The following is a 55,456-nucleotide window of genomic DNA, read 5'->3' on the forward strand; positions in this document are numbered from 1 at the left end:
GGTTGAGCGGACTCTCGAGGATGCCCTCCAGCTTGAGGCGGCGATACAGCGCGCCACGCTCGCCGCTGTGGGCCTCGGCCGCCTTGGCGTTCTCGCGCTCGAAGATGGCGTGCACGCGGCTTCGCACCGCGCGGTCGTCGATCAGCAGGAAGTCCCAGGGCTGCATGAAGCCCACCGAGGGCGCGTGGTGAGCGGCCTCGAGCAGCCGCGCCAGCACCACGGGCGGAATCGGGTCCGGGCGGAACTGGGCGCGCACGTCGCGGCGCTCGAAGATGGCCCGGTAGAGGCCCTCGCGCTGCGCCTCGGAGAATGCGTGATCGGGTCGCCCGGTCGGGTCTGCCATGCGGTGGTCTCCTGGAAATCGTGGTGGTGGGATAGCACGAACCTCGGCGAATGATGAGCTTTCCCGGCGCCAAGCCGGCACGAGGGCGCTGTGAACCCATCCCTGGGCGCTAACTTTTGCCCAGCGGCGGAATCCGCCTCACCCCTGGCAAAAACCCCTCGCGCCGTCTCGTCCCCGGCGCTCATCAGGCGACAACAGAGCCGAGACGACTACAGCTCGACGCCTTTTTGCGCCTTGATCCCCTGATCCTTGAAGGCATGCTTGACCACCTTCATCTCGGTCACGGTGTCGGCCAGCTCGATCAGCGCCTCGGGGGCGTGACGGCCGGTGACCACCGCATGCTGCATGGCCGGGCGGCCCTGGAGGTCGTCGAGCACCCGGTCGAGCTCCAGGTAGCCGTGGCGCAGGGCGATATTGAGCTCGTCGAACAGCACCAGGGCATAGTCCGGGTCGGCCAGCATGCGACTGGCCTCGGCCCAGGCCGCCTCGGCGGCACGCACGTCGCGCCCGCGATCCTGGGTATCCCAGGTATAGCCCTCGCCCATGACGTGGTAGTCCACGCCCGGCAGCGAGCGATAGAAGGCCTCCTCGCCGGTCTGGAACTTGCCCTTGATGAACTGCACCACGCCGACCTTCATGCCGTGGCCCAGGGCGCGGGCGACCATGCCGAAGCCGGAGCTGCTCTTGCCCTTGCCGGGGCCGGTGAGCACCAGCAGCACGCCCTGCTCCTTGTCGGCGGCGGCAATCCGCTCGTTCATGATCTTCTGCTTGTGGGCCATGCGCACCGCATGGCGCTCGGGGTCGACGTGCTTCATCGAGATCTCCAGCGATCGAGGGAATAACGTGGTGGTTCTCATGCCATACCGGGGACAAGTCGCAGCGGAGCTCCTACGCCAGGGATGGCGTCGGGAGCTACAAGGATGTATTTATCGCGTCTCCGCGCAGGCTTGTCCCCGGTATCCATCATTCGAGCAGCGGCTGACGCGCCAGCAGATAGATATCCATGATCCAGCCATGGCGCTCACGCAGCGCGGCGCGGCGCTCGACGATGGCGGGGCCGACCTCGGCCAGCGGGCCGTCGATCAGGCACTGCTTGTCCATGCCGAGATAGGCGCCCCACCAGATATGCAGGCCCTCCGGGGCCAGCGACTGGAAGGCGCCGCCGGCGTCCAGCATCACCGCCACGCTGGCGGCGTCGCCGGGCCAGCCGCGCTCGCGCAGGCGCCGCCCGGTGGTGATCTGCACCGGCTCGGCCAGGGCATTCAAGGGGATGCGATGCTCGGCGGTCAGCACCTGCAGGCTGGTGATGCCCGACACCACCTCGACCTCGAGCGCCATGCCGCTTTCGTTCTCTCGCCCTGCCCCCTTGAGGCGCGCGGCGATGCGCAGGCTGCTGTCGTAGAGCGAGGGGTCGCCCCAGATCAGCATCGCGACCCGCCCGCCCCCGGGCAGGTGATGCGTCATCTGCTCGCGCCAGGTCTCGGCGATGGCGGCGTGCCAGTCGTCCACCGCGCCCAGGTAGTCGTCGCGGCCGTCGCGGCGCGGCAGGTCGAACTCCACCATGCGCGATTGTGCGGCCTCGTCGAGCAGGTTGCGGCACAGCAGCCGACGCAGGTCGACTAGGTCCGAACGGGCCTCGCCCTTGCGCGGCAGCAGGATCAGCGCGGCCTCGCGCAGCGCGCGCACGCCGGCCAGGGTCACGTGCTCGGGGTTGCCGGTGCCGATGCCGATCAGCGACAGATGGATCATGCGCCGCCCTCTCGTGCCGCGCGTTCTTCCTCAAAGGCGCCGCCCTCGGCGAAGGGCGAGTCTGCCGACTTCGGCCGGAAGCGGCGGTCGTAGCCGATGGCGTAGAGGCAGCTGTCATCGAAGTTATCGCTTGCCAGCGCCGGGCCGACCAGGATCAGGGCGGTGCGGTTCATGGCCGGATCGAGGCGCGAAGCGATGGTGTCGAGCCGCCCGCGGATCACCTTCTGGTCGGGCCAGCTGGCGCGCCAGACGATGGCCACCGGGCAGTCGTCGCCGTAGCGGGGTGCGAGCTCCGCCACCACCTGCTCCAGGTTATGGATGGACAGGTGGATCGCCAGCGTCGTGCCGGTGCGGGCGAAGTTGGCCAGGGTCTCGCCGTCCGGCATGGCGCTGGCGCGACCCGGGGTGCGAGTCAGCACCACCGACTGCGCCACGCCCGGCAGCGTCAGCTCCTGGCCGAGGGTGGCGGCGGCCGCGGCGAAGGCCGGCACCCCGGGCGTGATGGCGTAGGGAATGTCCAGCGCGCGCAGCCGGCGCAGCTGCTCGCCCATGGCCGACCACACCGACAGGTCGCCGGAGTGCAGCCGGGCCACGTCCTGCCCCGCCGCGTGGGCCGCGGCGATCTCATCGATGATCTCGTCGAGGGACAGCGGCGCGGTATTGATGATCCGGGCGTCCGCCGGGCAGTGGTCGAGGATCGCCTCGGGCACCAGCGAGCCGGCGTAGAGGCACACCGGACTGGCGGCGATCAGGTCGCGCCCGCGCAGGGTCAAGAGGTCCGGCGCGCCGGGGCCGGCACCGATGAAGTGAACGGTCATGCAATATCTCCTGCCGGGGTGTCGGTTGTCATCGCGGCGATGGCCATCGCCGCGGTGGCGCGGCGGTCCGCGGAAACCCGCCGCGGGCCGAGCAGCTCGCCGCTCGGGCCCGCCGCCAGTATCGCCACGGCCTCGGCGACGCTGCCGGTGCCTCGGGCCCGGCGGCTGCGCGGGGAATGCGTCAGCGTCTCGGCCGAGGCCAGCGTCTCATCGGGCACGGCGAGCGTCTCGAGGCCCCGCGCCTCGCCCAGGGCCTGCACCGTCGGCCGCATGCTGTCGGCCGCCGCCAGCCGGTCGGCCGGGCCATGGCACGCCTCAAGCCGCTCCAGCGCCTCGGTGAGTGAGGCGAGCGTGGCCGAGCGGCGAAAGCCGAAGCCCGCGATTCTCATCGCTTTGCTCTCTATGGCGCCTTCCATGGCGGCCTGCCCCGCGCCGTTCCTCTCACCGCTCATTTCACGACTCGCCACTGCACGATGGGATAGGCGGCCTTCCAGCCGCGGCGTCTGCCGAGGGCGGTCGCCGCCGACAGCTCCAGGCGCACCAGCTCGCCGCCGAGTTCGCGCTGCCGCTGGGCCAGCAGCGCCTCGGATTCGAGCGTCACCGCGTTGGCCACCAGCCGCGTGCCCGCCGGCAGGCGAGGCCACAGCGCGTCGAGCAGCGCTTCGCAGAGCCCACCGCCGATGAAGACCGCATCCGGCGGCGGCGCGTCGGCGAGCTCATTCGCCAGCAGCGCCGCGGCGTCGCCCTCGACCACCTCCAGCCAGTCGACGCCGAGTTCCCGGGCGTTGCGGCGGGCGCGCTCGGCCCGCTCGGGGTCGCGTTCGAGGCCCAGGGCGCGGTTGTCCGGATGGGCCAGCAGCCACTCGATGGCCACCGAGCCGGAGCCGGTGCCGATGTCCCACAGCCGCTCGCCCGGCATCGGGGCCAGGGCGGCCAGCGTGGCGGCGCGCACCGCCGGCTTGGTGATCTGGCCATCGTGGGCGAACCAGCCATCCGGCCGCCCCGGCGTCAGCGGCAGCGCCGGCCCGTCACCCGCGACCTCGAGACCCACCGCCACCGGATGGGCGACGTCGCCCGGCAGCTCTGCATCGGCACGCGCGCAGCGCACGCGCTCTTCATCGCCGCCCAGGGCCTCCAGCACGTGAAGCTGGCTGGCACCGAAGCCGACGCGCCCCAGCCAGTCGGCCAGCGCCGCCACCGCCGCACCATCGCGCAGCAGCACCAGCAGCCGGCGGCCGCTATGCAGGTGCGGACGCAGCCGCGTCAGCGGCCGGGCGTGCAGGCCGAGGCAGGTCACGCCCTCCAGCGACCAGCCGAGCCGCGAGGCCGCCAGGCTGAAGGTCGAGGGCGACGGCAGCGAGCGCCACTCGCCCGGCGCGAGATGCCGCGCCAGGGTGGCGCCGGCGCCGAACCAGAAGGGATCGCCGGAGGCCAGCATCACCGTGCGCCGGCCGCGCTCGGCCAGCAGTTCGGGAATGCCGTCGGCGAAGGGCACCGGCCACTCGCGCACCTCGGCGGCGAGCGGCGGCAGCAGGCGCAGATGGCGCCGGGCGCCGAACAGCACCTCGGCGGCCTGAAGCGCCTCGCGGCTTGCCGGCGTGAGTCCGGCCGTGCCACTCTCGCCCCAGCCCACCACCGTCAGCCAGGGAGCGTCGTCCGCGTCAGTCATCATGAAGGTCCTGATCCTGGGAGGTACCACCGAGGCCAGCGCCCTGGCCCGCGCGCTCGCCGAGCGCGAGATCCCCGCGCTGTTCAGCTACGCCGGCCGCGTCGCCTCGCCGAAACCCCAGCCGCTGCCGACCCGGGTCGGCGGCTTCGGCGGCGCGGACGGGCTGGCCGACTTCCTCGCGACGCAGCGCATCACCCACCTGGTCGATGCCACCCATCCCTTCGCCGAGCAGATGAGCCGCCATGCCGTCGCCGCGGCCGAGCGAACGGGCACCGCGCTGATCGCCCTGACCCGGCCGCCGTGGGAGCCGCAGGAAAGTGACCGCTGGCAGCGCGTCGCGAGCATCGAGGCGGCGGTGGCGGCGCTCGCCGGCCCGCCCGAGCGGGTGCTGCTGGCGATCGGCCGCATGCACCTGGCGGCCTTCGCCGCCCGGCCCGAGCACCACTACGTGCTGCGGCTGGTCGACCTGCCCGAGGAGTCGCCGCCGCTGCCCCGCCATACCCTGACCGTCGACCGCGGCCCCTTCACCCGGGAGGGCGACCTGGCCCTGATGCGCGAGCACGGCATCGAGCGCCTGGTGTGCAAGAACGCCGGCGGCGCGGGGGCGGCGGCCAAGCTCGAGGCCGCCCGCGCGCTTCAGCTGCCGGTGATCATGATCGACCGCCCGGCGCTGCCGCCCCGCCGCGAGGCCCATGGCCCCGATGCGGTGCTGGACTGGCTGGGTCATCGATCCGCCTCGGCGGACGGCACCGACCGCGGCGTATAGACCCACTCGCCCGCCTCGTCGCTGGCGGCCGGAATGCGCCGCGTCAGGCTCGAGCCCACCATCACCAGGGTGCGCATGTCGGCCATCTCGGGGGTCGCCTCGCCGAGGGTGACGACCCGCAGGCGCTCCTCGGGCGTGGAGACCGCGCGGGCGAACATGATCGGGCGCGCGTCGCCGCAGGCCTCGCGCAGCACGCCCAGGGCGCGGGCGAAGCCCTCCGGCCGCGAGCGGGAGCGGGGGTTGTAGAAGGCCATGGCGAAGTCGGCCTCGGCGGCCAGCCGCAGGCGCTTCTCGATCAGCGCCCAGGGCTTGAGGTTGTCGGAGAGGTTGAGGCAGCAGAAGTCGTGGCCCAGCGGCGCGCCGAGGCGCGCGCTGGCGGCGAGCATCGCCGAGACCCCCGGCAGCACCTGGATGTCCAGCGCCCGCCAGGCCGGCTGGCCCGCCTCCAGCGCCTCGAACACCGCCGCGCCCATGGCGAACACGCCGGGGTCGCCCGAGGACACGACCGCCACCCGGCGGCCATCGGCCGCCATCTCGAGGGCCTGCTCGGCGCGGCGGATCTCCTCGCGGTTGTCCGAACCGTGGCGGGTCAGCCCCGGGCGCGGCGCGACCCGCTCGACGTAGGGCACGTAGCCCACCACGTCGGTGGCCTCGGCAAGCGCGCCCGACGCCTCAGGGGTGATCAGCGACTCATTGCCTGGGCCGAGGCCGACGATCTTAAGCCAACCCGCTTCGCTCATGGCCGCCTCCCGTTGCCGTGGATCACCAGAATCGAGAAATAGGGCACGCTCTCGCCGACCTCGGCCAGCGGCACCACCCGCTGCCGGCCCATGGAGGCGTACTCGATCAGCCAGGCCTCATCTTCGCGGCCGGCGCTTGTCAGCGCACGGCGCAACTTGTCGAGGTGGCGGCCGATCTTCATCACCACCAGGGCGTCGGTGCGCGCGATGCGCTCGGCCAGCCGCTCCTCGGGCTGGGTCGCGGTCAGCACCGTCAGCACGTCGTCGCCCCAGGTGATGGGCCGGCCCGTGGCCGTCCAGGCGGCGGACATGCCGGTGATGCCGGGCACCACCTCCACCGGCACGCGATCCAGCAGCCGCGTGTAGAGGTGCATGAAGGAGCCATAGAAGAAGGGGTCGCCCTCGCACAGCACCGCCACGTCGTGGCCCGCCCCGGCGATCTCGGCGAGCTGGGCCACCTGACGTTCGTAGAAGGCCGCCAGCCACGCGTTGTAGCGCGGATCGTCGAAGGGAATCTCGGTGGTGACCGGATACTCCATGGCAAGCTCCACGGCGCCGGGCGCCAGCATGCCCTCGACGATGGTGCGGGCGTGGCCGGTGCGGCCCTTCTTGCGGAAGTAGGCGACGTGGCTGGCGCCGCGGATCAGCCGGTCGGCGCGCACGCTCATCAGGTCCTGGCTGCCGGGGCCGAGGCCGATGCCGTGAATCGTGCCGGGGGGCGTGCTGGAAGGCGTTTCTGGCATCGTCATTCGCTGCGATCCGCCATGGCGTTGATGGCGGCCACCGTCACCGCGCTGCCGCCGAGCCGGCCCTCGACGATGGCGCAGGGCGCCGCCCCGCTCTCCCACAGCGCCTGCTTGGACTCCGCCGCGCCGACGAAGCCCACCGGGCAGCCGACGATCGCCGCCGGGCGCGGGCAGTCCGGGTCCTCGAGCATGTTGAGCAGGTGGAACAGCGCGGTCGGGGCGTTGCCGATCGCCACCACCGCGCCCTCGAGCCGGGGCCGCCACAGCTCCAGCGCCGCCGCCGAGCGGGTGTTGCCCATCTCGCGCGCCAGCCCCGGTACCCGCTCGTCGTGCAGGGTGCAGATCACGGCGTTGTCCGCCGGCAGGCGCTTGCGGGTGATGCCCTCGGCGACCATGCGTGCGTCGCACAGGATCGGCGCGCCGCCCTCCAGCGCCGCCCGGGCCTCGTTCACGGCGTCGTCGCGGAAGTGGACATGCGGCGCCAGCGCCACCAGGCCGGCGGCGTGGATCATGCGCACGGCGACCGGCTCCTCCTCGGACGAGAAGCGTGAAAGCTCGGCCTCGCGCCGTATGATGGCGAAGGACTCCCGGTAGATCGCCGGTCCGTCGGTTTCATAGACGTAAGGCATCGCGTGTCTCCCAATATTCGATAGCGTCGGATTCGCCGAGGCCGGTCGCGACCGGCGTGTCATCGGCGCGTCCGCCCAGAATCAGGTCATAGCGGCCGTCGCGCCCCGTCAGGCAGACCTCGGCCGGGCCGCTGCGGGCGCAGCCCTTGGCGCAGCCGGAAACATGCAGCCGGCCCGCGGCCGATTCGCCCGGGCCCTCGCTTCGCCGCTCGGCCAGCGACTGAGCCAGGCCGTGAGTCGCCACGCTGGCCTGGGCACAGAACGGCGCGCCGGGACAGGCGTCCATGGCCAGGCGCGGGTCGCGCGCGTCATGGATCAGCCCGTCGTCCGGCGCGCCGTCTTTCATGTTCGAATTCGCGCCCTCGCCTTCCAGCAGCAGGCGCCGCCAGGGCGTCACGCGCACGCCGGTGATAGCCTCGTCGCACATGGCAGCGCGCAGCGACGCGGCCGTGGCTCGGCCGAAGGGCAGCCCCACCACCCGGCCGGCGGGATGCGGCCCCGGCGTCAGGCCCGAGGCGGCGTCGGACGCTTGCGGCGCGGCAGCTGGCTCGGTATCGGCGGCCGCCCAGCCCGGCAGCGGCGCGGTGAGGCGGCGCATACGCCCGGCCGCGAGGCCGCCCGCGTCGACGAACCAGTGCGCCAGCCGCGTCATCAGTTCGACCGCGGCCTCGACGTCGGCGACGGGCGTGCCCCACTCGCGCCCGTCGGCCCGCACCAGCAGGCCGCCCTCGCGCGAGCGCTCCAGGCGCAGGTCGGCGGGCACGTCGCGCAGCACCGGGGCCGGGCCGGCGTCCAGCGCCAGGCCCCACTTGTCCGGCAGCGCCGGCCAGTCGGCCAGTCGGCGCTCCAGCAGGCGCGCCGCCTCGTGCGTCGCGTCGCCCTCTCGCCAGTCCGGGGCCAGCAGCAGCGCCGGGCGGCGCTCGCCCTCGGCGTCCGGGGCCGCCAGGCCGTGCTCGACCAGAAACGCCATCAGCTCGGGCCAGCCGGCCTCGCTCACGCCGCGCAGCTGCAGGTTGGCGCGGCGGGTCTGCTCGATCAGGCCGTTGCCCCAGGTCTCGGCGGCCTCGCACAGCGACAGCATCCGGGCCCGGGTGAGCCGGCCCAGCGGCGGGCGCACCCGCACCAGCAGCCCGTCGCCGGTGGCCATGGGCCGCCAGGCGCCGGGGCACCAGCCGCGAACCCGTGGCGAGGCGCTCGAGCGCTTCTCCTTCACGCCCTGTTCTTTCAAGACATCCCCTCCCGTCGCTCGTCGAACTCGAGCAGCAGGTCCTGCAGGGCCTCGGCGCGCTCGCCGGCGTCCTCCCACAGGCCGCGCTGGACGGCCTCGAGCAGCCGCTCGGCCATTTCCTCGAGTGCGGCGGCGTTGTGCTCGCGCAGGAAGCGCTGGTTGGCGTCGTCGAACACCAGGGCATCGCTCACCTGGGCGTACTGGTGGTCGGGCACCAGGTCGGTGGTGGCGTCATAGGCGAACAGGGTGTCCACGGTGGCGGCCATCTCGAAGGCGCCCTTGTAGCCGTGCTCGCGCATGGCCTCGATCCACTTGGGATTGAGCACCCGGGAGCGCAACACCCGGGTGATCTCCTCCTGCAGGGTGCGGATGCGCGGCCGCGCCGGGTTGGCATGGTCGGCGTGGTAGACGGCCGGCGCCTCGCCGCCGAGGGCGCGGCCGGCGTTGGCCATGCCGCCCTGGAAGGCGTAGTAGGTGCTGGAATCGAGGATGTCGTGCTCGCGGTTGTCCTGGTTGTGCAGCACCGCCTGCAGCCCCTCGAGCCGATGCGCGAAGGCACGGCGCGCCCCGGCGCCGGACTCGGGGAACTGGCCGTAGGCGTAGGCGCCGGCCGCGACATAGGCCTCGGCCAACTCGTCGGCATCGTCCCAGGCGCGCGTGTCGACCAGCCGATCCAGGCCGGTGCCGTACTCGCCGGGCCGGCTGCCGAACACCCGGAAGCCCGCCTCCTGCTCGGCCGCCTCGGGCGAGAGCCCGGCGGCCTCCAGCTCGCCGCGGCGCGCCTCGACCGCGGCACGGATGGTGTTGCTAGTGCCCGGCTCGTGGTAGTCGGCCACCGCCCGCACCGCGGCGTCGAACAGTTTGATGACGTGGGGGAAGGCGTCGCGGAAGAAGCCGGACACCCGCAGGGTGACGTCCACCCGCGGCCGGCCCAGCAGCATGCTGGGAATGACCTCCACGTCGACCACCCGCTGCGAGCCCAGCGACCAGATCGGCCGCACGCCCATCAGCGCCAGGGCCTGGGCGATGTCGTCGCCGCCGGTGCGCATGGTGGCCGTGCCCCAGATCGACAGGCCCAGCCGACGCGGATAGTCGCCATGGTCCTGCAGGTAGCGCTCGACAAATGCCTGGGCCGAGGACTCGCCCAGCGACCAGGCGGCGGGCGACGGCACGGCGCGATTGTCGACGCTGAAGAAGTTGCGCCCGGTGGGCAGCACGTCGAGCCGGCCGCGGCTGGGCGCCCCGCTCGGCCCCGGCGGCACGGCCAGGCCGTCGAGCCCGTCGATCAGCGCGCCGATCTCGCGCTCGGCACCGTGGCGCATGGCGGCCCAGAGGCCGTCGCGGGCGTGGCGACACAGCGCCGCGGTGGCCGGCCAGTCGCGGGCCAGCGCCTCGAGGTCGCCGTCTTCCAGCACATGGCCTTCGACCAGCCGCTCGGCCAGGCGCTCGAGGCGTTCGCGGGTGTCGGCGGCGCTGCGCCAGGGGGCGTCAGCCAGTTCGTCCGGTTCGCTCAAGGCCGCCGGCCTCGGCCCCCGCCAGGGCTCGGCGCCGGCGGCCAGCGGATCGAAGAGAGTGCCCGCTTCGCCCGTGACACCCGGCTCAAGCAGGCCCAGGTCGTCGGCCAGGGCGTGCAGCAGGCCCTGGCGTTCGGGGCCCTCGCCCCGCGGCAGCCGCAGGATGGCGACCAGGGTCGCGGCCCGCTTTTCCGCCGGCGGCAGGGTGCCGAGCACGTGCAGGCCGTGGCGGATCTGGGCTTCCTTGATATCGCAGAGGAAGGTGTCGAGCTCGTTCAGCAGGCGCTCGTCGGCGCCCTGACAGGCCTCATCCCCTTCGCTCGCCGACGGCTTCAGCTCGGCGTCGATGCCGGTGCCCTTCAGGTGCTCGAGGATGCGCTCGCGCAGCAGCGCCTCGCGGCGCGGGTCCATGCCCAGCGCCTGGTAGTACTCGTCGGTCAGCGACTCGAGCTCGGCCAGCTCGCCGTAGAGCTCGGCCCGGGCCAGCGGCGGCATCAGGTGATCGATGATCACCGCCTGGCTGCGGCGCTTGGCCTGGGCGCCCTCGCCCGGGTCGTTGACGATGAAGGGATAGAAATGCGGCAGCGGCCCCAGCGCCACGTCCGGCCAGCACTCGGCCGAGAGCGCCGTGCTCTTGCCGGGCAGCCACTCCAGGTTGCCGTGCTTGCCGACGTGGATCACCGCGTCCACCCGGTAGTGCTCGCGCAGCCACAGGTAGAAGGCCAGGTAGCTGTGGGGCGGCACCAGCTCGGTGTCGTGGTAGCTCTTGATCGGGTCTGAGTCCGGCCCCGTGTCGATGTCGCGAGCCGGCTGGATGCCGACGAAGGTCTCGCCGAGGCGGATGCCGGCGATCAGGAGCCGACCCTGGCGGTGCTTGGGGTCGTCCTCGGGGGCGCCCCAGCGCCGCCAGACCGCCTCCTGCAGGGCCTCCGGCAGGGTGCGGAACCAGGCCAGGTAGTCGTCGACGCCGAGGCTCTGCCAGCTGCCGCGCCAGGCAAGCGACTGCGGATCGTTGGTCACGCTGCCCTGCAGGCGCCGGATCAGCGCGTCGCCGTCCGCGGGCAGGTCCGCCAGCGGATAGCCGGCCTCCTCCAGCGCACGCAGCAGGTTGACGGCGGACGCCGGGGTGTCGAGGCCGACGCCGTTGCCGATGCGGCCGTCCCGGGTGGGATAGTTGGCCAGCACCAGCGCCAGGCGCTTGTCGGCGTTGGCGGTGTGGCGCAGCCGCGCGTAGCGCCGGGCCAATGCGGCGACGAAGGCGGCGCGCTCGGGATGCGGCGCATGGCGGGTCACCGACAGCTGGCAGCGCTCGCTGTAATGGGCCTCGGCCTTGAAGCCCACCGCCCGGGTGATGACGCGCCCGTCCATCTCCGGCAGCACCACCTGCATGGCCACGTCGCGGCTGTGCAGGCCGGCGGCCTTGTCGCGCCAGTCATCCTCGGGGCTGCTGGCCAGTATCGCCTGCAGCACCACCGGCCGGCCGGCGAACAGGCCCGCCGCCTCATCCTCGTCTTCACCGAACGCGCCGGCGTCGATGCCGCCCTGGTCGGGCTCGCGGTTGACCGAGAAGCCGGTGGTGTTGACCACCAGGCCAGCACCGGTGCGCTCGATCAGGTGATCGACGAAGGCGACGCAGGCGTCTTCCTTCAGCGAGGCCACCGCCACCGCCAGCGGCGCCAGGCCCTCGGCCTCGAGCGCCGCGATCAGGCCGTCTAGCACCGCGGTATTCGCCCCCTGCAGGTGGCTGCGGTAGAACAGCAGCAGGCAGACGGGGCGCGCGGGATCGCGCTGCGCCTCCCAGTCCGAAAGCGACGCTTCCCATCCGGCGCTCGGCGCGGTATCGGGCGCCTGAGAGAGCGCGGATTCGGGCGCCTGAGAGAGCGCGGATTCGGGCGCCTGAGAAAGCGCGGATTCGGGCGCCTGAGAGAGATAGACTAAAGCCGGGGGAATCGCCCGCGGTTCGCGCCAGTCGAGCGGCGCCGCGCTCTGTTCCAGGCCCAGATATTCCGCGCCGACGAAGCGCAGCAGCTGCTCGGCGTTGTCGGCACCGCCCTCGCGCAGGTAGCGCCATACCCGACGGGCCGACTCGACCGGCACGCTGGAGGCCTCCAGCAGGGCATCGTCGGGAGCGTCGCAGCCCGGCACCAGGATCAGCCGCCGCGTCGGGTCCGCCGCCGCCCAGGCCCGCAGGCGATCGACGCCGTACTGCCAGTAGGCGCTGCCGCCGAGCAGCGAGACGATCGCCAGCCGCGCGTGCTCCAGCACCCGATCCTCGTAGAGGTCATAGGCGGCGGGCTTGACCAGGTTCATCCAGTTGGCGAGGCGCACCGAGGGATAGGCGTCGCCCAGCCGCTCGGCCGCCTGGGCCAGCGCCGACAGGCTGCTGTCGGCGGCCGACAGGATCACGACCTCGGCGGGCGTCTGCTGCAGGTCGACGATGCCCTCGTCGTCGACGAAGCCTCCCGGCTTGGCGGCGAACAGGTGCATCAGGCGGGCGTCGCGCTCTCGGCACCGGCCAGCGCCGCCTCCAGCACCTCGCGATCCAGGTGCCGGCCGATGATGACCAGCTCGGTGTGACGCGGCTCGCCTGGCGCCCATAGCCGGTCGAAGTAGCCGTCCAGCCGCTCGCCCACGGCCTGGATGACCCGGCGCATGGGCTTGCCGGGAATCGCCGCGAAGCCCTTGGCGCGATAGATCTCGTGTTCTTTCAGCAGCGCGGCCAGGCGCGCCTCCAGCGCCTCGGCGTCGACCTCGCCCAGGCGGATCACCAGGCCGTCGAAGTGGTCGTGGGCGTGGTCGTGATGGGCGCCCTCGGCGTGGTGGCGGTCGTGATGGTTGTCGATGCGGTCGATGCCCTCCTCGCTCGCGGCGCCGATCCCCATCAGGGCCTCCAGGCGGGCCGGATCGTCGGTCAGGCTCGGATCGATATAGAGCGTCTTCACGGACCCGGGGACCCTGTCGGCCACCAGCGCCTCGACCCGCGCGCGCTCGTCCTCGGCGAGCAGGTCGCTCTTGCTGACCAGCACCAGGTCGGCGGCGCTGAGCTGGTCGTCCAGCAGCTCGCGCAGGCTGGGGTCGTGATCCAGGCTGTCGTCGGCGCGACGCTGGGCCTCGACCCGCTCGACGTCGCTGGCGTAGCGCCCGGCGGCCACCGCCGGGCCGTCGACCACGGTGATGATAGCGTCGACGGTGCAGTGCTGGCGCACCTCCGGCCAGTTGAAGGCCTGCACCAGCGGCTTGGGCAGCGCCAGGCCGCTGGTCTCGATCAGGATGTGGTCGATGTCGTCGCGGCGGGCCACCAGCTTCTTCATCACCGGCAGGAACTCTTCCTCCACCGTGCAGCAGATGCAGCCGTTGGCCAGCTCGAAGATGCTGCCGTCCTCGTCGAGCGCCTGGGCGCCGTCCTCCTCACAGCCGATGGCGCAGCCGCGCAGCAGGCTGGAGTCGATGTCCTGCTCGCCGAACTCGTTGACGATCACGGCGATGCGCTTGCCGGTGATGCGGCGCAGGATGCCGGCCAGCAGCGTGGTCTTGCCGCTGCCGAGGAAGCCGGTCACCACCGTGGCGGGAATCTTGTCGAGTTTCATGCGTGGCATTCCTTGGTCGAATCATCAGCGTTCGCGGCCACGCCGAACAGGCGGGCCACGGCGGCGGGGTTGTCGGGGAAGAACAGGTGCAGGTAGGACGCGGTCAGGCCTCGCGCGCGATAGATCGCCTCGCCGGGCGCGGGATGGCGCTGACGGCGACCAAAGGCGATGGGCTCGGGCGTGCCGCTGGCCTGGGAGCGATGATGGGCATGGCCGCGCACCGGGCCCTCGGGCAGCTCGGCGGTCTGCATGCCCTGGCAGCCTCGGCGCCCGCGCATGGCGCCGGCGCCGGGCAGCAGGCCCAGCATGGCGTGGGTCTCGCCGTCCTGGTCGGTCAGGGTCTCCAGGCAGTAGAGCAGCCCGCCGCACTCGGCGAGGATCGGCAGATCGTCCTCGAAGGCTCGCCGGAGGTCGTCGCGCAGCGCGGCGTTGGCGGCCAGGCCTTCGGCGTGAAGCTCCGGGTAGCCACCCGGCAGCCACAGGGCGTCGCAGGCCGGCAGGCTCGTATCGGCCAGTGGAGAAAAGACACGCAGCGTCGCGCCCATGCGTTCGAGCAGGTCCAGGTTGGCCTGGTAGACGAAGCTGAAGGCGGCGTCGCGCGCCACCGCAATGGTGCGCCCGGCGAGCCAGGCCGGCGGCGCGGAGGCATCAATGGGCGCGGGCATGAAGGCCACCGGCGGCAGCGCCAGCAGGGACTCGGCCAGGCCCTCGGCGGCGAGCGCCTCGGCGCCGGCGTCGAAGCGCGTCTCCAGGTCGTCGCGGATCTCCTCGGCCTGGACCAGCCCCAGGTGGCGCTCGGGCAGCGCCAGGGCCGGGTCACGGGGCATCGCCGCCAGCAGCGGCACGCTCGCCGGCAGCGCGCCCTCGATCAGCTCGCGATGGCGGGCCGAACCGCAGGCGTTGGCGATCAGCCCGGCGATGCGCACGTCGTCGCGGAAGCCGGCCAGCCCGGCCACCAGCGCCGCCGCGGTCTGGGCCATACCCTTGACGTCCATCACGATCACCATCGGCAGGCCGAACAGCGCGGCCAGATCGGCGCTGGAGGGCTCGCCGTCGAACAGGCCCATGGCGCCTTCGACCAGGATCAGGTCGGCCTCCCGGGCGGCCTCGAACAGCCGCTGGCGGCAGTAGGCCTCGCCGGCCATCCACAGGTCGAGCGGGTCCACCGGCTGGCCGGAGGCCTGGGCCAGCACCCGCGGGTCCAGGTAGTCCGGGCCGGTCTTGAACACCCGCACCACCCTGCCCTGGCGGCGCAGCATCCGCGCCAGCGCCGCGGTCACGGTGGTCTTGCCCTGGCCCGAGGCCGGCGCGGCGACGAACACCGCCGGGCAGCTCACGGCGTCGTGCTCGTGCATCGCGTTTGCTTCCTTGACATTCATGTCGATGCCCCCGCCTCCAGGCCGGCCAGCGGCCGGTAATCGGCGCCCAGCGCCCGGGCGATGTCGCGGCCGCGGCCGCGCTTCACGGCGGTGGATTCGGTGTCGACGACCACGCAGTCGCCGAGCGGCGGCAGGCCGCCGAGCGGCTGGCGGGTGCGGCCGTCGGTGATCAGGTAGGTGCGCACCTGCAGGCCCGCGTCCTGGCGGCGCCAGCGGCGCACCAGCCGGGCGGCGTGGCCCACGGCCTCGCGCAGCGGCGTGCCGCCGCCGCCGGGCACGGCGTCGAGCCGCTCGAGCAGGTCCCTGGGCGCGCGACGCTTGGGCTGTAGGGTCTCGATGCCGTCGTTGCCGAAGCCCAGCACCGCGATCTGCTCGCGGGCGGCGTAGGCCCGGCGCGCCAGGACATCGACCGCGCCCTTGGCCCGGCCCAGCAGGCGCCGGCCGAGGGTCGAGGCGGAGGTGTCCAGCAGCACCAGGTGCAGCATCGGCTGGCCGGAGCGCGGGCGGCGATAGCACAGGCGGCGCCAGGGCCGACGGCCGCGGTGTTCGACCAGGGTGGCGAACCAGTCCGGGCGCGGCGCGGGATCGCCAGGCTCGGCCTGGCGACGATCCCGGCGGCGGCCCACCTGGCGGCCGGGACGGCGGCTCGACGCGGCGAGCGACGACGGCGTCCCGCCGGCCTTGGGAGTGGGCGTCGACTCGGGCAGCGACGGCATCGGCGTCGCGACGCTCGGCTGCGCCATCGGCGGCATGGCACCCCACTGGCCCTGCGGCTGTGAATCGGCCCCGGGGGCCTGGGCGCCATCGGAGGCCGGCCTGCGCGAATCGTCGCCGCTCGCCCCGCCTTGGCTCCGCTCGCCCTCGCCAGCCCCGTTCCCGCCGGCGCCGGAGTCGGAACCGCTGCCGTTGTCGTCGGGGGCGAGGGTGCGGCGGTGGGCCAGCACCCAGGGCTCGACGGCGTCCAGGTCCTCACGCTCGACGCGGGCCGCACCGCGCCAGGCCGCATGGGCCCGGGCGGCGCGGTGCCAGGTGACGTCGGCGCGCAGGCCCTCGACCCCGGCGGCCTGGCTGCGCTCGGCGATGCGCTCGTAGGCGTCATCGTCGGCGACGATCTCGGGAAGGCGGTCGCGGGCCTCGGCCAGGCGCCGGGTCAGCGCCGCCTGCTCGGCCTCGTGGGCGTCGACGAAGGTACGCGGGTCGCGGTCGAAGGCCTCGCGCTGGCGCAGGATCGCCACGCGCTCGGCCACGCCGGGGCTCGCCGCCAGCTCGACGCACAGGCCGAAGCGGTCGAGCAGCTGCGGGCGCAGCTCGCCCTCGTCGGGGTTCATGGTACCGATCAGGCTGAAGCGCGCCGGGTGGGCATGGCTCAGGCCGTCGCGCTCGACGCGGTTGACGCCGCTGGCGGCCACGTCGAGCAGCAGGTCGACCAACGCATCCGGCAGCAGATTGACCTCATCGACGTACAGCAGGCCGCCGTGGGCGCGGGCCAGCAGGCCCTCCTGGAAGCGCGCCTCGCCGTCGGCGAGCACCCGCTGCAGGTCCAGGCTGCCGGTCAGCCGCTCCTCGCTGGCGCCCAGCGGCAGGGTCACCAGCGACGGCCGGCGGCCCTCGGCGTCGTGGGGCAGAATTTCCGCCAGCGCCCGGGCCAGGGTCGACTTGGCGCTGCCCTTGGGACCGCTGATCAGCACGCCGCCGAGGCGCGGATCGATGACGCTGAGCAGCAGCGCGGTCTTGAGCGCCGGCTGGCCGACGACGGCGACGAAGGGAAATTCGGCAACGGCGGTCATGGCGTCACGGCCGGGATAAGGCAGACGGACGCGGGACACGCATCTCGGCGGAGGCTCCGCCGGGAGGGGGAATCGACGAACACGGGCATGTTGATCCTCTCGGTGCCCACCGCACCGGCATGGAATGACTCGACGCGACAGGCCGGTCTCCGGGCTCAGAAGGGGCACTCGCCGGGGCATGGCCGTGGGCGTCGTGCCTTGACCCGCACCTTCCCGGCATGTCGCCAGTGGTCGTCGCGGATCGCGCTTCTTTACCGTTGCGGGGGCAGCGCTGGGATCGGCCGTGGCCTCACCAGACTTCCCGATTATCCCCTGGACCTCAGGGGCACCTGTCTTCGAACAAGTATCGTAATGGACCGGACCTGTCCCGCGCAATCGACCACGCACTCGCCCCGCGGCGGCGATCAAAGCCCTTGCCGATCAATTTTGTTATGTTATAACATAACTTAATATTTTCGCAAAAAAGCCTCGCGCACGCATCGTCGACCTCTCGTTGTTGCGGGCATGGACACGGGCGTCGATAGGAGTGGAAAACGCCTCGAAAGTCGTGGCAATCTCCCGTCGCCGGCAGCCTCTTTCCCTCCCCCACCTGGACACCGACGCATGACTCTCGCTCGCAGACTACTCGCAGTGCTCTCGCTCATTCCGGCGTCATCTGCCATGGCGGAGGCGACGCCTTATCCGCTGACGATGATGAATTGCGGCCGAGAAATTCACGTCGATGAGGTGCCGGATCGCACCGTCAGCGTCGGTCAGTCGGCGACCGAAATCCTCTATGCGCTTGGGCTCGACGATCGCGTCGTCGGCACCTCGGTCTGGTTCACGCCGGTGCTGCCGGAATTCCGCGAAGCCAATGCCGATATCGAGCGCATCGCCGACAATGACCCGAGCTTCGAAGCGGTCGTGAACAAGCGGCCGGACCTTGTCGCGGCCCAGTACGAATGGCACGTCGGTCCCACCGGTAGCGTGTCGACCCGCGATCAGTTCCAGGATCTCGGCATCGACACCTACATCCTGCCCGCCGACTGCGATACCAAGGACAATGCCACCGGGGGAGACGGCACCCGTACCGCCGCCTTCTCCACCGGTTCGGTCTACAAGGGCATCCGGGAACTGGCCACCATTTTCGACGTCGATGATGCCGGCGACGAGCTGATCGACGAGCTGAAAGAGCGCGAGGAAAAGGCCATCTCCCGTGCCGAATCGCTGTCGCTCCCCGACGATCTTTCGGCGGTCTTCTGGTTTTCCTCCCCCGACGGTTCATCGGATCCCTTTGTGGCCGGAAGGCTCGGCGCTCCCGGCTACATGATGGACAAGATCGGCATCAGAAATGTCATCCATTCCGACGAGGAATGGCCCACCGTGGGCTGGGAAACGATCGCCCGCGCCGACCCGGACCTCATCGTGATCGCGACCATGGATCGCCGCCGCTATGCGGCGGACAGCGTCGAGGCCAAGCGCGACTTCCTGCACCACGATCCCGTGGCGAGCCGGATGTCGGCGGTGAAAAACGGCCACATCATCGAGATGGATGCCCACGCCATGAGTGCGACGATGCGCACGATCCACGGCCTCGAGTCGCTGGTGGATGCCCTGTCCGGGATGTCCTTCACGCGATGAGTGGCGCCGTTCGACTGTCGCGCCCCTCCATGGCCCGGGTGAGCGTCTCGCGCTCCGCCTGGCACTGGGGCTGGCTGGCACCGCTGCTGCTGTTCGCCGCGGTGATGGCGGGCACCGCCATCGGCGAGACCGCGATTCCGCTCGACACCATCCTCAGGGTGCTGGCCAACCATCTCGGTGGCGCGGCCTTCGCGGTGGATCGCATCGATGCGGGCATCGTCTGGGAATACCGCCTGAGCCGGGCGGTCCTCGCCGCCTGCTGCGGCGCCGGCCTGGCGCTCGCCGGCGTGGTGCTGCAGGCGCTGCTGCGCAACCCCCTGGCCGACCCCTTCCTGATGGGCATCTCCGCCGGCGCCTCCACCGGCGCGGTGTCGGTGGCCATCCTCGGCCTCGGCGCCGGCACCCTGACGCTGTCGCTGGGCGCCTTCGCCGGCGCCGGCCTGGCCTTCGGCCTGGTAGTGGTGCTGGCCCACGCCGCCGGCAGCGGCACCGGCGGCGGCCGTGCGACCCAGTCCGCCGGGGCCATCATCCTCGCCGGCATCGCCGGCTCGCAGCTGTTCAACGCCCTCACCGCGCTGATCATCGCCAAGTCGGCCAGCGCCGAGCAGGCCCGCGGCATCATGTTCTGGCTGATGGGCAACCTCTCCGGCGTGCGCTGGGGCGACGTCGCCCTGGGGCTGCCCGCCGCCCTGGCGGGCCTGGCGATCTGCCTGTGGTACCGTCGCGCCCTGGACGCCTTCACCTTCGGCGCCGACAGCGCCGCCTCGCTGGGTATCCCCGTGCGCCGGGTGCGCGGGGTGCTGATCGCCGCCATGGCGCTGGTCACCGCCGCCATGGTGTCGATGGTCGGCGCCATCGGCTTCGTCGGGCTGGTGATTCCCCATGCCATGCGTTTCCTGGTCGGCAGCCGCCACACCCGGCTGGTGCCCGCCTCGGCGCTGGCCGGGGCGGTCTTCCTGATCGGCGCCGACGTGCTCTCGCGCACCCTGGTGGCCGGCCAGGTGCTGCCGATCGGCGTGGTCACGGCGCTGATCGGCGCCCCGGCCTTCGCCCTGATCCTGATCCGCGGGGCGAAGACGCGATGAGGCTCTGCGCCGAACGCGTCGACTGGCGGGTCCACGGCCGCCGGCTGCTGGACGACGTCAGCCTGACGGTGGAACCGGGCGAGACCTTCGGCCTGGTCGGCCCGAACGGCTCGGGCAAGACCACCCTGCTGCGCGTGCTGGCCGGGCTGCGGCGGCCGAAGATCGGCCGAGCGCTGGCCGACGGCCGACCGATGCACGCCATGAAGCCTCACGAGATCGCCCGCGCCATCGCCTTCGTCGAGCAGCAGGCGGACACCCTCGACCGCCTCGAGGTGCGCGAGGCGGTGGCGCTGGGACGCACCCCCTTCCTGTCGCCGCTGAGCCCCTGGACCGAGGAGGACGACGCCATCGTCGACCGGGCCCTGGCCGAGGTCGGCCTCGAGGCGATGGCCGAGCGCCTGTGGCACACCCTCTCCGGCGGCGAACGCCAGCGCGTGCACATCGCCCGCGCCCTGGCCCAGCGGCCCCGCGCCCTGCTGCTCGACGAGCCGACCAACCACCTGGACATCCGCCACCAGCTGTCGATCCTGCGCCTGGTGCGGCGGCTGCCGATCACCGTGGTGGTCGCCCTGCACGACCTCGACCAGGCCATGGACTGCGACCGCATCGGGGTGATGGACGGCGGCCGACTCGTCGACATCGGCCCGCCCCGGGAGGTGCTGACCCTCGAGCGACTGCGCCGCACCTTCGGCGTGCATGCCGACTTCCTCGACGATCCCGAACAGGGTCGACCGGTGCTGCGCTTCCGCCGCGCCCTGTAGATCGCAACCCTGCCTCGCCACACGACACGGGAGAGCCCCACATGCTCGACAAGAAAGCCAGCCGGCAGATGGAACGCCGCCTGACCCAGGCCCTGACCGACGCCTGCGAGACCGCCAAGCCGCTGCTGCCGGGCTTCGCCTGGCTGACCCATCTGGTGGACTACCGCCGCTTCCCCGACAGCCTGCGGGTGGTCTGGGTGTTCGAGACCCAGGACGACCTGGCCCGCGCGCTCAAGGGCGATGGCCGCCGCCGCATGCGCGAGCTCACCGAGGCCGCCCTGTTCGAGGTGGACGTGGATGTCCGCGACATCGACGCCCATCTGGACGCCGACAGCGAGGAGGAGTGCCGCCGCCTGCACGGCGGCGACTGGGAGCGGCGGCTGGCCGTGCTGGAGCGGCACTGATGGCCAAGCGCATCGAGAGCCCCTGCGTCTCGATCTGCCAGCTGAAGGGCGGGCTGTGCGTGGGCTGCGGCCGCACCACCGAGGAGATCACCCGCTGGCAGTCGATGAAGCGCCCGGAGCGCATGAAGACCAACCAGCTCGCGACGCAGCGGCTGAAGAAGCTGAACAAGGACTGAGTCAGCGGGTCGGCACGAAGACCGGCGCCCCGTCGACCTCGACACACATCAGTTTCTGGTGATAGAGGCTTTCGAGGGCCTCGACCGTCAGCATGGCCTGCGCCTCCCCCCAGCAGGCCTCGCCGTCGGGATAGAGCAGCAGTAGATGGCTGCACCAGCGCGCCGCCAGGTTGAGGTCGTGCAGGCACATCATCACGCCGTGGCCGCGGTCGGCCTGCTCGGCGAGCAGCGCCATCGCCGCCACCTGGTGATGCAGGTCGAGGTGATTGGTGGGCTCGTCGGCGAGCCAGACGTCCGGCGCCTGGGTCAGCACCGTGGCCAGGCTGACCCGCTGACGCTCGCCGCCGGAGAGCGTCGAAAGCTCGCGCTCGGCCAGGTGCGAGAGCTCGAGGCGCTCCAGCGCCGCCGCCGCGCGGGCGTGATCCTCGGGGCCTTCCTGGCGCCAGGGCGAGAGGAACGGATGGCGGCCGATCAGGGCGGTCTCGCGTACCGTGGCCGGAAAGTCGTCGTGGCGTTCCTGGAACACCACGCCCAGCCGCCGCGCCAGCGCGCGGCGCCGCCAGTGCGCGAGCCCGCGCCCGCCGAGGCGCACCTCCCCCGCCCGCGGCGGCCGGAGCCCGGCCAGGGTATGCAGCAGCGTGGTCTTGCCGGCGCCGTTGGGGCCGAGCACGCCCCAGCGCTGGCCGGGTGCGATGGCGAGATCGAGCGCCCGACCGTCCGGCCGCCCCGGCACGTCGATCACCAGGCCCCTCGCTTCCAGTCCCAGCTCTTTCGGGCCCATTATCGCCGGCTCCGCTGCAGCAGGAAGAGGAAGGTCGGCACCCCGATCATCGCGGTGATCACGCCCACCGGCAGCTGCTGCGGGGCGATCAGGGTGCGCGCCAGGGTGTCGGCCAGGGTCAGCAGGGTGCCGCCGGCCAGGAGGCTCGCCGGCAGGATGCGCCGCTGGTCGTTGCCGAGCCGCAGACGCAGCATGTGCGGCACCATCAGGCCGACGAAGCCGACGCTGCCTGCGGTGGTCACCGCCACCGCGGTGACCAGGCTCGCCAGCAGGTAGAGGGCCCACTCCAGCGGCCGCACCGCCACGCCCAGCGCGGCGGCCTGCAGCCCGCCCCGGGCCAACACGTTGAGCGTGCGTCCCAGCGGCAGCACCACGGCCAGCGCGGCCGCGACCATCACCAGCACCGGCCAGGGGCTGCCCGCGTAGGCCAGGTCGCCCATCAGCCAGTAGAGCATGCCGGGCAGGCGCTCCACCGGGCTGACCGCCAGCAGGAAGCTGATCAGCGCGCCCCAGCCCGAGGCCATCACCACCCCGGTGAGCAGCAGCCGGGTCGGCGTCCAGCTGCCGCCGCCGTGGGCCAGGCCGAACACGATCAGCGTCGAGGCCAGCGCCCCGGCGAAGGCCGCGCCGCCCACCAGGGCGGCGCCGAGCCCGGCCAGCATGGCGGCGAGCGCCGCCACCGAGGCCCCGCCGGAGAGCCCCAGCACGTAGGGATCGGCCAGCGGGTTGCGCAGCAGGATCTGCATCAGCGCCCCGGCCATGGCCAGCAGCGCGCCGGTGCCGAAGGCCGCCAGCGCCCGGGGCAGGCGCAGCTCCAGCACCAGGGTGCGATGCAGCGCCTCGCCGCCGCCGGTCAGCACCCGGACGAGCTCGCCCGGGCCGATCGCCACGCTGCCGAGGGACAGCGCCAGCCCCTGGGACAGCAGCGCGGCCAACGCCAGCCAGAACAGCGGGTGGCGCCACCGTGGCGACAGGCCGGGCGACAGACCGCGCGACCTAGCGCCGCTCACGGGCGGCCTCCAGATGGGCGCACAGCGCCCGGGTGCCCTCGACCAGCCGCGGCGTGGCGCGCTGGACCAGGTCGGGGTCGACGAAGAACAGGTTGTCGCGGCGCACCGCGGCAAGCTCGGGAAAGTCGCGCCAGGCCTCGAGCCAGGTGGAATCGGCCTTGCCCATGCCGCCGGTGATGATCGCCTCGGGATCGTGGGCCAGCACGGCCTCGCGGCCGATGCGCGGCACCAGCGGGCCCTCGTCGGCGAACAGGGTCTCGCCGCCGCACAGCGACAGCGCCCGGCTGATCCAGTGCTCGCCGCTGACGGTCATCAGCGGCTCGTCCCAGACCTGGTAGAAGACCGACACCGGGGCGGCGTCGGCGTATCGGCTGCGCAGCTCGGCCACCTCGCCGCGCAGCCTGTCGGCCGCGGCCCGGCCTCGCGCCTCGCTGCCGGCCAGCGCGCCGAGGCGCGCAAGGCTCGTGGCGATGGTGGCGAAGTCGCCGGCGTCGGAGAAATACACCGGCAGGCCGAGGGCGGCCAGGCGCTCGACCTGCTCGCGGGGATTGCCGCCGGCCCAGGCCACGATCAGGTCGGGGTCGAGGGCCAGCAGCGCCTCGAGGTCGAGGCGGTCGTAGCTGCCGACCCGGGACAGCGCCTCGGCCGCGGCGGGATAGTCGCTGAAGCTCACCGCTCCCACCACTCGCTCGCCGGCGCCGGCGGCGAACAATAGCTCGGTGACGCCGGGCGACAGCGCCACGATGCGCGTCGCCGGCGTGTCCAGGCAGACCTCGCGCTCGGCGTCATCGGTGACGCAGATCGGCTCATCGGCCTGAGCCTGAGCGTGAGCGTGATAGGTCCCCGTCGTCAGCCACAGCATGGCCACGACGGCCAGCCGCGCCGGGTGTCGCCAGACCGACATCAGCCGCTGAAACTCACGCTGACAAAGGCCGCGCGGCCGGCATCGCGATAGCCATAGTCATTGAAGCTGTCATAGGTCGTGACGTATTCGCGATCGAAGACGTTTTCCAGCGTCAGGCGCGTCGACCAGCCCGGCGCGAAGTTCCATCCGGCGCGCAGATCGAGAGTAGCGAAGCCCGAGAGGCGCTCGTCGTTGGCGGCATCGTTGTAGCGCTCGCCCTGAGCGATCAGCGAGCCACCCAGCGTCCAGTCCCCCAGCGCACGGTCGGCGTCGAGTCGCAGGCTGCGCGAGGCACGGCGTATCAGGCGCTTGCCGGTCTCGCGGTTCTCGGGATCGGTGTAGGTCAGGGCCGCGCGCAGCGTCCAGTCATTGACATCGGCACCGGTGGCGAGCTCGACGCCGCGAATCCGCGCCCGCTCCACGTTGAACGGCGCCGAGCGTCCATCGCGATAGACGTTGGCGATCATGTCATCGATCTCGGTGCGATAGAGCGATAGGTCCCAGAAACCACGACCGAGCTGGCCGCGAAGCCCGAGCTCGATGCTCCGGGACTCCTCCGGGTCGAGGTCGGGGTTGGCATAGCCGGGATAGTAGAGCTCGTTGAAGGTCGGCGCGCGGAAGGCGGTGCCGTAGCTGGCGCGCAGGGTATGGATATCGTCGAGCGCAACGCCCAGCGCCAGGCTGCCGGTCGTTTCCTCCCCATAGGCCTCGTTGTCGTCGTGGCGCAGCGAGGCCTGAACGCTCAGCGGCGAGAAGTCCAGCAGCGCCTGAGCAAAGACCGCCGTGTTGTCGCGACTGTCCTCGTCATAGGCGGTGGTCGCATCGACGTCGTCACGGGCATATTCGGCGCCGGCGACCAGCTCATGAGGCCCGACGGCCAGGGTGTTTTCCCAGCGCGCGGTGCGCGTACGGGTATCGATCACCGAATCGCCGAAGTCGTCGATATTATCGCTCTCGTCCCGGGCTTCGCTGAGCGTCAGGCGACTGCGCCAGGCCTCGGTGATCGGCAGCTCGCCGTAGACGCCGGCCACCTGCTGAACGTAGTCGGTGTTGCCACCCACGAATTCGGTGTTGCCGCGCGCCCGCAGCGCCAACACGCCCAGCTCGGCGCCGCCGGCGAACGCATGCGAGAGGCGCATCAGGCCGGTGGTGTTGTCGTAGCCCTTGTCGCCCTGGCCGTCGACGATCTCGTAGCCGTCGCTCTCCAGCCGGCTGGCCGCCACGTAGTAGCGGGTGCCACCCTCGCGGCCGGACAGCGAGGCGCTGGCGCGGCGGGTATCGAAGCTGCCGCCGCCGAGCGTGATGCGCGGGGTCGGCTCGCCCTCGCCCTCGGGCGTGAACAGCTGGACCACGCCGCCCACGGCGTCGGCGCCGTAGAGGCTGCCGCGGGGGCCGCGCACGATCTCGACGCGCTCGAACAGGCGCGGCTCGAGGAACTGCCAGGCTGGGCCGCCGGCGGTGGCGGAGCGCAGCCGGATGCCGTCGATCATCAGCGGCGTGGACTCGCTGCCGGTGCCGCGCAGGTAGACGCCGGTGTTCTTGCCGAAGCCGCCGCTGGAGGTCACGTCGACCCCGGGCTGGGCGCGCAGCGCATCGGTGATGTCGGTGGGGTCCTGACGGCGCAGCTGCGCCTCGTCGATCACGGTGACCGAGGCCAGGCTCTCGTCGGCGGTGCGCGGCGCCAGGGCGGCGGTCACCACCAGCGGATTGAGGGTCTCGGCGGCGGCGTCATCGGCGGCGGAAGCATGACCCTGCGCCTGGACGGCCAGCAGCAGCGCGGCCAGGGCAAACGCCAGGCCGCGGGAGGGATGGGACTTGTTCATGGGAGTCCTTGCTCACCGTGCTCACCCGCACGGCGTCTCGGTTGTTATCGAGCCGCGAGACTGCTTTGCGTGTCGCGGCGTGGGCTCCCGGGCCGGTCTCCGGGCTGACGAGCAGGCGCCTGTGCGCCTCGTCACCGCCGCCTTCCCGTGCGTGGCACAGTGGCATGTGGCGGTGGCTGACTCGATCACCGTTGCGGGGGCAGCGTCGGACTGGATCACCGACTTCCCGTTTACCCGGGCCTGCCAGGGCAGGCTTCCGGGTCACCTGAGAGTGCGGCGTAAGCTAGCAATCGCCTACCGGGGCGTCAACGCGGCATGGAGATGTTGGCACGAGGTGAGGGGCGCCGGGGACAGGTCGTAGAGGGGGTTTTTGCCATGGGTGAGGCGGATTCCGCCGAACGGGTTGGCCAGGATGGCCAACCCAGGCCCTGCAAGCGGTGCAGGATGCGAGAGCGCCGCAGGGCAAAAGTAGCGCCCAAGGATGGGTTCACAGCGCCCCTCAGAGACCTGTCGCCGGGAAAGCCCCGAGTGATGTCTCTGGGGCCGGAGCAAGGCCCTCACAATCTCCGCGCCAACCCATGACGCACGTACCAGACCGCGTCGGCGCGGGCGGCGGCGTCCTGGGCCAGCCAGCCGGCCAGGTCGCGCAGGCGCCGGTCCGCCGGGTCCATGGGCACGATGCCGCGGCCCATCTCGGGCAGGATCAGCACGACCTCCCCCCTCGCCTCGCGCTCGGCGTCCCTCAGCGCGTCGAGCGCCGCGACCAGCCGCCCGCGCAGCCGGTCGTCATCGGGCTCCGTGGCCAGCGCGCTTGCCAGCCAGCGCGTCCAGCCGGTCAGCACCCGCACCGTGCCCGGGCGCAGGTCATGTTCGCGGCCGTCGAGCCCCAGCTCGTCGATCCGAGTCCAGCCGGCGTCGGGGAAACGCGCCGCTACGAGATCGCGCTTGCCGGCGCAGGCACCGCCGATGAAGAGCTGCATGACCAGCCGTCCTCCTCGAGTGTGAACGTGAAACGCCGCCCCTGGGCCTGGCCGACCACGCCGTCCCAGAAATCCGCCGCCTCGAGGCGCCGGCGCAGCTCGCGGATGGCGCCGCCGTGGCTGACCGCCAGCACCCGGCGATGGCCCGCCGTCCGCGCCTCGGCCATCACCTCCTCGAGCCAGGCCGAGAGCCGCGCCCACAGATCGTCGGCGGACTCGCCACCGGGCGTGGCCAGCCGGCCCTGGCTGTCGACCCAGGCGCGATAGTCGGGATCGTCCTTGAGCTCGGCCCAGGTCCGGCCCTCGTAGTCGCCGAAGGCCAGTTCGCGCAGCCGGGCATCGAGGCGCGGCGCGGCGTCGGCTCGCCCTTCGAGCACATGGGCCAGGGTCTGGCGGCAGCGGGTCAGGTCGCTGCAGTGCACGGCATCGAAGGCGACGTCGGCCAGCGCCTCGCGCAGCCGGTCGAGGTCCGGCTCGGCCTCCGGCAGCAGCAGCGGGATATCGCGATGGCCCTGATAGCGGCGCTCACGGTTCCAGCTCGTCAGGCCATGACGCACGACGACGACGTCCACGCAGTGCTCTTCATCTCTCATCGACGCTCTCCCTCTTCACAGACCCGGCTCGTCAGGCCATGACGCACGACGACGACGCCCACACAGCGCTCTTCATCTCTCATCGACGCTCTCCCTCTTCACAGGCCCGGCTCGTCAGGCCATGACGAACGACCACCAGCTCCAGGCGATCAGCAGCAGCCATAGTTCTCCTCCCTCGATGGCGGCGCCGACGATGTCGCCGTTGATGCCGCCGAAGGCCCGGCGCACCGCCCGGCCGTAGATGATGACGAAGCCCGCGATTCCGGCAAGCAGCCAGCCCAGACCGGGCACGAAAACGAGACACGCCAGCGCCGGCAACGCGGCCAGCACCAGGTCGCGCCAGCCGAGGCTCTGCTGCCAGGCATGGGCCAGGCCCTCGGCGCGGGCGGCGGGCTGGCTCACCAGCAGGCCGACCGCGGCCAGCCGCCCCAGCGCCACCACCGGCACCAGCCACCAGGGGCTCGCCCCGGCCGCCAGCAGCGCCCACAGCAGCGCCGCCTTCCAGGCCAGCTGGAAGACCAGCGCCAGCATGCCGAAGCTGCCGACCTGCGGGTCCTTCATGATCGCCCAGCGCTTCTCGAGCGGGGCGTTGCTGCCGAGCGCGTCGGCCAGGTCCATCAGGCCGTCGAGGTGCAGCCCGCCGGTCAGCGCCACCCACAGGCTGAGCAGCGAAAGCGCCAGCAGCGGCAGGGGCAGCAGGCCCTCGAGCAGGGTGCCGACGGCGGCCACGATCGCCCCCACCAGCGCGCCGACCAGCGGATAGGCCCGCGCCGCCCAGCGCCGGGTGGCCGGCGTCCAGGGGCAGGACAGCGTCACCGGCAGCCGAGTAAGGAACTGGATCGCCAAGAGCGCCCCGAAGCCCGCGTCCCTCATGAATCGTCTCCTTTCCAGTCGATGGCGCGGCCGGCCACCACTTCGATCACGCGGTCCGACGCCGCGGCCAGGTCGCGATGCAGGGCCTGCAGGAAGGCCAGATAGCGCCACACCAGGGCATCGCGGGGCGGTAGATCCTCGTTGAGGTCGTTGGAGACCACCACCAGGGCGAGGTCGCGGCGGCGGGCCTCGTCGAGCCCCACCGAGAGTATCGCCCGCCCCTCGGCCTCCGAGAGCCCGGCCTCGAACATCACCCGGCTGGCCCACAGGGTCAGGCAGTCGAGCAGCACCGTGCTGCCCGGGGGCATCGCGGTGAGCGCCCCGGCGAAGGCCAGCGGCGGCTCCAGGGTCAGCCAGCCGTCGCCGCGCTCGCGGCGGTGGCGGGCGATGCGGGCGGCCATCTCGGCGTCGCCGGCCCGGGCGGTGGCGAGATAGAAGCGCGCGCCGCCGCGGGCCGACTGCCACTCGCCGACCAGCGCCTCGGCCACGCCGCTCTTGCCGGAGCGGGCCCCGCCGGAGACGAAGGCGATCATGGCCGCCGCCACGCCGCCAGGGCCTCGAGCATCCGGGCGTTGTCGTCGCCACCGCGCAGCGCCAGGCGCAGCCAGGCGCCGTCGAGCCCGGGGAAGCCGTGAGTGTGGCGGGCCAGCAGCCCGCGCTCGAGCAGGAAGGCGAACAGCGCCGCCGCTTCCTCGGCGTCCGCTCCGCCGCGCAGCAGCAGGAAGTTGGCGTGGGTCTGGGGCACCGTGAAGCCCAGCGCCCGCACGCGTTCGGGAAGGTCGCGCTCGGCGGCGAGCCAGGCCCGGGTGCGGGCCAGATAGTCACGGTCGGCGAGCAGCGGCGCCGCCAGCCCCAGGGCCAGGGCGTTGACGCTCCACGGCATCTGCAGCTCGGCCAGCCGCGCGACGGCCTCGGGGGCGCCGAGCAGGTAGCCGAGCCGGAGCCCGGGCACGTCATAGAGTTTGGTCAGCGAGCGCAGCAGCAGCAGGTGGCTCGAGCGCTCGAGCAGCGGCGTCAGCCGTTCTTCACGCTCGGTGAAGTCGACGAAGGCCTCGTCCACCACCAGGGTGGTGCCGGTCTCGTCGGCCAGCGCCAGCAGCCGCTCGACGTCGGCGCGGGGAATCAGCGTGCCGCTGGGGTTGTTGGGCCGGCACAGGAAGGCGATCTCGACGCCGGCCAGGGCGGCCTCGGCGGCGTCGAGATCGAGCCGGAACTCGGGCGTCTCCAGCGCCAGCCGCTCGACGGAAAGACCGTGCCGACCGCAGGCCAGGGCGTACTCGCAGAAGGTCGGCTCGATCACCAGGGCGCGGCCGCCGGCGTGCCGCGCGGCGGCGAGATGAATCGCCTCGATGCCGCCGTTGGTGACCAGCACCCGCTCCGGCGCCACACCGTCGTGGGCGGCGATGGCCCGCCGCGCCCGGTCGTCGTCCGGGTCCGGATAGCGGGAGAGCCACTCGCCGCCCGGCGGCTCACTCAGCCGATCGCTCAGCCAGTCGCCGAGCCAGGGCGGCGGCCCCAGCGGATTGAGGTTGGCGCTGAAGTCGATCACCGGGTGATCGGCGGGCAGGCCGTGGCGTGCCAGCAGCGGCGCGATGCGCCCGCCGTGGGCCGGCCAGTCCGGCGCGTTTTCCGTTCTGACCGGTGCCGTCATGCCAGCCACTCCCGCAGCAGCACCAGGAGCGCCAGCAGCGCCAGCACGCCCAGCCAGCCGCCGTGCATGTGGCGGATGGCACGCTCGATATGGGAAACCTTCAGCGGCTCCCGCGCCGGGCCGAGGACGGCGCGATGCGAGGGCCGCCCGTCGTAGTGGTTGAGCCCGCCGAGCTGGACGCCCAGCAGGTGCGCCACCATGGCCTCGGGCCAGCCGGCGTTGGGGCTCGGGTGCCGCGGCGCCTCGCGGCGGGTGGCGGCCATGGCGCCCTGCGTGCGGCCGCCGACGACGAGCCGCGCGGCCAGCCACATGGCCAGGGCCGTGAGCCGCGCCGGCACCCAGTTGACGGCGTCGTCCAGGCGCGCCGAGGCGCGGCCGAAGTCCTCATAGCGCGGGCTGCGATAGCCGACCATGGAATCCAGCGTGTTGACCGCCTTGTAGGCCAGCGCCAGGGGCGCGCCGCCGATCAGCGCCCAGCAAAGCGGGGCGGTGATGCCGTCCACGGTGTTCTCGGCCACGGTCTCCACCGCGCCGCGGGAAAGCCCCGCCTCGTCCAGCGCCTCGGTATCGCGGCCGACGATGCCGCCCAGCGCGCGGCGCGCCGCCGGCAGGTCGCCCTGCCCGAGCGGCTCGGCCACCGCCCGGGCCGCCTGGGCGAGCCCGCGGGTGGCGAAGGCCGTGGCCAGCAGCGCGAGCTCGGCGGCGAGCGACAGCGCCGGCGACCACCAGGCCAGCACCGTCAGCAGACCCCAGGCCAGCGCCCAGGTGCCGCCGACCACCGCCACCGCCAACCATAGGCCGCGCCGACGGCGGGCCTCGGCGGGGCCATGGTTCCAGGCGCGCTCGAGCCTGGCGATCGCCCGGCCGATGCCCACCACCGGATGCGGCAGCCAGGCCGGGTCGCCCAGCGCGAGGTCGATGGCCAGCGCCGCCGCTACCAGCGCCAGTAGCTCCCAGGACAGCGGGTCCAGCGTCATGCTCGGGGCCTCTCGCCTTTTCCTTCACGATCGTTTTCTTCTTCACGATCGTTGTGTTCTTCATGATCATTGTGCTCGCTGCGATCGTCGACGCCGGCGCCGTCGAAGGTGGCCATCTCGGCGAGCATCGCCGTGGCCGCCTCGAGCAGCGGGAAGGCCAGGGCCGCGCCGCTGCCCTCCCCCAGGCGCAGCTCCATGGCCAGCAGCGGCTCGGCGTCGAGCGCCGCCAGGGCATGGGCATGGCCGGGCTCGTGGGAGCGATGGCCGAAGATCAGGTAGGGGCGCAGCGCCGGGTCGAGCCGGCAGGCGGTCAGCGCGGCCACGGTGGCGATGAAGCCGTCGACGAGGATCGGCAGGCGCCTCGCCGCCGCTTCCCGGTAGGCCCCGACCATGGCGGCGATCTCGAGCCCGCCGATCTTCACCAGCACATCCAGCGGATCGGCGGGATCGGCCGCACGCGCGGCAAGCGCCGCCTCGATCACCGCGCGCTTGTGGGCCAGCGCCTCGCCGGCCACGCCGGTGCCGGGGCCGACCAGCTCGGCGACGGGCACCCCGGTCAGCGCCGCCAGCATGGCGCTGCTGGCGGTGGTGTTGGCGATGCCCATCTCGCCGGCGATCAAACAGCGGCAACCCGCCTCAGCGGCCCGCTCGGTGGCGCGACGACCGACGGCGATGGCGGCCAGCGCCTCGTCTCGGCGCATGGCGTCCTCGCGGGCCAGATTGCCGGTGCCTGGGCGGATGCGCTCCCGAACCACGCCCTCGGCGGGCAGCGCATTGGCCACGCCCACGTCGACCACCTCGAGTCTCGCGCCGATGCGCCGCGCGAAGGCGTTGATGGCCGCCCCGCCGGCGACGAAATTGGCCACCATCTGGGCGGTCACGGCCTGGGGAAAGGCCGAGACGCCCTCGGCCGCCACGCCGTGGTCGGCGGCGAACACCACCACCCCGGGCGGGCCAACTCGGGGGAAGTCCTCGCCGGTGATCGCCGCCAGGCTCACCGCCAGGGCCTCGAGGCGCCCCAGACTCCCCGGGGGCTTGGTCAGGGTGTCGAGATAGCAGGCCACGCGCCCGGCACGGGCGGTGTCGGGCGCGGGAATGGGCGGCATGGCGTCGGTCACGGGGCGTCTCCGGGCGTCCTTGGCGAGGCGCCCATCCTACCAGAGGCCCCGGCAAGGCGGAGGCCCATCGGCCACCGCCCGCTCGGGCGACCACCCGCGCCCCGGCGCGAGCTCCCCCTAGAGGTGCCCGGGATTGCGCAGCTTGCGCTCTTCGGCGGGCGGCGGCGTCCACTCGTAGAGCCAGGTCTCGGTCAGGGGTTGATCGCCGCGCTTCAGGTAGAGCCGCAGGGTGATGGGCTCGGTGCCATCGTCGGGGGGCACCACGTCGAACCTGGCGCGGTAGCCATCGATGGCGTCCAGCGGGCGGGCCGAGGCGATCTCGACGCGTCCATCGGAGGCGTCGATGACGGGTTCGACCTCGGCATCCTCGCCCAGCGGCAGCGGCCCGCCGGCGAAGTCGACCACGAAGCGCCGGCTGTAATAGTCGCGACGCTGGCCGACCACGCCGCCGAGTCCGGTGCGGGTCGCCACGCAGCGCGCCAGCGACGGCCGGGCGGGCGAGGTGTCGCACCAGCTGAGCCGATAGCCGAACAGCAGCTCCTCGCCGGGCTCGGCGGGTCTGGCCGGGTTCCAGAAGGCGACGATGTTGTCGAAGGTCTCGTCGAGGGTGGGCAGCTCGACCAGCTGTATCGCCCCCTCGCCCCAGTCGCCCTTCGGCTCGATCCAGACGCCGGGCCGCCGGTCGTAGAAGACGCCGTCGTCCTGGTAATGGTCGAAGTCGCGATCCCGCTGCAGCAGCCCGAAGCCGCGAGGCGAGCGGTCGCCGAAGGCGTTGAAGCGCAGCCGGTCAGGATTGGCGAGCGGTCGCCATAGCCATTCGCCGTTACCCGAATGGATCGACAGGCCATCGGAGTCGTGGATCTCCGGCCGCCAGTCCCAGTCGGCGCCGCGATCGTTCTCGCCGACCATGTACATGCTGGTCAGCGGCGCCACCCCGAGCCGCTCGATGGTGCGTCGCGGATAGAGGGCGGCATCGATGTCCATGACCACACCCTCGTCCTCGGTGATCACGAAGCGGTAGGCGCCGGTGACGCTGGCCGATTCGAGCAGCGCATGGACGATGACCCGCGCCTCGCCGCCCTCGGGGCGCTCCAGCCAGAAGCGGGTGAAATCGGGGAACTCCTCCTCGCCGGTGGCGGTGGCCGTGTCGATGGCCAGGCCGCGGGCCGACATGCCGTACTGCAGGGAGTCGCTCACCGCCCGGAAGTAGCTGGCCCCCAGGAAGGCGGCGACGTCGCGCTGCCAGTCGTCACGATGGTGGAGCCGGAACCCGGCGTAGCCGAGATCCTCGGGCAGGCGCTCCGATTCGATGCCCGACTCGCCGAAATCGAAGCGCTCGGCGGCATAGGCGAGCTCATGGGCCCGGCCCTGGACGACCTCGTAGATGCGCACCGGCGTCCGGTAATGGAGCCCCAGATGGAACAGCTGGGCGCGGAACTCCGTTCCCGGGTCCCCGGCCCACAGCGCCCGCTCGGGCCGATAGCGGATCGCCTGGTAGGCGTCCCAGTCGAGCCCCCGAATCGGCGCGGGCAGCTCGATGGCATGTTCACGCGGCGGCCGCGCGGAAAGCTCTCGGGCCAGCCCCTTGAGCCAGGCATAGTCGAAGGGCTCGCCGTCACCGCTCGGCCGAGCCTCCCGCGTCGCCGCCAGCACGCTACCCATCGGCAACAGGCCGCTGCCGCCGAGCGCCCCGGTGAGTTTGAGGAAATCGCGTCGCTTCATAACGGGTTCCTTGTCAGTGGCATCCATCACGGCCCCGGGCTCGTCCGGGGCGCCCTCGCGACAGTGTGGAACCCCGCACCCCCGCCCGAGTTCCCCGGCCAACGCTTTATCGGGATGACGGGAGACGCCCATGCCGTAACTGGCTACGGCAAAGGAGCCCGACATGGCGACGCCTCCCCACCGCCAACGCTCCCTGGCCGCTGCGCGGGCAGCCACCCGTCATCGCGCGTTACCCCTCGCGGGGGAGCGTGGCTCGAGGTCGAGGCATGAGCCCGCCCTGGAGTCGGCTGGCTGCCGAGCCGACACGGCCAGTCGACGGGCGTGTAGATAGCCACGCGGTCCGGCACGTACAATGCGCCCTCCACTTTGGTCGAAGCCCCTTGCCGTGCCGGCCCAAGTCTCTCATTCATGATTCCTCCCGCGAGATACTCCGCCGTGCTCTCTACCGCCAACATCACCATGCAGTTTGGCCCCAAGCCGCTGTTCGAAAACGTTTCCGTCAAATTCGGCCAGGGCCACCGCTACGGCCTGATCGGGGCCAACGGCTGTGGCAAGTCGACCCTGATGAAGATCCTCGGGGGCGACCTCGAACCGACCAGCGGTCAGGTGATGAAGGAGGCCACCACCCGCCTGGGCAAGTTGCGCCAGGACCAGTTCGCCTTCGAGGACGAGCGTGTCATCGATACGGTGATCATGGGCAACGAAGAACTCTGGCGCGTCGCCGCGGAGCGTGAGCGCATCTACTCCCAGGCCGAGATGAGTGAAGAGGATGGCATGGCGGTCGCCGATCTCGAGGTGCGTTTCGCCGAACTCGATGGCTATACCGCCGAGGCCCGTGCCGGCGAGCTGCTGCTGGGCCTGGGCATTCCCCTCGAGCAGCACGACCAGCCGATGAGCGTTGTCGCGCCAGGCTGGAAGCTCCGCGTGCTGCTGGCCCAGGCGCTGTTCAGCGACCCCGACGTGCTGCTGCTCGATGAGCCGACCAACCACCTCGATATCAACACGATTCGCTGGCTGGAGGACATCCTCAAGGCACGCTCGTCGACCATGATCATCATCTCCCACGATCGCCACTTCCTGAACAGTGTCTGCACGCACATGGCGGACCTGGACTACGGCGAGCTGCAGCTGTTTCCGGGCAACTACGACGAGTACATGACCGCCGCTACCCAGGCGCGCGAGCGCCTGCATGCCGAAAATGCCAAGAAGAAGGCGGAAATCGCCGAGCTGCAGCAATTCGTCAGCCGCTTCTCGGCCAATGCCTCAAAGGCCAAGCAGGCCACGTCGCGGCAGCGCAAGATCGACAAGATCCAACTCGAGGAGATCAAGCCCTCCTCGCGCGTCAGCCCGTTCATTCGCTTCGAGCAGAACAAGAAGATCCATCGCCAGGCGCTCTCGGTGGAAGATCTCTCCAAGGCCTGGGGCGATAACGTCCTGTTCGAGCGACTCGGCCTGCGCGTCGAGGCCGGCGAACGGATCGCCATCATCGGCCCCAACGGCATCGGCAAGACCACCCTGCTCAACTGCCTGGTGGGCAGCATGACGCCGGATGCCGGCGAAGCCAGATGGACCGATGCCGCCGACGTCGGTTACTTCGCGCAGGACCACGCGGCGGATTTCGAGGGCGGCGAGACGCTGTTCGAATGGATGCAGCAATGGACGACCGGCGGTGAGCAGACCGTGCGCGGCGCTCTGGGCCGGATGCTGTTCTCCAATGACGACATCGGCAAGTCGGTGAAGGTCATCTCGGGTGGCGAACAGGGGCGCATGCTGTTCGGCAAGCTCATCCTGCAACAGCCCAATGTGCTGATCATGGATGAGCCCACGAACCACCTGGACATGGAGTCCATCGAAGCGCTCAATCTGGCACTGGAACACTATGCCGGCACGTTGATCTTTGTCAGTCACGACCGGGAATTCGTCGGCTCGCTGGCCACGCGCATCATCGAGATGAAAGACGACGGCATCGTCGATTTTAGTGGCAGTTATGACGATTACCTGCGCAGTCAGGGTGTTCCCGGATAAGTCTTCCCTCGCGCCGTCGGGATGGGTGGCGCCCGCCGCCCATCCGTCAGCCTCCGCCTCATCGACACGGCCCTTCCACGACTCGCCCCTGGCATCGCCTGCGCGACGGCAAGGGCGGCGCTCACCAACGTCGAAGCGATCGGTGGCAGACGAGCCCCCGGCCAACGCTTTGTCGTGATGACGGGAGCCACCTATACTGTACATAGATACAGAAAAGGAGCCCGGCATGGCGACGCCTTCCCGAGACGCCCTGGTCCGCAAGGGCCGCGGCGCCACCTTCGATCCCGACAATCGCTTCGCGCCGACGCGGGTCGAGGCCGTGGACGACGGCTGGTGGCAGGATGCCGTGCCCGCACGGCTGGCCACCGAGGTCGCCGAGGAGCGGTCGCGCAGCGCCCTGGCCTGGAACCGTTCGCCGGACCTGCCCTTCGATCGCTCGCTTAACCCCTATCGGGGCTGCGAGCACGGCTGTATCTACTGCTATGCACGCCCCAGCCACGCCTACTGGGACCTCTCCCCCGGGCTCGACTTCGAGACACGGCTGATCGCCCGCCAGGGCCTGGTCGAGCGACTCGAGGAAGAGCTGGCCCATCCCGGCTATGTGTGTCGCCCGATCAACCTGGCCGGCAACACCGATGCCTACCAGCCCCTCGAGGCCGAACGCGGCACCACGAGGCGCCTGCTGGAGAGCCTGCTCGCCTGCCGCCACCCGGTCACCCTGGTGACCAAGGGGGCGCTGATCCTGCGCGACCTGGACCTGCTGGGCGAGCTGGCCCGCCGCCGCCTGGTCAGGGTGCTGGTCAGCCTGACCAGCCTGGACACCGACCTGAAGTGCAGCCTGGAACCACGCGCCGCCTCACCGGCGACGCGCCTGAGGATGATCGACCGGCTGGCCGAGGCCGGCGTGCCGGTAGGCACCCTGATCTCGCCGGTGATTCCGGGGCTGACCGATCACGAGCTGGAGCGGCTGATGGGCGCCGCCAGAGACGCCGGCGCCATGGATGCGCGCTGGATGCTGCTGCGCTTGCCCCGAGAGGTGGCGCCGCTGTTCGAGGACTGGCTGACCCAGCACTACCCCGAGCGCGCGGCCAAGGTGATGAGCCTGGTCCGCCAGTGCCGCGGCGGGCGCGACTACGACGCCCGCTTCGGCCACCGCATGCGCGGCCAGGGCGTGTTCGCCGACCTGCTGGACCAGCGCTTCCGCCAGGCCCACCGGCGGCTTGATTTCCCCGGCCTGCCGTCCCTGGACTGCGCGTCCTTCCGGCCGCCGCGGCGCCAGGGCGAGCTGTTCGAGTAGCGCCAGTCGTATTCGCTCACGCATCACCACGGTAAAGCGATCTCTGCTCACCCGGCCGGGCACGGGCGACCGGATCAGCCCCTGGACCTTCCCGGCAGTGGACAGGGCGGCAGCCGATGTTCCAGCAGACGGGCGGCGTGCAGCACGTTCAGGTCCCGGAAGCGGGGCCCCACCAGGTGCAGGCCCGCCGGCAGGCCCTGGTCATCCAGGCCGCAGGGCAAGGAGGCGGCGGGCTGCTGGGTGAGGTTGAAGGGGTAGCTGAAGGGCGTCCAGTCCATCCAGTCCCGGTAAGGTCCCTCCGGCGGCACATTGTGGCCCGCCTCGAAGGGTGCCAGCGGCAGGGTCGGAGTCACCAGCAGGTCGTATCGCTCGTGGAAGGCCTGCATGCGCGCGACGAGGCGCTCTCGCTCTCGCTGGGCGGCGAGATAGTCGCGCATCGAGATGTCCTGGCCTCGCCGGGCGATATCCAGAAAACCAGGATCCAGGGCCGCCCGCTGTGTCTCATCCAGCCGCTCCAGCGCCTGGCTCGCACCGGCGAACCACAGGGTGTCGAAGATCCTCCGGGGGTCCTCGAAGCCGGGATGCACCTCCTCCACGGTGGCGCCCAGCTCCCGCAACAGCCCGACGGCGCTTCGCACTCGAGCGGCGATATCCGGGGCGACGTTCACATAACCCAGGTCCGGGCTGTAGGCGATTCGCCACCCCTTCAGCGAGGTCGGCGGCTGAGCCAGCCAGTCCTCGGCCCGAGGATTGCCCAGGTAGCCGTCGCGGGCATCCGGCCTTGCCATGACGCTCAGCATCAGGGCACTGTCGGCCGCGGTGCGGGTCATCGGCCCAAGGTGGGACAGGGTGCCCATGGCGCTGGCGGGCCACTGGGGCACCCAGCCGAAGGTGGGCTTGATGCCGAAGGTACCGGTAAAGCCGCAGGGAATACGGATCGAGCCGCCGGCATCGCTGCCCTGGTGCAGCAGGCCCAGGTTCAGGGCCGCCGCCGCGGCCGCGCCGCCCGAGGACCCCCCAGGCGTCAGGCGCGTGTCCCAGGGATTGCGCGTGATGCCGTGCAGGGGATTATCGGTGACCCCCTTCCAGCCGAATTCCGGGGACGTCGTCTTGCCGAGAACCACCGCACCGGCCTCCTTCAGGTGGCGACTGACCGGCGCATCGGTGTCCCAGGGCCCCTGCGGCGAGGTGGTGGTCGAGCCCAGTCGCGTCGGCATGCCCACCGTCAGGGTCAGGTCCTTGATGGTCGTCGGAACGCCATCGAGGGCGCCACAGGGGCGGCCGGCGTGCCAGCGGGCCTCGGAGTCACGAGCGGCGGCCAGGGCCCGCTCGCCATCCACATGGGCGAAGGCGTTCACCGCCGGGTTGTCGCGCTCGATGCGTGCCAGGCAATCTTCTGTCAGCTCGACGGGCGAGAGGGCGCCACGCCGAAACAACGCCAGGGCCTCGCTGGCGCTCAGCTCGGCAAGCTCGGTGGGTGAGTCGGTGGTCGTCATGGGCACGTCACTCCTCCTCGCTCGAGACAACGACCGCCTGTTCCAGCATGGCATGCAACAGGACGTTACAGCCGTCATGCAGGTCCTCCGGGGTGGCGTTCTCGCTCTCGTTGTGGCTGATGCCGTTCTCGCAGGGCACGAAGATCATCCCGGCTGGCGCGACACGCCCCAGGAAGATGGCGTCGTGGCCGGCGCCGCTGACGACCTCCAGGTGCGAGCAACCGAGCCGCTCGGCGGCATGGCGCACCGCCTCAACGCAGCCATCGGCGAAACGCTCGGGGGCGAAATCAGCGGTCGGCGTGAGCTCGGCGTCCAGGCCATGGCGCCGGCTCGTCTCGTCCACCACTCGGCGCAGTTCGTCGGTCATGCGCGCCAGCGTCCCGGGGTCGAGGTGACGCAGGTCGATGGTCATTCGGACCTCGCCGGGAATGACGTTGCGCGAGCCGGGATGCAGCTGCAGCGAGCCGACGGTGCCACGGCCATGGGGCTGATGGGCATTGGCGATGCGGTTGACGGCCTGGGTGATCTCGGCGGCGCCCAGCATGGCATCGCGACGCAGGTCCATGGGCGTGGGGCCGGCATGAGCCTCCTGGCCGGTGAGCCTGAGGTCGAACCATTTCTGCCCCAGGGCCCCGATCACCACCCCCACGGTGTTGCCGGTATCCTCGAGGATCGGTCCCTGCTCGATATGCGCCTCGAAGAAGGCCTTGATAGCCCCGTGGTCCACGCGGTCGTCCCCGCGGTAGCCGATGGCTCCCAGGGCCTCATCGACGCGGACGCCATCGTCATCGACCTGGGCCAACATCTCGTCCAGCGACAGCTGCCCGGTGAACACCCCCGACCCCATCATGCAGGGCGGGAACCGGCAGCCCTCCTCGTTGGTCCAGACGACCACCTCGACCGGCGCCTCGGTCTGGACGCCATGGCGGTTGAGGGTACGAATGACCTCGAGCCCGGCCAGCACTCCATAGCAGCCATCGAACTTGCCGCCGGTGGGCTGCGTGTCGATATGGCTGCCGGTCATCACCACCGGGCTATTCGGGTCCCGCCCCGGACGTCGGGCGAAGATGTTGCCGATGGCATCGACACGAATGCTCAAGCCTTCGTCCCGGCACCAGCGAATGAACAGGTCGCGGGCCTGGCGATCCAGCTCGGTGAGGGCCTGGCGATTGACGCCTCCCTTGGGGGTCGCCCCCAGGCTGGCGAGCTCCATCAAGGCCTGCCAGAGGCCTTCGCGATCGGTGCGCAGTGTCTCAACGGCGTCGAGTTGGGCGATAGTCATGCATGTTCCTCGTTGTCATTGTGATGGGCAATCGGGGCGCGACCTCAGCGCGTCGGATCGACGAGCCGCCGCAGGGGCGAGGCATCGGCTACGGTGGCGAGAGCGTCCTGGGAAATCAGCATCTGGTCGGCCACTTCCGCCTCCAGGGCCGACATGTGGAACTCGGCATCGCGCATGTGCTCGTCCATCAGCCGCCGCACCCGCTCGACGTCCTCGGCACGGAAGGCCTCGACCAGCTCCTGGTGATAGCGGTGATTGGCCTCATCGAACTGCTTGCGCTCGGGCAAGTAGGCCTTCTTGACCACCACCAGATCGCGCAGCATGTCGTTGAGGAAGCGGCACATGAAGGCCAGCAGCGGGTTGGGACAGGCTCGGGCCAACAGGTTGTGGAACTCCAGTTCGAGGAATCGCTGGCGTCGCTGATCTTCTTCGCCCAGCTGATGGCATTCGCACGCCGTCATGTTGTCCTCCAGGCGGGTCAGCGCTTCCTCGTTCAACCGGCCGACGACGGAGACCGCCATCTCCACCTCCAGCAAGCGGCGCAGCTGATAGACCTGATGGCCATCCAGCGACCGGAAATGCAGGAAGTTACGCAGCATGCGACTGGCCGGCTCCATGCTCGGCGTGCGCAGGATGGCGCCGCCACCTGGCCCGGTCTTGAGGGCGATCAGGCCTTCCACCTCGAGGATCTTGAGAGCCTCGCGCACGGTTCCCTTGGCGCATCCATAGAGTTCCATCAGGGTCTTCTCGTTGGGCAGGCGGTCGCCCTCTGTCAGTCCCTCGGTGGCGATCCAGCGCTTGATATCATCGCTGATCAGCTCGGCCAGCTTCTGGCGACGACGCGGGGATGGCGTCTGACTCATGCAAGATTCCTTGTGATATGGGGCCTGCCGTCAGGCCCCTGGCTATGGGATCAGCGGGTCGAGACGGCCTCGCCGGCAGCATGGCCTTCGTCTTCGAGACGTTCCGGGTGGAACTCGGCGTCGTAGTCCCGGCGCGCCTCGGCGAAGCGCTCGACCACCTCAGGATCGCGGCGCTCCAGCAGCAGGCTCAGGCCGACGAACAGCCCACCGTTGACCAACAGCCCCCAGATGCCGGCGTGCAGGCCGAGAGGATTGCTGACGCTGGCGCCATAGGTGAGGACCAGCACGCTGGCGACACCGCCGATCAGCCCCCAGAAGGCGGCCATGGGGTGCGCCCGGCGCCAGGTGATGGCCCCGAGGGTAGGCACGATCAACTGGGCGGTGCCGGCCAAGGCGGCGATGCCGATGGTCACCAGCAGACCGGGCACGGTCAGGGCCATGATGTAGGCGGCCAGCGAGAAGCCCACCAGCGACAGCCGGCCCACGGTGACGATGCGAGCCTGAGTCGCCCGACGGTTCACGTAGCGCTGGTAGATGTCCATGGTCACCACCGTGGACACCGCATGGATCTGTGAATTGGCCGTGGACATGGCGGCGGCGGCGCCGGCGGCCATGATCAAGGAGGCCAGCAGGTAGGGGGCATAGTTCATCAGCATGACCGGCAGGATCTGGTCGGCATTTTCCAGGCCCGGCTCGAGCAGCACGCCGGTATAGCCGGTCAGCACCGAGCCGAAGTAGGCCAGGGCGGCGAAGCCCAGCAGGAAGGGCATCAGGTTGAACAGCCGGCCGCTCTTCACCGAGTACATGCGCAGCCAGATCTGCGGTCCCATGAAGGCGCCGATGGCCACGATGACGAACAGCGAGAACCACATGCTGTAGCCCATGTTGCCGTTGGGCCCCGGCAGGGTCAGGTGTGCGGGCGACGACTGCTGCAACTGGGCGAACATCGCCGCGGGCCCTCCCACCTGGCCGGAGATGTAATAGCCGGCGAACATCATGCCGAAGAACAACAGGGCGCCGTAGATCACGTCCGTCCAGGCGATGGCGCGAATCCCGCCGATCCAGACATAGACGATGATGATGAAGTAGAACAGCAGGGCGGCGAGCCAGAAGGGCACGACCCCGCCGGAGGCGACCTCGATGAGGTAGGCCCCGCCGGTCAGCTGGATCTGCAGGTAGGGCACGGTGAACACCAGGGTGATCACGGCGACCAGGACGCGCAGGGCCTCGCTGTTGTAGAAGTCGCCCATCAGGTCGGAGGGCGTCAGATAGTCGAAACGCTTGCCCAAGAACCAGACCCGCTTGCCGATCCAGTAGTACATGAAGCCGAACAGCAGGTTCCACGCCAGGGCCGTCAAGTAGACGGGGCCACTGGTGTAGAAGGTGGCATTGGATCCCAGGAAGGCGAAGGCGCTCCACCAGGTGGCGGCCACCGTGAAGAACACGGCGATGCTGCCCATGGCACGGCCCTGGACGAAGAAGTCCTCGCTGGTGTCCTGGGACTGCCGTGACGAGACGACGCCCACGATCAACGGGATGATCATGAAGGCGGCGATGATCAGGATGCTACCGGTCATGATGCGGCCTCCTCGACGCGGGGACGGGCACTCGGCGCGGGGCTGCTGCTCCCCCAGTGAGTGAGATAGGCCACCAGGAACAGGGCGGTGAGAAAGGCCCACCAGCCGAGGCTCCAGAGCAGCAAGAAGGGTATGCCCATGACCATGGGCTCGATCTGGTTGGCCACCAGGATCATCGGACTCTCGAGCATCACGAAGCCCAGCAACATGCCGCCGTAGATGGCGAGCTTCCGAGAGCGGAAGGTCTTTCTCATCGTGTATCCCCTTGTTCTGGTTGGATGGGACGGTGCGACCCCGATGGCCATGGCCGGTCGGGAGGGATCATGCAGGCGATGAATCAATTATTGTATTTATACGAATAAATATAACAGTTAGTCGCTCCCCCCATCCCTTGTCAAGCAGGATGTGCTCAGGCAGGCGTGGCTCGAGGATCTGACCGCCCGGCCACGGAGACACCACGCCGACTCCCGGTGAAGCGCCCGAAAGCGATGAATTCGGCCCCGGATACCCCAGCCAACGAGTCCAGATGCCCGGCTTGAGATGCCCTTCTGCCCTGCCAGGGTGACCACCGAACGACGGCGATCTCACTGCCTCACCAAACGCCCCAACTCCTCGAGGTAGCTCTCCAGCACCAGGTTGGGCGGCGCCCCCTTGCGGGTAATCGCGCTGTAACGGGTGACATAGCGGCAGGTCTCGGGATTCAGCGCCCGCATTCGCCCGTCTCGCCCCCAGCGCTCGGCGTAATGGGTCGGCAGGTAGCCGATGTAACGGCCGGACAGGATCAAGAAGGCGATGCCTTCGCGATCGGTGGCCGAGGCGGTCGCCCTGAGCGGCTCATGCAGCGCCTTGATCTCCGGCGCCTGGGCGTAGGCCGGCACCACGGCATCGCAGTCGGCCAGCCGCTCCCGCGTCGCCTCGCCGGCCTCGAACAGCGGATGACCCGCTGCGCAATACAGCCGGGAGTGCTCCTCGTAGAGCGGCAGATACTCGAGGCCGGGCAGGGTCTTGAGCGCCGGAATCACGCCGGTATGCAGGCGGCCGTCCAGCACCGCCAGCTCGATATCGCTGGGCGGAATCATGCGGATGTTGATGTGCACCTCGGGCCCGCGCTCCTTGAGCGCGCTGAGCGCATCGGTGATGTGCATCTCCGGCATGGTCACCAGGTTGTCGGTGATGCCGATGTTGAGCTCGCCCTTGAGCCGGGCATGCAGGCCATTGACCCGGGTGCGAAACCCTTCCACTGCGGCCTGCAGCTGCAGGGTGGCCTCATAGACCTCGGCGCCTTCGTCGGTCAGGGCGAAGCCGCTGCGGCCGCGCTGGCAGAGCCGCAGGCCGAGCCGCGCCTCCAGATCGTTCATGGCCATGCTGATCGCCGCGCGGCTGATGTTGAGCTCCACCTCGGCGGCGGAAAACCCGCCGCATTCCACGACCTTGCGGTATATACGCAGCAGGCGCAGATCGGCATCGCTGGGCTGGCCCGACAGGGCCTGTTTGCGGGTCGGCATGGCACGGCTCTCCGGTCGAGGACGTTCGTCGTGGAGGGGATCGGACATCGAGGCAAAAGTTAACCAAATACTTTCATGAGATTAAAGATATCCAGATTTAACTTATCAACTCGCGGACCTACCTTTGCCTTGCCACGACCCGCAACGACCTGAAAACGGCCTATCGACGAGGGGTGCCACCATGCCGGTTCGAGACGACTCACACATCGCGGGCCTGAGCCCGGAGCAGTTGGATGCCTACTGGATGCCCTATACCGGCAATCGCCAGTTCAAGCGCGACCCGCGCATCATCACCGGCGCCCGGGGCAGCTATCTCACCGACGCCGAGGGACGACGCGTGTTCGACGGCCTCTCGGGGCTGTGGACCTGCGGCGCCGGCCATTGCCGCCCCGAGATCGCCGAGGCGGTCAGCCGTCAGCTCGGCGAGCTGGATTACGCCCCGGCCTTCCAGTACGGCCACCCCAAGGCCTTCGAGCTGGCCCATCGGATCCGCGAGCTGACGCCCGAGGGACTGGACCAGGTGTTCTTCACCGGCTCCGGTTCGGAGAGCGCCGATACCGCGCTGAAGATCGCCCGCGCCTACTGGCGCAAGAAGGGCAAGGCGACCAAGACCAAGCTGATCGGTCGCTCCAAGGGCTATCATGGCGTCAACTTCGGCGGCTTCAGCCTGGGCGGCATCGGCGCCAACCGCACCCTGTTCGGCCAGGGCGTGGATGCCGACCACCTGCCCCATACCCTGCTCAAGGACAACGCCTTCACCCGAGGCATGCCGGAACACGGCGCCGAACGGGCCGACGAGCTGCTGGAACTGATCGCCCTGCACGACGCCTCCAACATCGCCGCGGTGATCGTAGAGCCGCTGGCCGGCTCCGCCGGGGTGATCCCGCCGCCCAAGGGATATCTCAAGCGCCTGCGCGAGATCTGCGATCAGCACGACATCCTGCTGATCTTCGACGAGGTGATCACCGGCTTCGGCCGCATGGGGTCGATGACCGGCGCCGAGGAGTTCGGCGTGGTGCCGGACATGCTGAACGTCGCCAAGCAGCTCACCAACGGCGCGGTGCCCATGGGGGGCGTCGTCGTGAAGGGCGAGATCTACCAGACCTTCATGGAACAGGGCGACCCCGACTACATGATGGAGCTGCCCCACGGCTACACCTATTCGGGCCATCCGGTGGCCTGCGCCGCGGCGCTGGCCTCCCTCGACGTGCTCGAGAACGACCGCCTGGTCGATCGGGTGAAGGAGATGGCGCCGAGCTTCGAGAACGCCCTGCACGGGCTCAAGGGCACGCGCTATATCAGCGACATCCGCAACTACGGCCTCGCCGGCGCCCTGCAGATCGAGCCCTACCCCGGCGAACCGGCCCGGCGCCCCTACGAGATCGCCATGAAGTGCTGGGACAAGGGCTTCTACGTGCGCTACGGCGGCGACACCATCCAGCTCGGCCTGCCCTTCATCGTCGAGCGCGAGGAGATCGACCGACTGATCAATGCCCTGGGCGACGCCATCAATGAACTCGACTGACGCCTTCACCACCACTGCTACCGAGAGGACCTCCATGACTACACTCGGCCATCTGATCAACGGCACCCGGGTCGACGACGACGCGCGTACCCAGGACCTCTACAACCCCTCCACCGGCGAGGTCGCCGGCCGGGTGGCCCTGGCCAGCCGGGCCACCGTCGAGGAGGCCATCGCCGCCGCCCAGGCCGCCTTCCCGGCTTGGCGTGATACCCCGCCGGCCAAGCGGGCCCGCATCATGTACCGCTTCAAGGCACTGCTGGAGCAGAATGCCGATGAGATCTGTCGGCTGATCGGCCAGGAACACGGCAAGATCGTCCACGACGCCAGGGGCGAACTGCAGCGCGGCATCGAGAACATCGAGTACGCCTGCGGCGCGCCGGAACTGCTCAAGGGCGAGTACAGCAAGAACACCGGCCCCGGCATCGATTCCTGGAGCGACTTCCAGCCGCTGGGCGTGGTCGCCGGCATCACGCCGTTCAACTTCCCGGCCATGGTGCCGCTGTGGATGTATCCGATGGCCATCGCCTGCGGCAACACCTTCGTGCTCAAGCCCTCAGAGCGCGACCCGACCTCGACGCTCTACATCGCCGAGCTGGCGCTGGAGGCGGGCCTGCCCGCCGGGGTGCTCAACGTGGTCAACGGCGACAAGGAAGCCGTCGACACCCTGCTCGACGACGCCCGCGTCCAGGCGGTCAGCTTCGTCGGCTCCACGCCGATCGCCGAGGCCATCTACGCTCGCGCCAGCGCCAACGGCAAGCGCTGCCAGGCGCTCGGCGGCGCCAAGAATCACGCCATCGTGATGCCGGACGCCGACATGGACAACGCGGTCAGCTCGCTGACCGGGGCCGCCTTCGGCTCCTCCGGCGAGCGCTGCATGGCGCTGTCGGTGGCCGTGGCGGTGGGCGACGAGGCCGCCGATGCCCTGATCGCCAAGATGCAGGCTCAGATGACCTCCCTGAGGGTCGGCCCCTTCCATGACGCGGACAACGACTTCGGCCCGGTGATCACCCGGGCGCACCAGGAGAAGGTCTGCGGCTACATCGAGAGCGCCGCCCAGCAGGGCGCCGAGATCGTCGTCGACGGCCGCGGCGTGCGGGTGCCGGGACACGAGAGCGGTTTCTACGTCGGCGGCACCCTGATCGACCGCGTGACGCCGGACATGACCTGCTACCTCGAGGAGATCTTCGGCCCGGTGCTGCTGGTGGTCCGCGTCGACTCCATGGAAGAGGCCATGAAGCTGATCGACGAGCACGAATACGGCAACGGCACCTGCATCTACACCCGCGACGGCGAGGCGGCCCGCTACTTCAGCGATCGCATCCAGGTCGGCATGGTCGGCATCAACGTGCCGCTGCCGGTGCCGGTGTCCTATCACAGCTTCGGCGGCTGGAAGCGCTCGCTGTTCGGCGACCTCTCCGCCTACGGCCCGGACGCCGTGCGCTTCTACACCAGGCGCAAGACCGTCACTCAGCGCTGGCCCTCGACCGGCGTTCGCGAGGGGGCGCAGTTCTCCTTCCCTTCCTGAGGCTCAATGACCCCGCTCTGTGCGGGGTCATCGATAGGCGGAAACATCAACAACAAACAAAGGAGACCTCAATGTTCGGACTACCTCTATCCACTACCTGGCTGGTGATCGGCGTCCCGGTGTTCTGGGTGCTGTACACCTTGGGCTTTCTCTGGGTGACGCGAGGCTGGCCGGGGCTCAAACACTCGGAGACTGATCGCTGAATCAATATGTTCATGGTCGCGACAACAACAACTCGCGTGATTAGGAGAGGGATGTGAACTCGACGGTATTACTGTTTCTTGCCTTGTATTTCATCGCAATGCTGGCGGTAGGGGTGATTTCCATGCGGCGGGGTGGCTCCAGCAGCATGGAGGGCTACTACCTCAGTGGCCGCAACATCGGCCCCCTGGTCACCGCCATGACCATGCAGTCAACCTCGATGAGCGGCTACATGTTCCTGGGGGCCGGCTCCCTCGGCTACACCCAGGGATATCACGGTTTTTGGTATGCCGCCGGTGATATCGGTGGTGGCGTGGTGAACCTCTCGGTGCTCGGGCGACGGATGCGCAAGCTGTCGCAGATCATGGGCGCGCTGACCTCCATTGAGTACCTCGAGAAACGCTATCCCAGCAAGTGGGTACGGCTGATCGCCGCCAGCCTGTCCGTCTTTCTGCTGGGGGCCTATGTGCTGGCCCAATTCATCGCCGGCGGCAAGGGCCTGGAGCTGGTGACGGGCCTGCCCTACGAGGCGGCACTTTCGATCGCCGTGGCCGTCATCCTCGCCTATACCCTGATGGGAGGCTATGGCGCGGTGGCCTATACGGACCTGCTACAAAGCTTTGTGATGATCATCGGAATCGTCTGGATCCTGATCGCCACTTTGAAAGAGGTGGGCGGCCTGACGGCCGCCAACGAGGCCATTGCTGCCCTCGATCCAACGCTGCTCAGCGTCTGGGGACGGGGCCTAGCCTACGAGGGGCAGTGGGGAATCGTGCTCGGCGCCTTGCTGATATTCTCCATCGGCTACATGGGCTGGCCTCACGTCGTGACCCGTCACATGGCGATGCGCAACCCCTTCCATGCTCGTCGCGCCGGGGTCTACTCTACCCTATGGAACCTAGTCTTCGTCAGTGCGCCCTATATCCTGGGCACTTTGGCCATCCTGGCGCTGCCCGATCTCGACGATCCCGAACAGGCCATCTTCGCCCTGGCGCAGAATCTGCTGCCTGCCGCGGTGGTAGGTATCGTAATGGCGGCCATCATGGCAGCGATCATGTCCACGGCCGATTCGATCCTGTTGCAGACGGGCAGCATCGCGGCCCGCGACCTCTACGAGCGGTTCATAAACCCGGCCATGGAAGAAAAGCAGATGGTGCGAGTCTCCCAGTTCATCGTACTACTGCTGGGAACGATCTGTGGTGTCGTCGCGCTATTCGAGCCGCCCGCAGTCTTCTCCATTATCGTCTTCACGACCTCAGTGCTGGGTAGTGCCTTCCTGCCGGCCTACGTGGCCGCTGTCTGGTGGCGCAAGGCCAATACACCGGGGGCACTGGCCTCGATGATCGTCGGCAGCGTCGCGGCCTTCGTATGGCAGTATCTGGCGCTGGACGGTGTGACTGGCCTGCATCCCATGCTGGCCGGCGTGGTGCTGTCGAGCCTCTCGATGGTCTCCGTCAGCCTGCTGACCCAGGCTAGCCATCCCGTCCCCGAGCATATCCTGCAGGCAATGGAGGAAACCGCCGAGCTGCGCCCCCTGCCGAGGCCGCTAAAGTCGCAACAGAGCTTCGAGATGGCGCATGAGGCGCTGACCCTCAAAGCTAGAGAGCGCATGGCATGAGCGAGGCATTGGCATTGGGGTGCACAGTGTGGAACACCGCGGGTCACAAGGACGCCTGGCTCAAGGCTAGGCTTCCCCTCGAGGGCCTCGAGCGCCGAGTCATGGGGATCGAGCCGGCGCTGAGCATCCACGCCGCCCAAGCAGTCGGCTTTCCCTATCTGCTTTGCCTGTACCGTTGGGAGACACGCCGTTTGGGCATGCGGCGCCAGGAGTTGATGAGCTGCCTAGTGGATCGCTGTCAGGGGGTCAGCACCACCCTGGAAGATGTCGAGTTCGGAGATCCTTTGGCCTCGGCGGCACTGCCGTCGCCCGAGCTCGACACACCGCCCCTCGAGCGCAAAGCGCGCCACCATGTCATGCAGGTGCGCCGTCACCGGTTGAAACGCCGCGGTGCGACACGGCTCGAACTGGTGCGTTGCCAGGCCGTCAGAAAACCCTTGTGGCTTGTCACTGGGCATCACGCCCAGCATGGCGAGCTTGAACTGTTGATCGATGGCATCAATGGCGGCTATTACCTGATGTGAGATTTAGGCGAGCACGACATTCAACCGTGCCAAACCTGAACGTCAATCCCCCCAACAGCCGAATCGGATCATCCGATTCGGCTGTTTTCCTCGTGGGCCATGCACAGAGCGTCGCGCGCCATGAGCTCCCCCAGACGGAGTGCCCCGGCGCCGACATCGACGCTAGGGAATCAACACGGCGGCGCCGGACAGGCGCCCGGCACGCAGATTGTCGAGGGCGCGATTGGCGTCTTCCAGCGGATAGGCGACGGTCTCGGTGCGGATCGGCACCTGAGGCGCCAGGGCGAGAAACTCCTCGCCGTCGCGGCGGGTGAGATTGGCCACCGACCTGACGCTGCGTTCCTGCCACAGCAGCCGGTAGGGAAAGGACGGGATATCGCTCATGTGGATGCCGCCGGAGACCACGGTGCCGCCGGGGCGCACGTGGGACAGCGCGATCGGCACCAGCTCGCCCACCGGAGCGAACAGCAGGGCGGCATCCAGCGGCTCGGGGGGAGTCTCGTCGCTGCCGCCCGCCCAGGCGGCACCGAGGCGCCGGGCGAAGGCCTGGGCCTCGCGGTCGCCGGGGCGGGTGAAGGCGTAGAGGATCTGGCCACGGGAGTGCGCCAGCTGGGCCAGGATATGCGCCGCGGCGCCGAAGCCATAGAGGCCCAGCCGGCGAGGTTCGTCGCCGCCGGCCAGCCGCCAGGTGCGATAGCCGATCAGGCCCGCGCACAGCAGCGGCGCGGCGGCCCGGGCATCATCGACGCCGAGCGCGAAGCAGTAGCGGGCGTCGGCCACGCAGTACTCGGCGTAGCCGCCGTCGCGGGTGTAACCGGTGAACTCGGCGCGCTCGCAGAGGTTCTCGCGCCCGGCCCGGCAGGGCTCGCACACGCCGCAGGTCCAGCCCAGCCAGGGCACGCCGACCCGCTGGCCTCTTTCAAGCCCTGTCTCGAGCCCGGTCTCAAGCCCAGCGACGCCCTCCCCCAGCGCATCCACCTCGCCGACGATCTCGTGGCCGGGCACCAGCGGCAGCCGGGGATGCTCGAGCTCGCCGTCGACCACGTGCAGATCGGTGCGGCATACCCCGCAGGCCAGCACCCGGACCCTGACCTCGCCGGGGCCGGGCTCTGGAATCGACACGCGCTCGAGGCGCAGCGGCTGGTTCGCGGCGTGCAGGCGCATGGCGCGCATCTCGCTCATGGCAGGCTCCTCGTGCGGCTCACCTCCCGAGCATAGCGCAGCCACACATACCCCTCGGCCTTAGCGAGGTCTGAAAAGTCGGCGAGCGAAGGCTAGACAAGGCGAAAATCAGAGAAAGGCCGGAGTTTACGAGTCGTAAATGAGGACCTTGAGCTGATTTTTAACGCCGTATAGCCGAGCGCAGACACTTTTCACCTAGGCTTCGACCGTGACCTCGTAGCCCGTAAACTTGCGCAGGTTGATCACGCCGCTGTCGAGAATCAGGTACTGGCCCTTGATGCCGAGCAGGGTGCCCGCGACCTCGGGCTGCTTGTCGAAGTTGTGGGAGACCACCTTGGTGGGATGCTCGAGCACCGGGTACTCGAAGGCCCTGGGCGCGGCGTCGACCTCGCGGATGGCGTCATGACCGAAGCGCTCGCGCAGTTCGAGCAGCCCCGGCGCGAGGCGTTCGAGCAGGCGGTCGCGCTCGCCGGGAAGATCCAGCTCCATGGCCTCGCCCTTGAGCATGGCGCGCCAGTTGGTGCGATCCGAGACCTCGTTCTTGAACAGCACCTCGACGAAGCCGGACTGCTGACGGGTATCGACCTCGAGGATCGGCAGCGCCTGGACGGCGCCCTGGTCGAGCCAGCGGGTCGGCACCTGGGTATCACGGGTGATGCCGACCTTGAGCCCGGAGGCGTTGGCCAGATACACCACGTGCGGCCGGAAGCAGTGGGTCTCGCCCCAGCTCGGCTCGCGGCAGGTGCCCTGGAAGTAGTGGCACTGCTCGGGCTTCATGATGCAGCTGTCGCAGCGGGCGAGCCTCTTGAAGCAGGGATAGCAGTGGCCCTGGCCGAAGCTCTTCTTCGTCGCCCGACCGCAGTGGGTGCAGGCGATGGCGCCGCTCCAGGTCAGCCGCAGCGGCCGACCGAGCCGGGCATTGAGGTCGAGGCGCTCGTCGCCGGCGCGCAGCGTGTAGCGCACCGGGGCGCCCGGCTCGACGGCCATCTTGGTCAGACAGCCCGTCAGGACGACGGCATCAGTCACGGCCGACGTCCCGACCGAGACCGGCCTGCTCCGGCGATACGCCGGCGCCGCTGCTGTCGGCGCCGCAGGTACGACGTTCCAGATAGCCGACGCGCTCCTCGGCGGGCACGTTGTGCTCGGCTTCGAAGCGCATCACCGCCTCGAGGCACAGCTCGGTCTGCTCGGCCGTCAGGAAGCGGCCGTCCGGCCACTTGCGCAGGGCCACCGCCTGCTTGAGGCTCTCGTAGATGGCCGGCGTCATCTGCTGGATCATGCGCTCGAAGGTCATATCGCTCATGGCGGAATCTCTCGGAAGAAACGGGTCGGACGAGACAGGTCATTCACTTGAGGCGTCTCTGAACTCGCAAAAGTCGGCGAGCGAAGGCTAGACAAGGCAAAAATCGGCGCAAAGCCGGAGTTTACGCGCCGTAAATGAACACTTTAAGCCGATTTTTAACGACGCATAGCCGAGCTCAGTCACTTTTCAGCGCGACTTGGCGCGACGGGAATGATACCAGCCCAATGCCAGCCCCACGACCAGCCCGCCCAGGTGCGCCTCGTTGGCCACGTTGCCGAAGCCGAACAGCTCGGCCACGTCGGTCATGGTGAAGACCATCCAGCCGAGCATGAACACGACCAGCATCTGGGGCACGAAGAAGCCGTCGCCCGGGCGCCGCCGCGACATCAGCCAGACGTAGCCGAGCAGCGCGAAGTCGACGCCCGACATGCCGCCGAACAGCACCGTGCCGGTGGCGTACTGGGCCAGGTTGCCGCCGATGCCGGCGGCCAGCAGCAGCGTCAGCATGCGCCCGCGGCCGTGAAAGGCCTCGACCTGGCGGCCGAAATACCACAGCCACAGCATGTTGAAGACCAGATGCATCCAGCCGAAGTGCAGGAAGGCCGGCGACAGCAGCCGCCACACCTGGCCGGAGGCCAGCGTCTCGCCCAGCTCGCCGAAGACCAGCTGCCCCCCCGACACTCCCACCGGAACGATGGTCAGGGCCGCGGTCACCAGATCACCCAGCACGCTCATCAGCGCGAACACCACCAGGCAAACCGCCATGGCGCCGGCGGTCACCGGCGCCTGGCGGAACGGGGCCAGCCAGCCCGGCAACCCGGCCCCGGCGCGGCGCATGCGGCGCGTCTTGCCGCCCTCGGGCATCAGCGGTTCACCGCGCTGCCAGCGCATCACCAGGCGCTGCATGGCATCGCGCTGCTGGGGATCGACCAGCCACAGCACCTGGCCCTCTTCCTCGTCGGTGAAGAAGTGGCCGATGCGTTCGGCCCACAGGGCCTTGCGCAGCTCGCGGGTGTCGGTGTCACGGGGCAGCAGCATCACCCGATACATGGCATCTCCTCAGGGCGAATCAGGTGGGCGAACCGCGCCGGCCGAGCACACAAAGAAAAAGTCCGGCGGAGGGGGCCGCCGGACAAGAGCAAGGGATCGTTCAAGGGAACACTTACTCAGATGGCCCGACGGGCGACAAGTTCGCAACGTTGCTCGAGTTTTAGGTAACGTTTTGTATCAGTCGAAATCGATTTCCCAGGGCTGCGGTCGGGCCTGCTCTTCCCGGGGCACGCGAATCCAGACGAAACGGTCGGCATCGAGCCGCGCCTCGCCGCTCCAGCGATAGGCCACCAGACGGCCGAACTTCACCGCGCTGTAGTCCAGGCAGGCGATGTTGGGCGCCGGCAGCGCCGGAATGCCCTCGCACCAGTAGTGGCCGATGAACAGCGGCGGCTCGTCGGGACCGTAGTGCGTCAGGCGCGCCGCCTCGGCCTCGCTCAGCGGGCGCAGTTCCAGGTCACCCGGCAGGTTGTCGGGCTGGAACACCACGTCGCCCCAGGTGCGGGGCCGATGCGCCCAGAAATGGGCGCGGAAGCTGCGCCGGGTGAAACCGTCGCCGGACTGGATCTGCACGCCCTCGGGCAGCGTGATGTGGCTGCCGCGGGTGAGGCGGTCGAGGATCTCGAACTCGCGGGTGCCGTGGCGCACGGCGGCGGTCAGGAAATCGAGGTCGATGCGACCGTCCGGGCGCGAGACGCGCAGCTCGTCGATCCGCGGCTGATCCCAGCAGGCGTGCACCACCCGCAGGCCGTCGAGCTCCAGGAACAGCGGAATGTCGAGGAACCAGGCCAGCGTCTCTTCCCACTCCTGGGGATGATCGCGGTACTGTTCGAGGGTCTCGCGCACGATGCGGTTGTGACGCGGGGTGTGCTCGCGCAGCCACTCGCGGCCCAGCTCGGCGGGGGCGCGATGGTGGTAGGCCAGGGCGTTGATCTCGTGGTTGCCCATCACGATCAGCGCCTCACCCTCCTCTACCATGCGCCGCGCAATGGTCACGGCGAGGCGAATGCGCGGGCCGCGGTCGATGAGGTCGCCGAGGAAGATCACCTTGCGCCGCGGATGGCGATAGACGCCGCCGCGCTGGTGATAGCCGAGGCGTTCGAGCAGGGCCGCCAGCGTCGCGCCACAGCCGTGCACGTCGCCGATCAGGTCGTAGCCTTCCAGGGGCGCTGTGCTCACCTCAGTCTCCCAGGCGGTTGCTCCAGCCCAGCTTGCTGCGCAGGACCTCGTAGAAATTGTGCCCCATCGGGTGAACGAGCTGCACGCGTTGCGGCTTGCGGCGGATCACCAGCACGTCGTCGGGCTTGGCCACGGCGCGGGTCTGGCCGTCGCAGCTGATGTGCGGGTAGGTCTGGTTGGTCTCGCCGATGTGGATGCGGATCTCGCTGGCCGCGTCGACGGCGATCGGCCGGCTCGACAGCGTGTGCGGGAACATCGGCACCAGCGTCACGACCTCCAGCCGTGGATGCATGATCGGCCCGCCGCCTGACAGCGCATAAGCCGTGGAGCCGGTGGGCGTGGCGATGATCAGGCCGTCGCTGCGCTGGCTGTGCACGAACTGGTCGTCGATGAACAGCTCGAACTCGATCATGCGCACCGCCTTGCCGGGGTGCAGTACCACCTCGTTCAGGGCGTCGCCGTCGCCGACCAGTGCGCCGTCGCGGTAGAGCTCGGCGTCGAGCAGGAAACGCTCCTCGAGCTCGTACTGGCCGGCCAGCACCTCCCCGACGCGCTCCTCGAGCTCGTCGGGGGAGATATCGGTGAGAAAGCCCAGCCGGCCGCGGTTGACGCCCAGCACCAGGGTGCCGCTGTGGCACAGGGTGCGGGCGGCGCCGAGCAGGCTGCCGTCGCCGCCGACCACGATCACCAGATCGCACAGTTCGCCCAGGCGGCGGCGGCTGGCCTCGGGATGGCCATGGCCGAGCAGCACGGTGGCGGTGCGATCCTCGAGGATGACGTGATAACCGGCGTCGTCGAGGAAGCGGCTCAGCCGCTTGAGGGTCTCGACCACCTTGGCGCTGCCCAGGCGGCCGATCAGGCCGATGTTCTTGAAAGCCTGCTTCTTGGAGGCCTGATGATTGGAGGCGTGCATGAGCGGGTCCTTCGCGTCGCGACGGCTCATTATGGCGACTGGCTGGCGGCCGGGCAAACCGCCTTCAGGCGCTGCGTGGAGCGTGACGGCGCTGCCACCACTCGTTGATCAGCAGCGAGGCCAGGATGATGGCCCCACCCAGCGCCAGGCGCGGCAGGTCGGCGTCGCGATTCCAGATCAGCAGGTTGACCAGCAGGCCCGCGGGCACCAGGGCGTTGTTCATGACCGCCAGCGCGCCGGCATCGACCCGGGTCGCGCCGAGGTTCCACAGGAAGTAGCCCACGCCCGAGGCCACCAGCCCCAGCCACAGCAGCACGCCCCACTGCAGCGGCGTGGCGGGCAGCGCCGAGGCGTCGCCCCAGAGCAGGAAGGCCGGCAGCGCCACGACCGCGGCGCCCAGGTAGAACCAACCGAACACCGAGAGACGCGGCAGCTCGGCGGGCAGCCCGGCCGAGAGCCGGCGATAGCCGACCTGGCCCAGCGCGAAGCACAGGTTGGCGCCCTGGACCACCAGGAAGCCCGCCCAGTAGCCGCCGTCCAGGCCGCGATAGCGGATCACCGCCGCGCCCAGCACCGCCATCCCCGCCGTCAGCAGGTGAAACGGCGAGAAGCGCCGGAACATCAGGTCGTCGAGCACGGCGATGTACAGCGGCGTGAGCACCGTGAAGAGCAGCACCTCGGGCACCGAGAGCAGCAGGAAAGACTGATAGAAGAAGATGTACATCACGCCAAGCTGCACGGCGCCGAGCCCCATCAGGGCCAGGCGCTGGCGGCCGCGCAGCAGGCGCGGACGCAGCAGGGGCAGAAACAGCAGGGCCGCCAGCAGGATGCGGGTCATCACCGAGAAATAGCTGTCGACCTGGCCGGCCAGGTAGGCGCCGATCAACGAAAACGATAACGCCCAGAGGACGGTGATGCCGACGAGATAGCCCAAGGTTCCACTCCATTTGGAAAAGCG

General features: G+C 70.1%; 51 protein-coding genes and 2 riboswitches (1 of these 53 only partly in view). Of the genes, 12 read left to right on the forward strand and 39 right to left on the reverse strand.

The features are described from left to right. The 6 genes from bluB to cbiE form a co-directional block, all read right to left on the reverse strand. Positions 1-343, reverse strand: the beginning of a protein-coding gene (bluB, locus tag ACGTNF_RS06425) for a 5,6-dimethylbenzimidazole synthase (protein ID WP_394600975.1). 383 nt of this gene lie to the left of the window's left edge; 343 of the gene's 726 nt are visible here — the first part of the coding sequence; its start codon is at positions 341-343; its stop codon lies off the left edge, out of view. A gap of 209 nt (positions 344-552) precedes the next feature. Then, positions 553-1,158, reverse strand: a complete 606-nt coding sequence (gene cobO, locus ACGTNF_RS06430) for a cob(I)yrinic acid a,c-diamide adenosyltransferase (RefSeq protein WP_394600976.1) — start codon at positions 1,156-1,158, stop codon at positions 553-555. Between the two features lie 148 nt (positions 1,159-1,306). Further along, positions 1,307-2,092: a precorrin-6A synthase (deacetylating) gene (gene cobF / locus ACGTNF_RS06435; protein ID WP_394600977.1), complete on the reverse strand. Its 786-nt coding sequence runs from the start codon at positions 2,090-2,092 to the stop codon at positions 1,307-1,309. Beyond that, positions 2,089-2,910, reverse strand: coding sequence for a precorrin-4 C(11)-methyltransferase (gene cobM, locus ACGTNF_RS06440; RefSeq protein WP_394600978.1), 822 nt, complete (start codon positions 2,908-2,910; stop codon positions 2,089-2,091). Before cobM ends, cobF begins: the two co-directional genes overlap by 4 nt. Further along, positions 2,907-3,299, reverse strand: coding sequence for a cobalamin biosynthesis protein (locus ACGTNF_RS06445; protein ID WP_394600979.1), 393 nt, complete (start codon positions 3,297-3,299; stop codon positions 2,907-2,909). The genes cobM and ACGTNF_RS06445 overlap by 4 nt, the downstream gene beginning before the upstream one ends. 59 nt (positions 3,300-3,358) lie before the next feature. Then, on the reverse strand, positions 3,359-4,582 hold the full coding sequence (gene cbiE / locus ACGTNF_RS06450; protein ID WP_394600980.1) for a precorrin-6y C5,15-methyltransferase (decarboxylating) subunit CbiE: 1,224 nt from the start codon (positions 4,580-4,582) through the stop codon (positions 3,359-3,361). On the opposite strand from cbiE, the gene ACGTNF_RS06455 reads away from it, so the two are divergent. Then, entirely contained in the window at positions 4,581-5,345 is a 765-nt protein-coding gene (locus tag ACGTNF_RS06455; protein WP_394600981.1) for a cobalt-precorrin-6A reductase, read from the forward strand. The two genes, cbiE and ACGTNF_RS06455, sit on opposite strands and share 2 nt — an antisense overlap. On the opposite strand, the gene cobJ is transcribed toward ACGTNF_RS06455, so the two are convergent. From cobJ to ACGTNF_RS06495, 8 genes are read right to left on the reverse strand one after another with little or no spacing between them, the layout of a single operon-like run. Then, positions 5,303-6,085 (reverse strand): precorrin-3B C(17)-methyltransferase, encoded by a 783-nt coding sequence (gene cobJ / locus ACGTNF_RS06460; RefSeq protein ID WP_394600982.1) that lies wholly within the window; start codon positions 6,083-6,085, stop codon positions 5,303-5,305. The two genes, ACGTNF_RS06455 and cobJ, sit on opposite strands and share 43 nt — an antisense overlap. Beyond that, positions 6,082-6,834, reverse strand: coding sequence for a precorrin-2 C(20)-methyltransferase (gene cobI / locus ACGTNF_RS06465; protein ID WP_394600983.1), 753 nt, complete (start codon positions 6,832-6,834; stop codon positions 6,082-6,084). The genes cobJ and cobI overlap by 4 nt, the downstream gene beginning before the upstream one ends. Beyond that, positions 6,831-7,460 carry a precorrin-8X methylmutase gene (locus ACGTNF_RS06470; RefSeq protein ID WP_394600984.1) on the reverse strand — a complete coding sequence of 210 codons (630 nt, stop codon included), beginning with the start codon at positions 7,458-7,460 and terminating at the stop codon, positions 6,831-6,833. Before ACGTNF_RS06470 ends, cobI begins: the two co-directional genes overlap by 4 nt. Further along, positions 7,444-8,688 carry a ferredoxin-like domain-containing protein gene (locus tag ACGTNF_RS06475; protein ID WP_394600985.1) on the reverse strand — a complete coding sequence of 415 codons (1,245 nt, stop codon included), beginning with the start codon at positions 8,686-8,688 and terminating at the stop codon, positions 7,444-7,446. The genes ACGTNF_RS06470 and ACGTNF_RS06475 overlap by 17 nt, the downstream gene beginning before the upstream one ends. After that, entirely contained in the window at positions 8,685-12,689 is a 4,005-nt protein-coding gene (cobN, locus tag ACGTNF_RS06480) for a cobaltochelatase subunit CobN (protein ID WP_394600986.1), read from the reverse strand. Before cobN ends, ACGTNF_RS06475 begins: the two co-directional genes overlap by 4 nt. Then, positions 12,689-13,789: a cobalamin biosynthesis protein CobW gene (gene cobW / locus ACGTNF_RS06485; protein ID WP_394600987.1), complete on the reverse strand. Its 1,101-nt coding sequence runs from the start codon at positions 13,787-13,789 to the stop codon at positions 12,689-12,691. Before cobW ends, cobN begins: the two co-directional genes overlap by 1 nt. Further along, positions 13,786-15,144 carry a cobyrinic acid a,c-diamide synthase CobB gene (locus tag ACGTNF_RS06490; protein WP_394600988.1) on the reverse strand — a complete coding sequence of 453 codons (1,359 nt, stop codon included), beginning with the start codon at positions 15,142-15,144 and terminating at the stop codon, positions 13,786-13,788. The genes cobW and ACGTNF_RS06490 overlap by 4 nt, the downstream gene beginning before the upstream one ends. Positions 15,145-15,164: 20 nt before the next feature. Further along, on the reverse strand, positions 15,165-16,955 hold the full coding sequence (locus ACGTNF_RS06495) for an AAA family ATPase (protein WP_394601079.1): 1,791 nt from the start codon (positions 16,953-16,955) through the stop codon (positions 15,165-15,167). 123 nt (positions 16,956-17,078) lie between these two features. Further along, positions 17,079-17,303: riboswitch (cobalamin riboswitch) on the reverse strand. 255 nt (positions 17,304-17,558) lie between these two features. Here ACGTNF_RS06495 and ACGTNF_RS06500 point away from each other — a divergent pair. From ACGTNF_RS06500 to ACGTNF_RS06520, 5 genes are read left to right on the forward strand one after another with little or no spacing between them, the layout of a single operon-like run. Beyond that, positions 17,559-18,575, forward strand: coding sequence for an ABC transporter substrate-binding protein (locus tag ACGTNF_RS06500; protein WP_394600989.1), 1,017 nt, complete (start codon positions 17,559-17,561; stop codon positions 18,573-18,575). 29 nt (positions 18,576-18,604) lie between these two features. Further along, entirely contained in the window at positions 18,605-19,660 is a 1,056-nt protein-coding gene (locus ACGTNF_RS06505; protein ID WP_394601080.1) for a FecCD family ABC transporter permease, read from the forward strand. After that, on the forward strand, positions 19,657-20,421 hold the full coding sequence (locus ACGTNF_RS06510) for an ABC transporter ATP-binding protein (RefSeq protein WP_394600990.1): 765 nt from the start codon (positions 19,657-19,659) through the stop codon (positions 20,419-20,421). The genes ACGTNF_RS06505 and ACGTNF_RS06510 overlap by 4 nt, the downstream gene beginning before the upstream one ends. 41 nt (positions 20,422-20,462) lie before the next feature. Beyond that, a complete protein-coding gene (locus ACGTNF_RS06515; protein WP_035592514.1) occupies positions 20,463-20,825 on the forward strand; it encodes a hypothetical protein in 363 nt (120 codons plus the stop codon). Beyond that, positions 20,825-21,001, forward strand: a complete 177-nt coding sequence (locus ACGTNF_RS06520; RefSeq protein WP_016853833.1) for a DUF1289 domain-containing protein — start codon at positions 20,825-20,827, stop codon at positions 20,999-21,001. Before ACGTNF_RS06515 ends, ACGTNF_RS06520 begins: the two co-directional genes overlap by 1 nt. A gap of 1 nt (position 21,002) precedes the next feature. On the opposite strand, the gene ACGTNF_RS06525 is transcribed toward ACGTNF_RS06520, so the two are convergent. The 12 genes from ACGTNF_RS06525 to ACGTNF_RS06580 form a co-directional block, all read right to left on the reverse strand. Continuing rightward, entirely contained in the window at positions 21,003-21,782 is a 780-nt protein-coding gene (locus ACGTNF_RS06525; RefSeq protein WP_394600991.1) for an ABC transporter ATP-binding protein, read from the reverse strand. Then, complete coding sequence (locus tag ACGTNF_RS06530) at positions 21,782-22,792, reverse strand: FecCD family ABC transporter permease (protein WP_394600992.1); 1,011 nt, start codon at positions 22,790-22,792, stop codon at positions 21,782-21,784. Before ACGTNF_RS06530 ends, ACGTNF_RS06525 begins: the two co-directional genes overlap by 1 nt. Further along, positions 22,779-23,696: a cobalamin-binding protein gene (locus ACGTNF_RS06535; RefSeq protein ID WP_394600993.1), complete on the reverse strand. Its 918-nt coding sequence runs from the start codon at positions 23,694-23,696 to the stop codon at positions 22,779-22,781. The genes ACGTNF_RS06530 and ACGTNF_RS06535 overlap by 14 nt, the downstream gene beginning before the upstream one ends. Beyond that, complete coding sequence (locus tag ACGTNF_RS06540; protein WP_394600994.1) at positions 23,696-25,519, reverse strand: TonB-dependent receptor domain-containing protein; 1,824 nt, start codon at positions 25,517-25,519, stop codon at positions 23,696-23,698. Before ACGTNF_RS06540 ends, ACGTNF_RS06535 begins: the two co-directional genes overlap by 1 nt. 85 nt (positions 25,520-25,604) lie before the next feature. After that, positions 25,605-25,790, reverse strand: a riboswitch (cobalamin riboswitch). 286 nt (positions 25,791-26,076) lie between these two features. Continuing rightward, positions 26,077-26,499: a bifunctional adenosylcobinamide kinase/adenosylcobinamide-phosphate guanylyltransferase gene (locus ACGTNF_RS06545; RefSeq protein ID WP_394600995.1), complete on the reverse strand. Its 423-nt coding sequence runs from the start codon at positions 26,497-26,499 to the stop codon at positions 26,077-26,079. Continuing rightward, entirely contained in the window at positions 26,451-27,092 is a 642-nt protein-coding gene (locus ACGTNF_RS06550) for a histidine phosphatase family protein (protein WP_394600996.1), read from the reverse strand. Before ACGTNF_RS06550 ends, ACGTNF_RS06545 begins: the two co-directional genes overlap by 49 nt. A 114-nt stretch (positions 27,093-27,206) precedes the next feature. Next, positions 27,207-27,965 carry an adenosylcobinamide-GDP ribazoletransferase gene (gene cobS, locus ACGTNF_RS06555; RefSeq protein WP_394600997.1) on the reverse strand — a complete coding sequence of 253 codons (759 nt, stop codon included), beginning with the start codon at positions 27,963-27,965 and terminating at the stop codon, positions 27,207-27,209. Beyond that, complete coding sequence (locus ACGTNF_RS06560) at positions 27,962-28,498, reverse strand: bifunctional adenosylcobinamide kinase/adenosylcobinamide-phosphate guanylyltransferase (RefSeq protein WP_394600998.1); 537 nt, start codon at positions 28,496-28,498, stop codon at positions 27,962-27,964. The genes cobS and ACGTNF_RS06560 overlap by 4 nt, the downstream gene beginning before the upstream one ends. Then, positions 28,495-29,616 carry a threonine-phosphate decarboxylase CobD gene (gene cobD / locus ACGTNF_RS06565; RefSeq protein ID WP_394600999.1) on the reverse strand — a complete coding sequence of 374 codons (1,122 nt, stop codon included), beginning with the start codon at positions 29,614-29,616 and terminating at the stop codon, positions 28,495-28,497. The genes ACGTNF_RS06560 and cobD overlap by 4 nt, the downstream gene beginning before the upstream one ends. Next, positions 29,613-30,593: an adenosylcobinamide-phosphate synthase CbiB gene (cbiB, locus tag ACGTNF_RS06570; RefSeq protein ID WP_394601000.1), complete on the reverse strand. Its 981-nt coding sequence runs from the start codon at positions 30,591-30,593 to the stop codon at positions 29,613-29,615. The genes cobD and cbiB overlap by 4 nt, the downstream gene beginning before the upstream one ends. Beyond that, a complete protein-coding gene (cobT, locus tag ACGTNF_RS06575; protein WP_394601081.1) occupies positions 30,590-31,699 on the reverse strand; it encodes a nicotinate-nucleotide--dimethylbenzimidazole phosphoribosyltransferase in 1,110 nt (369 codons plus the stop codon). The genes cbiB and cobT overlap by 4 nt, the downstream gene beginning before the upstream one ends. 129 nt (positions 31,700-31,828) lie before the next feature. Continuing rightward, a complete protein-coding gene (locus ACGTNF_RS06580) occupies positions 31,829-33,433 on the reverse strand; it encodes an OpgD/OpgG family glucan biosynthesis protein (RefSeq protein WP_394601001.1) in 1,605 nt (534 codons plus the stop codon). Between the two features lie 435 nt (positions 33,434-33,868). On the opposite strand from ACGTNF_RS06580, the gene ACGTNF_RS06585 reads away from it, so the two are divergent. Next, positions 33,869-35,458, forward strand: coding sequence for an ABC-F family ATPase (locus ACGTNF_RS06585; protein WP_016853847.1), 1,590 nt, complete (start codon positions 33,869-33,871; stop codon positions 35,456-35,458). Positions 35,459-35,684: 226 nt separating this feature from the next. Further along, positions 35,685-36,755: a PA0069 family radical SAM protein gene (locus ACGTNF_RS06590; RefSeq protein WP_394601002.1), complete on the forward strand. Its 1,071-nt coding sequence runs from the start codon at positions 35,685-35,687 to the stop codon at positions 36,753-36,755. Between the two features lie 74 nt (positions 36,756-36,829). On the opposite strand, the gene ACGTNF_RS06595 is transcribed toward ACGTNF_RS06590, so the two are convergent. The 6 genes from ACGTNF_RS06595 to ACGTNF_RS06620 all read right to left on the reverse strand — a co-directional run bounded on the left by ACGTNF_RS06595 (position 36,830) and on the right by ACGTNF_RS06620 (position 43,478). Then, positions 36,830-38,251, reverse strand: coding sequence for an amidase (locus ACGTNF_RS06595; RefSeq protein WP_394601003.1), 1,422 nt, complete (start codon positions 38,249-38,251; stop codon positions 36,830-36,832). A gap of 7 nt (positions 38,252-38,258) precedes the next feature. Further along, positions 38,259-39,533: a Zn-dependent hydrolase gene (locus ACGTNF_RS06600; RefSeq protein ID WP_394601004.1), complete on the reverse strand. Its 1,275-nt coding sequence runs from the start codon at positions 39,531-39,533 to the stop codon at positions 38,259-38,261. A gap of 44 nt (positions 39,534-39,577) precedes the next feature. After that, positions 39,578-40,396, reverse strand: coding sequence for a FadR/GntR family transcriptional regulator (locus ACGTNF_RS06605; protein ID WP_394601005.1), 819 nt, complete (start codon positions 40,394-40,396; stop codon positions 39,578-39,580). A gap of 50 nt (positions 40,397-40,446) precedes the next feature. Beyond that, positions 40,447-41,973 (reverse strand): sodium:solute symporter family protein, encoded by a 1,527-nt coding sequence (locus tag ACGTNF_RS06610; protein WP_016853852.1) that lies wholly within the window; start codon positions 41,971-41,973, stop codon positions 40,447-40,449. Beyond that, on the reverse strand, positions 41,970-42,227 hold the full coding sequence (locus ACGTNF_RS06615) for a hypothetical protein (RefSeq protein ID WP_394601006.1): 258 nt from the start codon (positions 42,225-42,227) through the stop codon (positions 41,970-41,972). The genes ACGTNF_RS06610 and ACGTNF_RS06615 overlap by 4 nt, the downstream gene beginning before the upstream one ends. A gap of 330 nt (positions 42,228-42,557) precedes the next feature. After that, positions 42,558-43,478: a LysR family transcriptional regulator gene (locus ACGTNF_RS06620; RefSeq protein WP_394601007.1), complete on the reverse strand. Its 921-nt coding sequence runs from the start codon at positions 43,476-43,478 to the stop codon at positions 42,558-42,560. Positions 43,479-43,659: 181 nt separating this feature from the next. Between ACGTNF_RS06620 and aptA the strand changes: the two genes are divergently transcribed. From aptA to ACGTNF_RS06640, 4 genes are all read left to right on the forward strand, one after another. Further along, complete coding sequence (gene aptA, locus ACGTNF_RS06625) at positions 43,660-45,003, forward strand: omega-aminotransferase AptA (RefSeq protein WP_394601008.1); 1,344 nt, start codon at positions 43,660-43,662, stop codon at positions 45,001-45,003. Positions 45,004-45,037: 34 nt separating this feature from the next. Continuing rightward, positions 45,038-46,528, forward strand: coding sequence for a CoA-acylating methylmalonate-semialdehyde dehydrogenase (locus tag ACGTNF_RS06630; protein ID WP_394601009.1), 1,491 nt, complete (start codon positions 45,038-45,040; stop codon positions 46,526-46,528). 256 nt (positions 46,529-46,784) lie between these two features. Then, on the forward strand, positions 46,785-48,347 hold the full coding sequence (locus tag ACGTNF_RS06635; RefSeq protein WP_394601010.1) for a sodium/proline symporter: 1,563 nt from the start codon (positions 46,785-46,787) through the stop codon (positions 48,345-48,347). Next, positions 48,344-48,871 (forward strand): hypothetical protein, encoded by a 528-nt coding sequence (locus tag ACGTNF_RS06640; RefSeq protein ID WP_394601011.1) that lies wholly within the window; start codon positions 48,344-48,346, stop codon positions 48,869-48,871. Before ACGTNF_RS06635 ends, ACGTNF_RS06640 begins: the two co-directional genes overlap by 4 nt. Positions 48,872-49,033: 162 nt before the next feature. On the opposite strand, the gene ACGTNF_RS06645 is transcribed toward ACGTNF_RS06640, so the two are convergent. The 7 genes from ACGTNF_RS06645 to ACGTNF_RS06675 form a co-directional block, all read right to left on the reverse strand. Then, the gene (locus ACGTNF_RS06645; protein WP_394601012.1) at positions 49,034-50,053 is read right to left on the reverse strand and encodes a zinc-dependent alcohol dehydrogenase family protein; all 1,020 of its coding nucleotides are present in this window, start codon (positions 50,051-50,053) and stop codon (positions 49,034-49,036) included. A gap of 195 nt (positions 50,054-50,248) precedes the next feature. Continuing rightward, positions 50,249-51,040: a DUF2797 domain-containing protein gene (locus ACGTNF_RS06650; RefSeq protein WP_394601082.1), complete on the reverse strand. Its 792-nt coding sequence runs from the start codon at positions 51,038-51,040 to the stop codon at positions 50,249-50,251. Between the two features lie 31 nt (positions 51,041-51,071). Continuing rightward, positions 51,072-51,356: a YeaC family protein gene (locus tag ACGTNF_RS06655; protein WP_026068286.1), complete on the reverse strand. Its 285-nt coding sequence runs from the start codon at positions 51,354-51,356 to the stop codon at positions 51,072-51,074. Positions 51,357-51,542: 186 nt separating this feature from the next. Further along, a complete protein-coding gene (locus tag ACGTNF_RS06660; RefSeq protein WP_394601013.1) occupies positions 51,543-52,406 on the reverse strand; it encodes a rhomboid family intramembrane serine protease in 864 nt (287 codons plus the stop codon). 177 nt (positions 52,407-52,583) lie between these two features. Next, positions 52,584-53,570: a metallophosphoesterase gene (locus ACGTNF_RS06665; protein WP_394601083.1), complete on the reverse strand. Its 987-nt coding sequence runs from the start codon at positions 53,568-53,570 to the stop codon at positions 52,584-52,586. A 16-nt stretch (positions 53,571-53,586) separates the two neighbouring features. Beyond that, positions 53,587-54,498 (reverse strand): NAD(+) kinase, encoded by a 912-nt coding sequence (locus tag ACGTNF_RS06670; RefSeq protein ID WP_394601014.1) that lies wholly within the window; start codon positions 54,496-54,498, stop codon positions 53,587-53,589. A gap of 64 nt (positions 54,499-54,562) precedes the next feature. Then, positions 54,563-55,432, reverse strand: coding sequence for an EamA family transporter (locus ACGTNF_RS06675; RefSeq protein ID WP_394601015.1), 870 nt, complete (start codon positions 55,430-55,432; stop codon positions 54,563-54,565). Positions 55,433-55,456: the final 24 nt, after the last annotated feature.

The sequence above is a fragment of the Halomonas sp. B23F22_10 genome, assembly GCF_043496975.1.
GTDB lineage: Bacteria > Pseudomonadota > Gammaproteobacteria > Pseudomonadales > Halomonadaceae > Halomonas > Halomonas smyrnensis.

Coding starts and splice junctions, on each gene's coding strand:
- cobO (WP_394600976.1), bottom strand. CDS start 1,158: ATGAAGCACGTCGACCCCGAGCGCCATGCGGTGCGCATGGCCCACAAG.
- cobF (WP_394600977.1), bottom strand. CDS start 2,092: ATGATCCATCTGTCGCTGATCGGCATCGGCACCGGCAACCCCGAGCAC.
- cobM (WP_394600978.1), bottom strand. CDS start 2,910: ATGACCGTTCACTTCATCGGTGCCGGCCCCGGCGCGCCGGACCTCTTG.
- ACGTNF_RS06445 (WP_394600979.1), bottom strand. CDS start 3,299: ATGAGAATCGCGGGCTTCGGCTTTCGCCGCTCGGCCACGCTCGCCTCA.
- ACGTNF_RS06455 (WP_394600981.1), top strand. CDS start 4,581: ATGAAGGTCCTGATCCTGGGAGGTACCACCGAGGCCAGCGCCCTGGCC.
- cbiE (WP_394600980.1), bottom strand. CDS start 4,582: ATGATGACTGACGCGGACGACGCTCCCTGGCTGACGGTGGTGGGCTGG.
- cobJ (WP_394600982.1), bottom strand. CDS start 6,085: ATGAGCGAAGCGGGTTGGCTTAAGATCGTCGGCCTCGGCCCAGGCAAT.
- cobI (WP_394600983.1), bottom strand. CDS start 6,834: ATGACGATGCCAGAAACGCCTTCCAGCACGCCCCCCGGCACGATTCAC.
- ACGTNF_RS06470 (WP_394600984.1), bottom strand. CDS start 7,460: ATGCCTTACGTCTATGAAACCGACGGACCGGCGATCTACCGGGAGTCC.
- cobN (WP_394600986.1), bottom strand. CDS start 12,689: ATGCACCTGTTCGCCGCCAAGCCGGGAGGCTTCGTCGACGACGAGGGC.
- cobW (WP_394600987.1), bottom strand. CDS start 13,789: ATGAAACTCGACAAGATTCCCGCCACGGTGGTGACCGGCTTCCTCGGC.
- ACGTNF_RS06490 (WP_394600988.1), bottom strand. CDS start 15,144: ATGCACGAGCACGACGCCGTGAGCTGCCCGGCGGTGTTCGTCGCCGCG.
- ACGTNF_RS06495 (WP_394601079.1), bottom strand. CDS start 16,955: ATGACCGCCGTTGCCGAATTTCCCTTCGTCGCCGTCGTCGGCCAGCCG.
- ACGTNF_RS06500 (WP_394600989.1), top strand. CDS start 17,559: ATGACTCTCGCTCGCAGACTACTCGCAGTGCTCTCGCTCATTCCGGCG.
- ACGTNF_RS06505 (WP_394601080.1), top strand. CDS start 18,605: ATGGCCCGGGTGAGCGTCTCGCGCTCCGCCTGGCACTGGGGCTGGCTG.
- ACGTNF_RS06510 (WP_394600990.1), top strand. CDS start 19,657: ATGAGGCTCTGCGCCGAACGCGTCGACTGGCGGGTCCACGGCCGCCGG.
- ACGTNF_RS06515 (WP_035592514.1), top strand. CDS start 20,463: ATGCTCGACAAGAAAGCCAGCCGGCAGATGGAACGCCGCCTGACCCAG.
- ACGTNF_RS06520 (WP_016853833.1), top strand. CDS start 20,825: ATGGCCAAGCGCATCGAGAGCCCCTGCGTCTCGATCTGCCAGCTGAAG.
- ACGTNF_RS06525 (WP_394600991.1), bottom strand. CDS start 21,782: ATGGGCCCGAAAGAGCTGGGACTGGAAGCGAGGGGCCTGGTGATCGAC.
- ACGTNF_RS06535 (WP_394600993.1), bottom strand. CDS start 23,696: ATGTCGGTCTGGCGACACCCGGCGCGGCTGGCCGTCGTGGCCATGCTG.
- ACGTNF_RS06540 (WP_394600994.1), bottom strand. CDS start 25,519: ATGAACAAGTCCCATCCCTCCCGCGGCCTGGCGTTTGCCCTGGCCGCG.
- ACGTNF_RS06545 (WP_394600995.1), bottom strand. CDS start 26,499: ATGCAGCTCTTCATCGGCGGTGCCTGCGCCGGCAAGCGCGATCTCGTA.
- ACGTNF_RS06550 (WP_394600996.1), bottom strand. CDS start 27,092: ATGAGAGATGAAGAGCACTGCGTGGACGTCGTCGTCGTGCGTCATGGC.
- cobS (WP_394600997.1), bottom strand. CDS start 27,965: ATGAGGGACGCGGGCTTCGGGGCGCTCTTGGCGATCCAGTTCCTTACT.
- ACGTNF_RS06560 (WP_394600998.1), bottom strand. CDS start 28,498: ATGATCGCCTTCGTCTCCGGCGGGGCCCGCTCCGGCAAGAGCGGCGTG.
- cobD (WP_394600999.1), bottom strand. CDS start 29,616: ATGACGGCACCGGTCAGAACGGAAAACGCGCCGGACTGGCCGGCCCAC.
- cbiB (WP_394601000.1), bottom strand. CDS start 30,593: ATGACGCTGGACCCGCTGTCCTGGGAGCTACTGGCGCTGGTAGCGGCG.
- cobT (WP_394601081.1), bottom strand. CDS start 31,699: ATGCCGCCCATTCCCGCGCCCGACACCGCCCGTGCCGGGCGCGTGGCC.
- ACGTNF_RS06580 (WP_394601001.1), bottom strand. CDS start 33,433: ATGAAGCGACGCGATTTCCTCAAACTCACCGGGGCGCTCGGCGGCAGC.
- ACGTNF_RS06590 (WP_394601002.1), top strand. CDS start 35,685: ATGGCGACGCCTTCCCGAGACGCCCTGGTCCGCAAGGGCCGCGGCGCC.
- ACGTNF_RS06595 (WP_394601003.1), bottom strand. CDS start 38,251: ATGACGACCACCGACTCACCCACCGAGCTTGCCGAGCTGAGCGCCAGC.
- ACGTNF_RS06600 (WP_394601004.1), bottom strand. CDS start 39,533: ATGACTATCGCCCAACTCGACGCCGTTGAGACACTGCGCACCGATCGC.
- ACGTNF_RS06605 (WP_394601005.1), bottom strand. CDS start 40,396: ATGAGTCAGACGCCATCCCCGCGTCGTCGCCAGAAGCTGGCCGAGCTG.
- ACGTNF_RS06610 (WP_016853852.1), bottom strand. CDS start 41,973: ATGACCGGTAGCATCCTGATCATCGCCGCCTTCATGATCATCCCGTTG.
- ACGTNF_RS06615 (WP_394601006.1), bottom strand. CDS start 42,227: ATGAGAAAGACCTTCCGCTCTCGGAAGCTCGCCATCTACGGCGGCATG.
- ACGTNF_RS06620 (WP_394601007.1), bottom strand. CDS start 43,478: ATGCCGACCCGCAAACAGGCCCTGTCGGGCCAGCCCAGCGATGCCGAT.
- aptA (WP_394601008.1), top strand. CDS start 43,660: ATGCCGGTTCGAGACGACTCACACATCGCGGGCCTGAGCCCGGAGCAG.
- ACGTNF_RS06630 (WP_394601009.1), top strand. CDS start 45,038: ATGACTACACTCGGCCATCTGATCAACGGCACCCGGGTCGACGACGAC.
- ACGTNF_RS06640 (WP_394601011.1), top strand. CDS start 48,344: ATGAGCGAGGCATTGGCATTGGGGTGCACAGTGTGGAACACCGCGGGT.
- ACGTNF_RS06645 (WP_394601012.1), bottom strand. CDS start 50,053: ATGAGCGAGATGCGCGCCATGCGCCTGCACGCCGCGAACCAGCCGCTG.
- ACGTNF_RS06650 (WP_394601082.1), bottom strand. CDS start 51,040: ATGGCCGTCGAGCCGGGCGCCCCGGTGCGCTACACGCTGCGCGCCGGC.
- ACGTNF_RS06655 (WP_026068286.1), bottom strand. CDS start 51,356: ATGAGCGATATGACCTTCGAGCGCATGATCCAGCAGATGACGCCGGCC.
- ACGTNF_RS06660 (WP_394601013.1), bottom strand. CDS start 52,406: ATGTATCGGGTGATGCTGCTGCCCCGTGACACCGACACCCGCGAGCTG.
- ACGTNF_RS06670 (WP_394601014.1), bottom strand. CDS start 54,498: ATGCACGCCTCCAATCATCAGGCCTCCAAGAAGCAGGCTTTCAAGAAC.